Here is a 56,039-nt window from a genome sequence, read left to right as displayed (position 1 = left end):
TGCACCGCGTGCAGCCACTCACTGTTGGCGAGACCATCCTCACCAATGCGTAGCAAGGCCTCGGTGCGCTGAACGGCGGGTAGTTGGGCAATACGTTGACGCGACGCTTCGTCAAAATGATTGCGTTCAAGATTCAGTTGATAGGGTTGGCCGAGCTTTTCTGCTGCTGCAAAGCCGTAAAAACTGCGATCCTGCGCAGCCTGTTGGTAGCGTGCTTCGGCGGCCGCCTGGTTGCCAAGCTGCTCATTGGCGCGGCCCAGCCAATACTGCCAACGGCTATTCTCCTGCTGGATAGCGGGCATTTCGGCAATCCAGTAGAGCACTCCGTTCCAGTCCCTGCTAGCCAGCGCATGGCGGACACGCAGCTCTAATACGCGCTCGCTCTCCAGGCTCGGTAGCACGCTGTCAACCCAGCTTAGCGTGCCCGGTACATTGCGCACCAGGGCGTAAAAAGCCAGTTCTTCTTCAATAGCTTGACGGTCACTGGGCAGCAGGTTTAAGCGCGACGAGAGCGTCTGCCAGGCGGCAAAGGCTGCAGGCGTATCTTCACGGGTGTAGCGCTGCATGGCGGCCCGGTAGAAGCTTGCCGTGGCGGCACACTCGGGGCCTAGGCAGCTGGGCGCCTGGGTAATGGCGCTGCTGCGTGCTGTGACACTATCCACCGTCTCTAGAGCGGTTTGCCACTGGCTGCTTAATAGCCCACCAAGATAGCTCGACAGGCGTGTTTCTCCCGCCTGCCAGGCGAGCATTTTACGCTCCCAAATAGCTGTGGCATCAATAGTGCCATTGGCCCGCAGGCGTGCAAATAGCGGGTCGCAAGCATTAGGCTGCGAGCTGCCTACGCGCCATAAAGCCAACCCCGCTTCGCTCGCCTGCTGAGGCTGCTCATCCAGCAGCGCCGTGTAGTAGTAGCACTGGCGAACCGTGCCCGCAGGCTCGCCATCGGCCACTGCCAGCAGGTCGCTATAGCGGCCCGCATGGCCATACTTTGCGATCGCTTGACCACGCAGCCACCCTGCTAGAGGAGAGTCTGCGTGCTGGTCGATAAATTGATGCACCCTTTCAGGAGCCACGTTAGGCAATTGCCCCCTTAAGCGGTGGTACTCCACATAGCCACGCAGCGGGTGGTCTTCAATTGAGCGCTCATCGACCCGTGCCCACTGCTGCTCGCGGGCAGCAGCGAGGGCATCGCGTAACTCACTATCGGATGCGGCCCACGAAAGTGCAGGTAATCCCGCCAGTAGTGCTGTACACAGCACGCGGGCGGTATGGCGAAATGGCGAAACCAACATGGTGCTCTCTCTCTGTAAATCGGTGTCACTTAATCGGGGCTCGGGAGCAGCCCACGCAGTTTGCGGTGCAACCGCTATACTGAACGAATATTAGCCGTCATGATCTGACAGCCCAGATACTAAAAGGATTTAATTACCTATGGCCCCATTATCCACTTGGTCGTTGCTGCGTCGACTCAAATCACGCGTTTGGGCGACAAAACGTATAGTGCGTGCTTTAAAACTGTTTATCCCCATGACGCGAGACGTCATGCGTGGCGATTTTCGGCCTATTCCCTGGTCGGCATTCGGCATGATGGCATTAGCGCTGGGTTATTTGGTACTGCCGTTCGACCTGATACCCGATTTTCTGATGCTAATCGGCGTGGTGGATGACGTGCTGATTGTCGGCTGGTTGCTCAATCGCATCGATCAGCGCCTGGAAGGCTATCGGGCCTGGAAATTTACCGATCCCGATATGACGCCTTCTTGACCTCAGCGGCTTGTTAATCCCCGTAGCTTCTTCACCAAGGCTGCTTGAAAAATCGTTGCCTATCCCCATATCTACTCCACGAAACCATTTTATCCCGCTGCATGTTAACGCAGAGGGATGCGACTCAACGTGATTGATAAGGGCTAAGCGCATGACTATAGCTACCCACGAACAAGCGACTGATAAATCGGCTAACCACGAAGAAACGCTAGGCTTTCAGACGGAAGTTAAGCAACTGCTGAATTTGATGATTCACTCCCTGTATTCTAACCGGGAGATTTTCTTACGCGAGCTTATCTCAAACGCCGCCGACGCCTGCGATAAGCTACGTTACGCGGCTCTCGATAACGATGCGCTCTACGAAGGCGACAGCGAACTACGCATTGAAATCGAACACGACCGCGATGCCAACACTATCACCCTACGTGATAACGGCGTTGGCATGAACCGGGAAGACGTGATCGCCAACTTGGGTACCATTGCGCGTTCCGGTACCGCTGAGTTTCTCAAGCAGCTCTCTGGTGAGCAGCAGAAAGACGCCAAGCTAATCGGTCAGTTCGGCGTTGGTTTCTACTCGGGTTTTATCGTCGCTGATGAAATTTCGGTGCGCACCCGCAAGGCGGGTACAGACGCTTCAGAAGGCGTTGAGTGGCGCTCGAAAGGGGAAGGTGAATTTACCGTTGCCGATATTGAGCGTGCTCAGCACGGCACAGAAATCACTCTGCATCTGAAAGAGGACGCCAAAGAGTTTGCTGACGACTATCGGCTGCAGGGCTTGGTTCGTAAGTACTCGGATCATATCGAAGTCCCCGTGCGCATGCCGAAAACAGAAACGGCGAAGGACGACGAGGGCAATCCTATCGAGGGTAGTGAAGTGACTACCTGGGAAACCGTTAACGAGGCGACGGCGCTGTGGTCGCGTCCCAAGAGCGAGGTTTCCGACGATGAGTACAAGGCGTTCTACAAGCACGTTGCCCACGATTTCTCTGACCCGCTGACCTGGAGCCACAACAAGGTCGAAGGCAAGCTCGAATACACCAGCCTGCTCTATGTACCGGGTCGTGCACCTTTTGACCTGTTTGAGCGCGACGGTGCCCGGGGCGTTAAGCTCTACGTTCAGCGTGTCTTTATTATGGACGATGCCGAACAGTTCCTGCCGCTCTACCTGCGCTTTATCAAAGGCGTACTGGATACCCGCGAACTGTCGCTAAACGTATCCCGTGAGCTGCTCCAACAGGATCCCAATGTTGATAAGATCAAATCGGCGCTTACTAAGCGCGGTTTGGATATGTTGAAGAAGCTGGCCAAAGATAAAGAGCAGTACCAGACGTTCTGGAATACCTTTGGTAGCGTGTTGAAAGAAGGGCCGGGCGAAGACCCCTCTAATCGGGAAAAAATTGCTGGTCTGCTGCGCTTTGCCTCAACCCATACCGATACGGCTGCCCAGGAGCACGGGCTGGCGGACTATGTCGAGCGCATGAAAGAGGGGCAGCAGAAGATTTATTACGTCGTAGCTGATAGCTTCAATGCGGCGAAAAACAGCCCTCACCTGGAGATCTTCCGCAAAAAAGGCATCGAAGTCCTGCTGTTGTCTGTCCGTATCGATGACTGGTTGATGAGCCATCTGACTGAATTCGACGGTAAAACCTTTGCTGATGTGGCCAAGGGCGAGCTTGATCTTGGCGATGTGGAAGACGAAGCAGAGAAAAAAGCTCAGGAGGAGACCGCTAAAGCCAAAGAGGAGCTGGTGAAGCGCGTAAAAGAAGCGCTGGGCGATGGTGTTCAAGAGGTAAAAGTGACTCACCGCCTTACCGATTCACCGGCCTGCGTCGTGCTACCCGAGCATGAAATGGGCTACCAGATGCGCCGCATTATGGAAGCCGCCGGTCAGCCGCTGCCCGAGGTGAAGCCGATTCTTGAGCTTAACCCTAGCCACGCGCTGGTAGCGCGTTTGGAAGGGGCTGAAGGCGATCAATTTGGACAGTTAGCCCACATCCTGCTCGATCAGGCAATTATTGCTGAGGGTGGCCATTTGGATGACCCGGCTGCCTACGTGAAACGTCTGAATAGCGTCTTGACGGCTTAATGAGCCAATAACATCAGACATGCGGCCCGCTTGGATTTCCAAGCGGGCCGCATCTGTTAGTGAAGATGCTATGGGTGAAGATGTTAAAGTACCCAGTAAATGTAAGAGACTAACGATCAGGATATCGTCATGGCTGAGCAGCAAACCAATGTCCCAGTGACAACCAACGTAGCGGTGCTGGGAGGCGGTAGTTTTGGTACGGCGCTAGCGAGCATTGCCGCCGATAATGGTGCCCGCGTTCGTCAGTGGATGCGTGACGAAACGCTGGTCACACAAATCAACCAAGAGCACCGTAACGGTCGTTATCTGCCCCACTATGCAATGAATCCGGCCGTGGAGGCCTCAACCGACCTTCAAGCCGTGCTGGCTGACGCGGAGCTAGTACTCATCGCTATTCCATCAAAGGCCTTTCGCAGCGTTGTGCAGGCGGCGAAAGCGTGGTTGAGGCCCGAGCAAATACTGGTCAGTACCACCAAGGGGATCGAGCAAGAAGGCTTTCTGTTGATGAGCCAAGTACTCGAGCAGGAAACGGGCTTTAGTCACATTGGCGTGATTGCGGGCCCAAATCTGGCCTCTGAAATTGCCGATAAGCAGTTAACCGCTACCGTGATTGCCAGCGCTGACCCGCTTACCCGCACCCGCGTACAGCAAGTATTGGGTTGCCGTTACTTTCGTGTTTACGCTAGCGATGACCGTCATGGTGTTGAACTGGGTGGTGCACTGAAAAATATTTATGCGATTGCCGCCGGTATGGCGGCGGCGCTGGGCATGGGCGAAAACACCCGCAGTATGCTGATGACTCGCGCCTTAGCCGAAATGAGCCGCTTTGCCGTTGCCCAGGGGGCTAACCCAATGACCTTTTTAGGACTGGCGGGGGTGGGGGATTTGATCGTTACCTGCTCGTCTAACCTGTCGCGTAATTATCGTGTTGGCTACGCCATGGGCGAAGGGCGTACGTTGGAAGAGGCGGTTGATGCCCTTGGCCAGGTCGCAGAAGGGGTAAACACCGTTAAACTGGTATGCGCTAAAGCGAGTGAAATGGGTGTTTATATGCCGTTGGCGGAAGGTCTCAATCATGTGCTGTTTGACGGCGTGCCCGCCCAGGAGATGGCGCGCACCCTTATGATGGGTGAGCAGAGTAGCGATGTAGAGTTTATTCTGCCCCGTGAAGCCGTACAGCAGGCCCATCGAGACCAAGCTCCTCACAACCAAGTTCCTCACAATCACGCTTCTAAGAACCAGGTTTCTAAGGGCAATGGAGGCAGGAATGCCTGATGTGTTGATTATGCGCCACGCTGAGGCCGCACCGGGGTATCCCGACCAAGCGCGTCGATTAACGCCTCATGGTGAGCAGGAGGTCAAAAAAATGGCCCGTTGGCTGACTGAGCGCGTGGCTGATGGGGAGCTGTTTATGCCGCAAATTTATGCCAGCCCCTATTCTCGCGCGCAGCAAACCGCGCAAACGCTATGTGATGCGCTGGGAGCCTCGCTGGAAACGCTGGATTTTATCACTCCGGATGACTCGCCCCATGCAGTAAGCGACTGGTTGCTTGAACAGCCTGAAGGTGCGCCGATCATGCTGGTCAGCCATATGCCGCTGGTAGGCGAACTGGCGGGGTTATTAGTAGAGGGCAGCCCTGCTCAGGGGCTTGGCTTCCCTACCGCCGCCATCGCCGAGTTTGAAGCCGATGTGTGGGCCGCTGGGTGCGCGCAGTTGAAGCGATTTACCCAACCCAGCCAGTTGGCCTAGTTCAAATGTGTGTCATTAAAAAAACGGCTGCCTAGGCAGCCGTTTTTTTGGGTTTTACAGCAGCGCGTCGAGCTTCTCTTTTAGCAAGCCGTTCACCTGCTGTGGGTTGGCGGTGCCGCGCGACGCCTTCATCACCTGACCAACAAAGTAGCCGATCATTTTGCCGCGTTTTTCCGGCTCCGAGTCGCAGTACTGGGCGACCTGAGCGGGGCTGTCGGCAATCACTTGATCGATCATTGCTTCAATGGCGCCGGTGTCGGTCACCTGCTTGAGGCCTTTTGCGTCAATCACCTCATCGGCGGACTCACCCTGACCGTTCCACAGCGCCTGAAAAACCTCTTTAGCGGCTTTGCCGTTAATGGTGTCATCCAGTACGCGGCTGATCAGCTCGCCTAGCTGGCGCGCTGAGATCGGGCTATTGGCAATGCTCAGGTTTTCGCGGTTAAGCGCCCCGGAAAGTTCACCCTGTACCCAGTTAGCTGCCTGCTTGGCATCGCCGCACTCGCTATGCACCGCTTCAAAGAATTCGGCCATATCGCGACTGGCGGAGATGACATTGGCGTCATAAGCAGACAGACCCAGCTCGTTCTGGAAGCGCTCACGCTTATCTGCTGGCAGCTCGGGCAACTGGCCACGCAGGTGGTCAAGATAAGCTTGGTCAAGCACCACCGGCAGCAGGTCAGGGCAGGGGAAGTAACGGTAGTCGTTGGCCTCCTCCTTGGTACGCATGCTGCGGGTTTCATCACGGTCTGGGTCAAACAAGCGGGTTTCTTGAACCACGCTGCCGCCATCTTCGATCAGCTCAATTTGTCGCTCAACCTCAAAGGCAATGGCGCGCTCGACAAACCGGAAGGAGTTAACGTTTTTAATCTCTGCACGGGTGCCAAAGGCTTCCTGACCTTTGGGGCGTACCGAGACGTTAACGTCGCAACGCATGGAGCCTTCCGCCATATTGCCGTCGGAAATGCCCAGGTAAGTAACGATCGAGTGAATCGCTTTGAGATACGCCGCGGCCTCTTTGGCGCTACGCATATCCGGCTCGGAGACGATCTCCAGTAGCGGCGTGCCAGCACGGTTCAAGTCGATACCGGTCATGCCGTGAAAATCTTCATGCAGCGATTTACCGGCATCTTCCTCAAGGTGGGCATGGTGAATGCGGATACGCTTGGTGCTGCCATCTTCCAACGTAATCTCAACATCGCCAGGGCCGACGATGGGATGGTACATCTGGCTGGTTTGATAACCCTTGGGCAGGTCGGGGTAGAAGTAATTTTTACGGTCAAACACCGAGACTTCGGCGATATCCGCATGCACCGCCAGGCCAAACTGCACGGCCATGGCCACGGCCTGCTCATTGAGCACTGGCAGCACGCCAGGTAGGCCTAAATCCACCGCGCAGGCCTGGGTGTTTGGCTCGGCGCCAAACGCCGTTGAGGCACCGGAAAAGATTTTTGAACGCGTTGCGAGCTGAACGTGGACTTCAAGCCCAATCACGGTTTCCCATTGCATTAGGCGTACTCCTCGGCAAAGGCAGGACGTTGTAAGTGCCAGTCGGTCGCTTGCTGAAACTGGTGAGCGACGTTAAGCAGCTGCGCTTCGGCAAAGTGGGTGCCCAGAATCTGGAGACCAACGGGGCGGCCACCGGCCAAACCCGCCGGCACGCTGATGCCGGGAATGCCCGCTAGGTTCACCGCGATAGTGTAGATATCCTGCAGGTACATCGACACCGGATCTTTTTTGGCACCCAGGTCAAACGCGGGGGTAGGCGAGGCGGGGCCCATCAGCACGTCGACGTCTTCAAAGGCGTCCAGGAAGTCCTGACGGATCAAACGGCGCACCTGCTGGGCTTTGGTGTAGTAAGCGTCAAAGAAACCTTCAGAGAGCGTGTGAGTGCCGATCAGGATGCGTCGTTTAACTTCTTCGCCGAAGCCTTCAGCCCGCGAACGTGTGTAGAGGTCAATCAAATCGCTGGGATTGTCGCAGCGGTGACCAAAACGCACACCGTCGTAGCGGGACAGGTTGGAAGAGGCTTCCGCGGGGGCGATCACGTAGTAGGCCGGAATCGCATAGTGGGTATGTGGTAGGCTGACCTCACGAACCGTCGCGCCTAGGGATTCGTAAACTTTTACCGCCTCACGGACGGCTTTTTCGACATCAGGGTCTAAACCATCGCCGAAATACTCTTTGGGAAGCCCGATCTTGAGGCCCGAGAGGGGGGCATTAAGGCCTTCCACATAGTCGGGTACGCCGCGGGCAACGCTGGTGGAATCGCGGCCGTCATGGCCCGCAATAACACCCAGTAGGTGGGCGCAATCTTCGGCGCTGCGCGCCATGGGGCCAGCCTGATCAAGGCTTGAGGCGTAGGCAATAATGCCGAAGCGCGACACACGACCATAGGTGGGCTTTAAACCGGTGATGCCACAAAATGCCGCGGGCTGGCGAATCGAGCCGCCGGTGTCGGTGCCCATGGCGGCGGGCACCAAACCAGCTGCGACTGCTGCTGCGCTGCCGCCGGAGCTGCCGCCGGGCACCGCTGTCAGATCCCAGGGATTTTTGACCGGGCCGTAGTAGCTGTTTTCGTTGGAGGAGCCCATGGCGAACTCGTCCATATTGGTTTTGCCCAGGCTGATCGTGCCCGCCGCGTTGAGCTTTTCAACCACTGTGGCGTTGTAGGGGGCGATAAAATTATCCAGCATTTTTGAACCGCAGCTGGTTTTCACGCCCTGGGTGCAAAAAATATCTTTGAGCGCTAGGGGAATGCCTGCCAGCGGCCCGGCGTTGCCCGCCGCTCGGGCGTTGTCGGCTACTTCAGCCTGTTTCAGCGCTTGCTCGGCGGTCACGCTGATAAAACTATTCAGCTTGCCGTCAGCCTGTTCGATACGCTGCAAATAGTGAGCGGTCAGCTCGCGGCTTGAGAACTCACCGCTTTTTAGCGCGGCGGCGAGTTGCGTTAAGGTTTTCTCGTACATGACCCAGAAGCTCCGTTCAGGGGAGAAAAAAAGAGGCAATAGTGGTGGCTTGATTAAATATTCGTGCGTTGTTACTCAGCGTACTTATTCAACGACGCGGGGCACGAGATACAGGCCATTTTCCACTGCCGGAGCACAGCGCTGAAACGTGTCGCGCTGGTTGGTTTCCGTCACTTCATCGGCGCGCAGTCGCTGGGTCGCATCTAGCGGATGGGCGAGCGGCGTAACGCCTTCAGTATCGAGGCTTTGTAGCTGGTCGACCATGTCCAGAATCCGGCTTAGGTCGTCTACAAAGCCGCTGGCTTGGTCATCGCTGACAGCGAGTCGGGCCAAGTGAGCGGCCCGGCGCACATGAGATTCTTCAAGCGCCATGATCGATATTTCCTCATAAACGTGATGGAACATAATCGGCTTTAAGCGGTATACATACCGATATCAAAAAAACGTCTTGTGTTGCAGACGTGGAAAATAGCCGCAAAAGGTACCACATCTTGGCCTTAACGGGCAGTGTTAGGCGCGACTCGTGCTTGCTGCCAGGGGGTTGCGGTGATACCGTTTGCATCCGCACAGGGTTCCCGGTCTGCACTAGGTAACAACATCCATGTTTAAACGTTTGAGGGGGCTGTTTTCCAGCGATCTATCGATCGACTTGGGTACGGCCAACACACTGATTTATGTTCGCGGTCGCGGCATCGTGCTCGATGAGCCGTCCGTGGTTGCTATCCGCCAGTCTGGCAATATGCGCAGCGTCGCGGCAGTTGGTACTGATGCCAAGCGAATGCTGGGGCGTACGCCCGGCAATATTACCGCGATTCGGCCGATGAAAGATGGCGTTATTGCCGACTTCACCGTCACCGAGCAGATGCTTCAGCACTTTATCCGTAAAGTTCACCAAAGCACCTTCTTAACCCCCAGTCCACGCGTTCTGGTATGCGTTCCTTGCATGTCAACACAAGTAGAACGTCGGGCGATTCGTGAGTCTGCCGAAGGGGCAGGTGCCCGCGAGGTGTTCTTGATCGAAGAACCCATGGCGGCGGCAATTGGCGCTGGCCTTCCGGTTGATGAAGCGCAGGGGTCGATGGTGGTGGATATCGGTGGTGGTACCACTGAAATCGCGATTATTTCACTCAACGGCGTGGTCTACTCCGAATCGATTCGGGTGGGCGGCGACCGCTTTGATGAGGCCATTACCGCCTATGTACGTCGTCACTACGGCAGCCTGATAGGCGAAGCGACAGCCGAGCGCATCAAGGAAGAGATTGGTTGCGCCTACCCCGGTGGCGAACTGCGCGAAATTGACGTGCGCGGTCGTAATCTGGCCGAAGGCATTCCACGCAGCTTCACGCTCAATTCCCACGAAACCCTGGAAGCATTGCAAGAAACCCTGGGTTCTATCGTGGCCGCAATTAAGAGCGCCCTTGAGCAGTCACCGCCTGAGTTGGCATCCGACATCGCTGAGCGAGGCTTGGTGCTAACGGGCGGTGGGGCGCTGTTGCGCGACCTGGACAAGCTGATCGCTGAAGAGACAGGGTTGCCGGTAATTGTTGCCGAAGACCCGTTGACCTGCGTTGCTCGCGGCGGTGGTAAGGCGCTGGAAATGATTGATCAGCACACCTTTGAGTTGCTGTCGAGCGACTAATCGCAGCGGTTAATTGCGGGGGGATTGCCTATTAAACCGCTGTTTTCGCACGGGCCACTGCCGGGCTACCGGCTGTTTTTTTGCGTCTTGGCCGCCAGTGCATTGATGTTTGTCGACCAGCATTTCACGCGTATGGAGAAAGTGCGCGCGCAAATGTCGATGGTCGTTGCTCCTATTCAATGGGTCGTCAGTGTGCCTAGCGACCTGTTGAATTGGGGGTCGCTTGCGCTCTCTGACCAGCAGGCGTTGGTGGATGAAAACCGTCGCCTGCGTGAGCAGATTCTCACCCTTTCCCATCGTGGTCAGCGAATGGCGAATTTGACCGCGGAAAACAGCGAGCTGCGCGAATTGCTAAAAGCCGCGAAGCGGCGTGATATTCCTTATATCACCGCCGAACTGTTGTCGCTTGATAACGACCCCTTTAGTCATCAGATGGTGATTAATCGCGGCCATCGCAATGGCACCTACGTGGGGCAGCCGGTGATTGATGCCTCGGGCTTGGTGGGGCAAATTACCGCGGTCTCTGCCTACTCAAGTCGGGTACTGCTGTTAGCTGATGCCAGTCATGCGTTGCCGGTTCAGTTAAACCGCAATGGCTTACGTTTTATCGTCCAAGGAGCGGGGCGTTACAGCAGCGTTAATGTGATGCACGTACCTGATACGGCGGATATCCGTGAAGGTGATTTACTGACCACATCGGGCTTGGCTGGACGCTTTCCTCCGGGGTACCCCGTGGCGCGAGTCACCGAGGTGTTTCACGATCCGGGGCAGCCTTTTGCTCGCGTGACGGCCGAACCGATGGCTCAACTGCAGCGCTCGCGTCATTTCTTGCTACTTTTTCCGCCCCCGCGAGAGGAGGTAGAAGAGCATGCCTGGGATGAGACGCTGGATATCTCCGCAGAAGCCTTGCGCTCTTCGCTCCAGCTTTCAACAAGCCCCAACAATGCGTTGCACGACTCAAATGCATCATCTCAAGAGGTGCCCTGATGCCACGAGCACCGATTGTTCCGCTAGTGATTATTTGGTTTAGTTTGGTCTTGGCTCTTTGCTTGCAGGTGATGCCGCTGGCCGATGGCTGGCAGGTATATCGCCCCGAGTGGTTAGGGCTGATGCTGATCTACTGGTGTATGCGCACACCCGACAGAGTCGGCGTTTTTCATGGCTTTGTGCTGGGGATTTTGATGGATTTAATTGAAGGCACCGTGCTGGGCCAGCATGCGCTTATTTATGCACTGCTGGCCTTCTTGTGTGCGCTGGTCTATCCCCGCTTCCGTGCTTATTCACTGGTACAGCAATCCGCGCTGGTGCTGGTGCTGTTGGGCTTGATGCAGCTAGTCGCTCAATGGCTACGCACTATCGTGGGTGATTTTTCGATTCATTTAGCCTTTTTGATTCCCGCGCTGATCAGTGCGTTGCTATGGCCATGGCTAGCGACGATGTTTCAAGCATTAGAACGTCGGTTGGCCGCTTCATGACTGCGCCTGTTTTGTGTTTAGCGTCTGCCTCTCCACGCCGTCGAGCTTTGCTGGCATCCATTGGTGTGCCGGTCGCGGTTCACCCTTGTGATATTGATGAGACTCCGCAGGTGGGTGAGTCGGCTCAAGCGTATGTGCAGCGCTTAGCAGTTGCCAAAGCCGAGGCAGCAGCCCCTTTTACCCACTTGCCTATCCTAGGTTCAGATACCGCTGTGGTGGTCGATGGGCGTATCCTAGGTAAACCAGCGAATGCTGAGGAGGGCGCCGAGATGCTGCGGCTGCTTTCGGGGCGGTGCCACGAGGTGCTTACCGCTGTGGCGGTAAGTGGGCCAGAAGGTATGCTCTCCTCCTGCGTGACTACTCAGGTAACAATGCGTGAGATAAGCGCTGATGAAATCGTTGCCTATTGGCACACGGGTGAACCTGCTGATAAGGCTGGTGGCTACGCAATACAGGGATTAGCCGCCATATTTGTAAAACAGATTCAAGGCAGTCACTCAGCAGTGGTAGGGCTACCGCTGTATGAGACGACGCACTTGCTATGCCAACAGGGAGTTCCTATCTGGCAGCGCGTTTAATTCTCTAGATATAGAGGGCAACGCCGCCTGTATCGCTGGCAAGGAATACGTCAACCAACAAGGAATTTTGCATGAGCGGTGAAGTTCTCATCAATTTAACGCCAATGGAAACCCGCGTCGCGCTGGTTGAAAATGGCGTTTTGCAAGAGGCACTGATCGAGCGTTCCCGTCGGCGTGGCATCGTGGGCAATATCTACAAAGGCAAAGTAGTGCGTGTGTTGCCTGGTATGCAGGCTGCCTTTGTTGATATTGGCTTAGAGCGGGCGGCATTTATTCATGCCCACGAAGTGATGCCACCCGGCACACCGCTCGATGAGCAGCAGACCATCGGCCAGTTACTTCATGAAGGCCAGGCGTTGGTGGTGCAGGCGACCAAAGACCCTATTGGAAGTAAAGGTGCGCGCTTAACCACGCACCTCTCGATCCCTTCCCGCTATTTGGTGTATATGCCCGACTCGCCGCATCACGGCGTTTCGCAACGCATCGAGGATGAGCGTGAACGCGAGCGTTTAAAAGCCCTGCTGGATAACAGCGTGGCGGAGCAGACGCTGGAAGTGACGGGTGGCTTTATTGTCCGAACTGCCGCGGAAGGCGTAGGTGACGAAGAGCTAAAAGGCGATATGCACTTTCTGTTGCGGCTGTGGCGTAAGGTGAGTGAGCGTAAAGTCACCGCGACGCCACAAAGCGTCATTTATGATGATTTGCCGCTCTTTATGCGCACTCTGCGCGACGTAATGCGCGACGATATTGAAAAAGTGCGTATCGACTCGCGGGAAAACTTCGGCAAACTGGTCGAGTTTGCCGAAGAGTTTATGCCCGATGCCGTTGAGCGGATTGAGTACTACCCAGGTGAGCGCCCCATCTTTGATCTCTACAGTGTCGAGGATGAGATCCAGAAAGCCTTGGGTCGCAAGGTGCAGCTGAAATCCGGTGGTTATCTGGTGATTGACCCCACCGAGGCAATGACCACCATTGATGTTAATACCGGCGGCTATGTGGGTCACCGCAACCTTGAAGAGACCATTTTCAAAACCAACCTTGAGGCGGCCACGGCGATTGCCCGCCAACTTCGGTTGCGCAACCTGGGCGGTATCATCATTATCGACTTTATCGATATGAACGATGTTGAGCATCAGCGGCAAGTGTTGCGAGTATTGGAAAAAGCCTTAGAGCGCGACCACGCTAAAACCAAGTGTACCGGTGTTACCGAGCTTGGCTTGGTTCAGCTTACCCGCAAGCGCACCCGGGAGAGCCTAGAGCAAACGATGTGTGAAGCGTGCCCAACCTGCAGTGGGCGCGGCACACTTAAAACGCCAGAAACCGTCTGCTACGAAATTTTCCGTGAGATTCTGCGCGAAGAGCGTGCCTACAGTGCTGAAACTTATATGGTGCTTGCATCGCAGCCCGTTGTTGACCGCTTACTAGATGAAGAGTCAGCGGCAGTGGCTGACCTGGAGACGTTTATCAATAAAACGATCCGTTTTCAGGTTGAGCAACACTACTCCCAAGAGCAGTACGATATTGTGCTGATGTAACCATGCTGACTCGTTCGCTGGTGCGTTGGAGTTTGCTGATAGCGGCCTGGCTTTTGGGCAGCGCGGCTGTGCTGCTGTTGCTGCTGCGTCTAGCGATCAGCCAATCCGATGCCCTTACCCCCCACATTGAAGCGTTACTCGAGGCGCGCATTGGCGTGCCGGTGACCATCGAGCGCTTATCGCTATCGCTAGCGCGTAGCGATCTACTGCTACGGCTTGACGGGGTGAACGCGGAAACCCCCGATGGCCAAGCACTCTTTTCCCTTGAGCATGCGGGGCTGCGCTTAGATACCTGGGCGTCGTTTGCCAATCTGGCACCGATTTTTAGTGATGCGCGTATCAGTGGTACACAGTTTCACCTCTATCAAGGTTCGGGGAGGTCTTTACAGTGGCCTGAGCCTGCGGAGTTACCGCTATTGATGGCGGCAGAACCCGATGTGGATCTGGCCACAATTGATAGCTGGGCGGGCTTGATTCTACGCCAACGCCTGTGGGTGGATGACACGCGGGTTGTACTGCACGGCAAAGACGACACCGTGATGCTGCATGCTCAGACACTGCTGCTGACCGGTGATGAGCGGCGCACAAGGTTAGAGGGCGCCATCAATATTGCCCCATCGTTAGAGCAGGCTCGCGATATAGACCTTCCTGCGGCGGAAATGAAGGTCGAAATGCAGCCCGGCCGACGAGGTTTTAGCGATTTTTCGGCAGCACTGCAGTTGGATATTCAGCTTGATCAGTTAGTGGTTCTGGCGGATATGTTTCGACCTGATCATGCCGCCTATTTAGAGCAAGCCGGTGGCAGTGCGCGGCTATGGGGGCGTTGGAGCGCTGGACGCCTTGAGGAAGCTCGTGTTGCCGTCGACGTTCCACAGTTGACGCTTCGCCACCAGGTTCAGTACGCGGTGTTAAGAGATATTAAGGCCAATGGCCTGTGGCAGCGCGACGGCGAAGGTGGTGAGGCGTGGCTAAGCGGCGACGCGGAGAGCGTTGAGTGGGCCCAGCCCCCTGGAGGTAACGTTGGGCCAGCGTTGCCACGCCACTGGCATGCCACCCACCAACCAGGACAGTGGGAAGTGCGCACCAGCGCCTTTGAGCTTGCCTCGCTGACCGCTTGGCGTGACTACGTATTGCTCCCTGAATCCGTCACCCGGGTATTGCAAACCCTCGCTCCCCGTGGGCAAGTCGAGGGGTTGCACGTGGGGCAGCAGGATGGTCACTGGGGAGTGGATGCGGCGTTAACCGGCGTGGAGGTCTCACCGTGGCAGCAGGCACCGGGCGGAGGCCCGCTGGATGCCTGGGTACAGGCGCGGGATTTACGCGGCCGCGTGCTGTTTAGCAGCAACGGTGAAAGCACTCTCTACTTTCCTGAGTTTTTTGCCGCTCCCATGCAACTGCGACGTGCTGAAGGGGAAGTGGAGTGGGTATACGACGGCCCCAATACCATGGTAAGTGGCAAGCGTCTAAGCGTCGACTGGGACGGCGCCCAGATAGCGGGCGGCTTTGGTTTGGTGACGGGTAATCAGCGCGGGCATTTTGGTTTAGACCTCAATTTCAGTGACGTGGATGCTGTTGAGCGTCCGCTGGCCCAGTGGTTGCCGCTCAGCGTCATGGATGACGAGCTTCGCGAATGGCTGCTTAATGATATTGGTGGCTACGTGAGCGAGGGCTCTCTGCAGCTTAGCCAACCGTTAGGCGAAGGGGCGACCGCCAACGACTTTACTGCAACGCTCGCTCTGGCGGTGACCCAAGGACATTTGCCGATCGCGCCAGGCTGGCCACGTCTTGACGACGTCGAGGGGCGCTTAAAGTGGCAAAACAGAGTGTTAGAAGCTGAAATTGATAACGCCCAGAGCCATGGCATCACTGCTTCAGAGGGTGAGGTGGTGATGGAGGATGAGACGCTCAACCTTTCGGGGCAGTTAAAATCGGATGGGCCAGCGCTGATATCATTTTTACAGGCAATGCCCGAGATTGATCTTTCCCCACTAAGTGATTTGCGCGTAACGGGTGGCGTTAACGGCGATATTGCGTTGTCGTTGCCGTTGGCAAACCCTGAAGCGCTGCAACTGGAAATCAATGCTCGGCCACGCTTTCCGGAAGTGGTGTATAAACCGCTCGATCTACGTCTTCAATCGGTTGAGGGGGATCTCGCCTGGCTTCAAAACGGGAAGAGTTCAGGTCTCGTCGGTGAGGTTAGTGGGCAGTTGCTGGGAGGCCCTATCAACGCTGATATTGATACTCAACGCAACGACATACAGCTGCAGGGGAGTGTCACCACTGGGGCGCTTTTTGGGCTTGCAGGGTTGAATAGTCAAGGGCGTATGCCGCTAGAAGGACCGCTAGAGTGGCAGGGCAGTGTCGCCCTAACGCCAACGCCCATCCTGCGCTTGGAGAGTCGTTTAGTCGGCGTCACCAGTCATCTTCCCGAGCCCTTTGCAAAATCGTCACAGCAGGCCTGGCCCTGGACATTAACCGCCGATATGGACACAAAACGTATCGAAAGCCGCCTAGCCGATATCGCTTCTGCACGACTGCAACAGCTTAATGGCTCGCTTGCCGGGACGCTAAATTTAGGCAGCCAGGCGGTGCGCCTGCCCGACTGGCCCTCCCAGCCAGGGGTTAGTATCGATGCTGCCCTACCTCGCATTGACCCGCTAGCGTGGCAGCAGGCGATTTCACCGCTAATGCCCAGCGGGTTGCTCAGTGCGTCGGGTGGAGGTACTCAAATACCGTTGGCGGTCTCGTTAGCCACACCCTGTGTGGTTTACCAAAGGGAGTGTTTAGGCAGCCTTAACGCGTCGGGAGGCGTGAACGATAGCCGGATCGATTTGGGGCTAAGCGGTAATCTGGTCACTGGGCATTTACTGTACGATGCCCAATCACCGCAACCGTTAGATGTGGCCATTGAAGCGCTGGCGCTTGATCGCTTGCTGGCGTTAGCCAATGTTGAACACGACAGCGATGCTCCGATGCCAGACTCCTGGATGGAAACGGTCGATACCCAGCGCAAGGTGCCTGTGGCCATTCCTGATTGGCTAGCCGATGTGCCCAATGGACGATTACGCTTAGCCGAAATTGCTATGGGGCCGCGCCGCTTCGGCCCTTTGACTGCTTACTGGAAAACTGACGGCGAGCGTTTTTCGCTTACCCCCGTTGGCTTAACCCTGGGTCAGCTCTCTGCGCGAGGTGAGCTTTACTGGGAGGGGGACGCTGTTTCCAGTCATACCCGTGCGGACATTACGATTCAGGGTGGCGACATCGGCACCGCCCTTGAGCGTCTTGACCAACCGGTGGCCATGCGTAGCCGAAGTACCGATGTGGCTGCTTCGCTTGATTGGCCGGGGGCGCCCTGGCAGTTGGAGTTAAGCCGCTCAGATGGCTATATCAGTACCGACATTCGTGATGGCCGCTTTGTCACTCTGGAATCGGCACCTGCGCGCTTAATTGGCTTGCTCAATTTCGATAATATTTTACGTCGTCTACGCTTGGATTTTTCCGACGTTACCGGCCGCGGCACGGCATTTGACCGTGTTAAGGGGACGGCTGATGTTACTGGTGAGTTGCTGACGCTGCGCGGGCCATTGCAAATTGATACTCCGGCCACCACCCTAACGCTTACCGGCAGTGTCAACCTGGTGACGCGTGAACTTGACCAGCGGCTTGGCGTCACACTACCAGTGACGCAAAGTTTACCGATCGCGGCGATTGCCGTTGGCGCACCCATCGTGGGTGGCGCGCTGTTCCTTGCTGACCAGCTGTTTGGCGACGCCTTAGATCGCGCCACGACACTCCATTATCGCGTGCGAGGCCCTTGGACTTCGCCGCAGGTTACTTTAGAAGGCCCCCAATGACCGCATATAAAAGTGATGTAGATACGGCCGCCGCCATTCTGTTGACCCCCGGAGGGCTCGATTTAGAGGCTCTGGAAACGGGGTTGGGCTACGCCATGGGCGCGGGCATTGACTATGCCGATCTCTATTTCCAGCGTACCTGGCAAGAGGGCTGGGTACTGGAGGATGGAGAGGTAAAAGAGGCCAGCTACAATATTGACGGTGGCGTCGGCGTACGCTCACTGGCAGGTGAAAAGACTGGCTTTGCCTACTCCAACCAAATAACGGCCGATGCGCTAATGGACACCGGCCGCACGGCGGCAGGCATCGTCCGCAGCGGTCAACGTCTGCCTGGACAGTTGGTGCGCCCGGTATCCGCCATGTCGCGCTATGCGGGAATCGACCCCCTGGCCGGGCTAAGCGCGGAAGACAAAGTCGCCATGCTAAAACAGGCTGACAAAATCGCGCGTGCTGCAGACCCGAGCATCAGTCAAGTGAGTGCTTCTCTTTCAGGTACCTACGAAGTAGTGCTGGTGAGGGCAAGCGATGGCACCTTGGCGGCGGATATTCGCCCGCTGGTGCGCTTTAATGTCAGCGTTATCGCGGTTAAAAATGGTCGTCGTGAACGCGGCAGTGCGGGCGGCGGTGGCCGTTACTCCATGGCCAAGCTGCGCGATGACCAAGTTGCCGAGCAGTACGCCAAAGAGGCGGTGCGTCAGGCACTGGTCAACCTGGAAGCCGTCGATGCGCCCGCGGGGCAAATGCCTGTGGTGCTGGCGTCGGGGTGGCCGGGAATTTTGCTTCATGAAGCCGTCGGCCATGGTTTGGAAGGGGATTTCAACCGTAAGGGCAGTTCCGCTTTTGCTGGCAAAATGGGCGAGCGCGTGGCCGCAAAAGGTGTGACGATTGTCGATGATGCGACACTATCGGATTGCCGTGGCTCGATGAGCGTGGATGACGAGGGCACGCCGGGCCAATACACGCCGCTTATCGAAGACGGCATTTTGACTGGCTATATGCAGGACAAACTCAATGCCCGCTTAATGGGTATGGCCCCCACTGGCAATGCGCGACGCGAATCCTTTGCCCACCTGCCGATGCCGCGCATGACGAATACGGTCATGCTTGCGGGCCAAGATGAGCCCAGCGATATTATCAAAAGCGTTAAGCGCGGTATTTACGCGGTGAGCTTTGGGGGCGGGCAGGTGGATATCACCTCTGGCAAATTTGTGTTCTCTGCCAGCGAAGCCTACTTGATTGAAGACGGTAAGGTGACGGTGCCGGTGAAAGGCGCCACCTTGATTGGTAACGGGCCGGAAGCGATGCAGCGTGTTTCCATGATTGGCCATGATATGGCGCTGGATACCGGCATTGGCGTGTGTGGTAAAGAAGGGCAGGGCGTGCCGGTGGGTGTGGGCCAGCCCACCCTGAAATTGGATGAGCTGACCGTCGGCGGCACGCAGTCTTGATAGGCGGTCTTGAAAAACCGTCTTAAAGAGGCTGTTTTTAAAGTGCAAGGGTTTCGCGCAGGTGTTTGAAGAGCTTGCGCGAGCTGGTCGGCGGTTTGCCCTGTTCGCGTTCCCGCTGGGCGTTGCGAATCAATTGACGCAGTGTCTGGCGATCGGCGTCGGGGTGCTCCGCCATAAACAGGTCAACTGCCGCATCGCCCTCGTCAATTAAGCGTTCCCGCCATTTTTCCAGTCGGTGGAACGCGTGGTCGCGCTGCTCTTGCTCCTGGTCGATGGAGTCGAACACGGCTTGAATGGCGGTAAGATCCTCTTTACGGATCAGCTTACCGACATACTGCATATGGCGGCGGCGACCTTCATGGGAGCGAATACGCGAGGTTTCCTCGATAGCGCGTAGCATATCGTCAGAGAGGGGGAAACGGGCGCGTTCCGCCGGTCGCATGGCGATTAAGGTTTCCCCAAGTGCCTGTAAGGCATGCATTTCGCGTTTGAGTTGCGACTTGCTAGGGCGTTCTTCCTGTTCTTCTACTTCAACGGGATCGGGACGTTGCTTACGCATAGTGTGACTCACAGACAAGATTCGTGGCGGCATTATACCAGCTGCGAGTACAACATTGATTCGCCGATGACACTCTCTTGCAAGACTTTGGTTGAGAGGCATTCGGTTGAAATAGGAGGCCATATGGCACAGGCATTTGATGCATCCGCGCAGCAGTCGCTATTGACCGCGCGCGCCGAAGAGGCGTTAGCGCTGGCGAAGCGCTTGGGCGCGGATGCTGCCGAAGTAGGCGCAAGCGTCGATCAGGGTATAGGCGTTAGCGTACGCCTGGGCGAAGTTGAAACGGTTGAGTTATCCCGTGACCAAGGCATTGCCGTCACGCTATACGTGGGTCAACGTAAAGGCAGCGCTTCATCCACTGATGCCAGCAGTGCCTCGATCCAGGCAGCCGTAGAGAAAGCGCTGGCGATTGCCCGCTATACCGGCGAAGACCCGGCCGCAGGGCTGGCCGATGCCTCCCTTATGGCTACTGAGTTGCCCGATCTAAAAGTGCACTACACCTGGGCGCTCACAACGGATGAGGCGATTGAGTTAGCGCTTGCCTGCGAGCAGGCGGGGCGAGACGTTGACGGCATCTCACAGTCAGATGGCGCGTCTCTCTCCAGTGGCGAAGGGGTGCGCGTTTACGCCAATAGCCACGGCTTTTTAGGTACCCAAAAGGGCAGTAGTCACTCTCTTTCTTGCATGCTGATTGCCCAAGACGCGAGCGGTATGCAGCGTGATTATGACTACACCTCTGCCCGTGACCCCAAGGCGCTACGTGACCCCGCTGAGGTGGGGCGCGAAGCCGCGATGCGTACGCTGCGCAGGCTAGGTGCTAAACGGCCGCCAACGGGCACCTTTCCGGTGCTGTTTGACCCATCGTTGGCCAGTGGCTTGATTGGCCACCTGCTCGGTGGGTTAGCCGGTGGTGCGCTTTACCGGCAGGCCTCGTTTTTGTGCGACCGGCTCGGTACACCATTGTTTCCCGACTGGTTTAGTCTCGAAGAGCGGCCAATGGAGATTGGCGCCACGGCAAGCTCACCGTTTGATGGCGAGGGCGTGCAAACGCGCAATAATCGCTTTATCGATCAGGGACGCATTGCCAGCTATATGCTCTCTTCTTACAGCGCTCGTCGTCTCGATATGCAAACCACGGGCAATGCCGGTGGGGCACGTAACGTGCGTTTAGCAACGCCACTGCAATCACGCGAAAGCTTGTTGCAAGAGATGGGGCGGGGTATTTGGGTGACTGAGTTGATGGGCCAAGGTGTCAACGGTGTGACCGGTGACTATTCCCGCGGTGCAGCAGGTTTTTGGGTCGAAAATGGAAAGGTGCAGTACCCGGTCGAAGAGTTCACCATTGCCGGAAACCTGGAGCGGATGTTTGCTGGCTTAGTAGGTATTGGCGATGACACTGATACCCGTGGCAGTGTTCACACGGGTAGCTGGTTGATTGATGCCATGACCGTGGCGGGGGACTAACAAGCCAAGCGGCGGCTTACTGATCCTCCTCAAAGCGGGCGTCGAACAGCGCTTGAATCGCTTCAAGCGCCTGTTCGGCGTCATCGCCTTCGGCGGTGATTCTAAGCTCGGTGCCACAAGGTGCGGCAAGCATCAGCAGTGACATGATATTGGCGGCGTCGGCGGCCTGTTGCTGTTTGTAAACGCGTATTTTTGCCGTGAACTGTTGGCCGCATTTGACCAGTTTTGTCGCCGCGCGAGCGTGTAGCCCGCGTTGATTGGTAAGTGTAAGTATGCGTTCTGGCACCCTGGTTCCTTTTCGCCGAGTGGTGTCATTAATGGATAGACGCGCTTAAGAGGTCTCTGGCCGCTCGTTAGGTGTGGAAGCGCTGACGAGGGGAGCGGCCAACTGTTCGCTTATGGTGTAGTGCAGACCCAGTTCGCGGTGGCGAAGTTGAACTTCGCCCATGCTAGGAGTCAATTTTTCCGCTAACTTCTCGGCCATATAGACCGAGCGGTGCTGGCCACCAGTACAGCCAATCGCGATAGTCATGTAGCTACGTTGGCTATTCTGGTAAGCGGGTAGCCAACGCTCTAGCCAGGCCAAGATGTCGTCGCTCATGGCATCAACAATCGGATAGCTGTTCAAAAAAGCCACGATTTCCGCGTCGCGGCCAGTGAACTGGCGCAGCGTTGGATCCCAGTACGGATTTGGCAGGCAGCGCACATCGAAGACCAGGTCGGCGTCTAACGGTACGCCGCGTTTATACCCAAACGATTCCAGCGTTAGCGTCAGCTTGTCGCGCCGCTGATGGGCTACTTGGTCGGTAATGCGACGGCGTAAATCGTGCACCGATAATCGTGATGTATCGATCAATAGATCGGCCAGATCGCGAATATCCTCTAGCGTCGTCTCTTCTTTATTGATCGCCTCTTCCAGCGTCATTTCGCTATCGCGGGTCAGCGGATGACGGCGACGCGTTGCTGAGTAACGCTCAAGCAGTATGCGCGCATCGGTGGTCAGGTAAATAACTTGAAAGTCGATTTTACGCTGGCGCAACTCGTCTAATAAAGAGGGCAGGCGCTCCAGAGCTCCCGGCAAATTGCGGGCATCAATACTCACCGCTAAATGTGCTCGGTCGCCCTGGTCACGCAGTTCATCCACCAACGACCCCAGCAACATAGCTGGGAGGTTATCAATCGCGTAGTAGCCAAGATCTTCCAGCGCTTGCAAGGCGATAGATTTACCTGACCCGGAGCGGCCGCTAATGATCACCAGTTGCATAGAGTCTCTCTTTGCTTTGATCAAGCTGCGTTGAGGGTGGTGAGCGGATAACCTGCTGTGATCTGCCCTGAACAGGGTTTCAGACCCTTAGGCCGCTGATTGCTCGCGAATTTTGGCGGTAATCAGCTCAAGCAGTTCGCGCTGGCTGGCTGCTTTACGCAGTTGCTGGCGCGTGTCCGCATCATTCATGATGGTCGCTACCTGACCCAGTAGTGAGAGATGCGTGTCATCTGCCTCTTCGGGTACCAACAGGACAAACACCAGATCTACCGGGTCGCCGTCGATAGCGTCAAAATCGATCGCTTCAGCCAGTTTCAAAAATCCAGCGATAGGGGCGTTGCAGTGGGGGCTACGCGCATGAGGAATAGCCACGCCGTTACCAATACCCGTACTACCTAAGCGCTCGCGGCCGATTAAACGGCTAAACACTTCTTGGCTGTCCAGGCTGGGGATATTTTGGGCGATAAAGGTGCTGTAAAACTCCAGCACCCTTTTTTTGCTGCCCCCGGGGACGTCGAACAGAACGCGTTCCGGGGGGAGTATGGTTTCCAACGTCATTGAATTAACGCACACCGGCGCCTTGGGCGCGAGCTTGTGCTTTTTCCTTGTGTTTAACGAGTTGACGGTCGATTTTGTCCGCTAGTGCGTCGATAGCGGCGTACATATCACTGTCTAGGGCTTCCGCATGTAAGTCAGCACCTGCGGCGTGCAGCGTACAGGCGGCCTGCTGGCGCTCTTTCTCCACTGATAAGGTGACTTGCACCGTAGTTATATTGTCGTAATGGCGCTCTACACGCTCAAGCTTCTCGTTGACATAGTCACGCAAGGCGTCAGTCAGTTCTACGTGATGACCAGTGATATTTACTTGCATTGACGTGCTCCTTATCCATCGGACTGTACTTCGATTGTAACCCTTTTTGCCGCGTTGCAAAGCCCTTGTCGAGAGTTTCCCTGAAACGTTAACGAAGTTAGCGCAAACGACGCCGTTCACTGGAAGAGGGAATGCCCATGGCTTCACGGTATTTCGCCACCGTACGACGCGCCACTTGAATCCCTCCTTCGCCTAATAGCGTCACTAAGCGGCTGTCTGAAAGCGGCTTGCCGGGCGGCTCCTCTTGAATCAGTTTCTTGAGTCGTGCACGGATGGCGGTGCTGGAGTGGCTGTCACCATCTTGACCGCTCACCTGGCTTGAGAAAAAGTATTTGAGTTCAAACACACCACGGGGTGTATGGATATATTTTTGCGTCGTTACCCGTGAAATAGTCGACTCGTGCATCTCCACGGCTTCGGCAATGTCGGCCAGTATCAGTGGTTTCATGGCTTCTTCGCCGTGCTCTAAAAAGCCAATCTGGCGGGTAATGATCTCGCGACCAACACGCAGCAGCGTATCGTTTCGGCTAGAGAGGCTCTTGATCAACCAGCGCGCTTCCTGCAAGTGCTCTTTGAGAAACTGGTTGTCATCGCTTTTATCCGCACGCTTAATCAAGCTGGCGTAGTCGGGCTGAATGCGCAGCCGTGGCAGGGCCTCGGGGTTGAGCTCTAAATGCCAGCCTTCATTATCGTGGCGGACGACTAGATCGGGGGTGACATAGCTGTCATCGGTGTCGCCGTAGGCGCTGCCTGGGCGTGGGTCTAGGCTGCGAATAAGCAGGATGACATCGGCCAGCTGTTCGTCGTCGAGCCCTAGACGGCGTTTCAGCAGACGCATATCGTCTTTGCCAAGCGCTTCGAGAAACTGCCGCACCAAGCGGCGGGCGGGAACCAGCAGTGGCGTATCATCGGGGAGAGCGGCGAGCTGCAGCATCAAGCATTCACGCAAGTCACGGGCAAATATGCCGGTCGGCTCAAACTGCTGGAGCTTGAGTAGAATGGTTTCCACTTCGCGCTGGCTTAGCCCGTCAATGCCCTGGGCACGAAGCCCTTCACGGATGTCGTTGAGCGGCTGGGTCAGGTAGCCGTTGGCGTCTAGCGCGTCGATTAAACTTTCCGCGACAAGCTGCTCGCGAGCGCTAAAATCGGTCATGGCGAGTTGCCACAGCAGGTGGCCATGAAGGCTCTGCCCGGCTGCCTGGCGCTCAAAGTCGGGGCCTTCGCTGCTGCTGCCCCCCTGGCTTCCCATATCTTGATAGGTATCTGACCAGTCGCTATCTACCGAGAGCTCAGTAGGGATGCTCTCTGACCACTCTTCTTCCTTAGGCTCGCTGACAGCCTGTTCACTAAATTCATCTTCCTGCTCCAGCATGGGATTGGCATCGAGGGCCTGCTGAATTTCTTGACGAAGATCCAGCGTAGAGAGTTGCAGCAGCGCAATGGCCTGCTGCAACTGGGGCGTCATGGTCAGCTGTGTGCCGATACGCAGTTGGAGAGAAGCTTTCATGACCATCTGAGAACCACTCGTTAATCAGAATGCTCCACCCTAGTGCGAGTGAGTGCTTGGCGCAAGTGCAATAAGCATGCCATTGGTCGTAAAGTTGTTTTAAAGCGCTATTTAGGGGCGATTAAGGCAAAAACATTACAGGCGAAAATCGGCGCCCAAATACACATCCCTTACTTTTTGGTTGGTGAGAATCGAGGCGGGCGAGCCACTGGCGATGATTTGCCCATCGCCGACGATATAGGCGATATCGCAAATGTCTAGTGTTTCACGCACGTTGTGATCGGTGATCAGCACGCCGATATGGCGCTGTTTCAGTGCACGAATGATGGTTTTAATCTCACCTACCGAGATGGGGTCAACGCCCGCAAAAGGCTCATCGAGCAGAATAAAAGCGGGCTCTGTGGCTAGCGAGCGGGCTATTTCTACACGCCTGCGCTCGCCGCCCGAAAGGCTCATGCCCAGGTTGTCGCGAATATGGGTGATATGGAAGTCTTCGAGTAGCGCTTCCAGGCGCTGTTCGCGGTCGCTGCGGTTAAGCTCTTTGCGGGTCTCGAGTATCGCCATAATATTCTCGGCAACCGAGAGTTTGCGGAAAATAGACGCCTCTTGAGGTAGATAGCCAATCCCCGCGGCTGCGCGCTCGTGCATGGGGGCGCGCGTTAAATCCACATCGTCGATACCCACCTTGCCAGCGTCGGATTTGACCAGCCCAACAATCATATAAAATGAGGTGGTTTTGCCCGCGCCGTTGGGGCCCAAAAGGCCAACGACACTGCCTTGGGATATCTCCAGATTGATGTCTTTGACCACTCGGCGGCGTTTGTAGCTTTTAGCCAGGTGGTGGGCATAAAGGGTTTTGATCGGCGCAGTGTCAGCAGTGGCCACAGCTAGGCTCCCTATTGTTCAGGCTGAAGGGTCATGCGTATGCGCTGGGGCTCGCTGCCATCAACGTCAGAGCGCGCTTGAATCACTTCTCGGTCAATAAAATACTCAAGGCGACCGCCACTAAAGGTGTCCTCTTGCTGGGTCAGTTCGGCTTGGTCGATCAGCTCTACGCGACGCTCGGCGACGTGATAAATAATTCGCCGCGCCCAGCCTTCCGTGGGGCCTTCTTGCCCTTCGCCTTGATGGCGCAAGTAGGCGCGTTCACCGGTAGCGGTGGCTGTCGAGAGTTCGCCCGCGTCGTTGCGTTCGATCTCTACCCGCTCGCCGCGCAGCTGCATTTCGCCTTGGCGAATGTCCACATCCCCAGTATAAACAGCTGTGCCTGCCCGCTGATCAAGATCTAAACGGTCGGCTTCCACTTCCACTGGGGCCTGGGAAGATGAGTTGGTTTGGGCTAACACTGATAAAGGTATCGCTAAACCGAACAGTGCAGTGTAGAGCAGGGCTGGGGAAATCATGGCTTTCATGGCGGTTCCTATTAGCGTTGTGTGGCCGGGGGGTGCGTGCCGCGCACATTATCCGTTAAGCGAACCTGGCTGGTGTTAAGCCAAACGTCCATACGTGAAGCGCTCATTTGCTGCGGCGGTTGCTGCATCAATACCGGTGTGTCACTCCAGGCATGCTGCTCGAGGCCATCATAGTGCAGTAGCTCGGTATCTAGCTGCCAGCCTTCATCTGGTGCAAACAGTCGAGCCGAACCTGACAGCAGCAGGGCTTGGGTAGCGGTGTTGAGCGTGCCTACAGCGGCGCTGGCCAGCCACTGACGGTTTTCGCTGTCATACAGTACTGCCTCGGGCTCTTCCGTCCAGGTTTCGCTGCGCTGCGGGGTATGGATAAGGCGCGGTGTTTTTAGCGACTGCATGACACTGCCGTTATCCCCGAATAGGGTAATCTCGGCATTTTCCAGCACGTGGCCAGGTTCCTGAGCCTGTGCTTCGGGATCGATGCTGGTGTCTTGAGGCCCGCGGGGGTCAAGCCATACCAGCAGAATCCCCAGCGCGATGACTAGCCCGGCTAACCAGAGGCGTACTTTAAAGCGTTTAAACATTTACGTGCGGCCGTGCAGATAGGTGTCGAGCACCGCGCCCCAGTGTCCTTGAGATTCAAGCAGCGTATCGCAGATCTCACGCACGGCACCGTGGCCACCCAGGCGTTCGGTAGTCCAGTCGGCGTGGGTATGCATATAGTCCGGCGCGTTTGGCACGGTAATGCCGACGCCGCAACGTTTGATAGCCGCTAGGTCGGGTAGGTCGTCGCCACAATAAGCCACCTGCTCTAGTTCAATATCGAGGCGCTGGCAGAGCCCGCGCAGTGTGGTCAGCTTGTCTTCACAGCCTTGGTGAACATGGTCAATGCCGAGTGCCGCCGCGCGTTGGCTAACCATGGGGGAGTCGCGCCCGGTAATCAACGCGACATGTACGCCCACGCGTTTGAGAAGCTTTAGCCCGTGGCCATCCTGGGTGTGGAATGCTTTGATTTCGATACCATCGGCCTGAAAGTAGAGGCGCCCATCGGTAAGGACGCCGTCAACATCCAGTGCTAGCAGGCGTACACGGCGGAGTTGGTCGAGTAGCGAGGCAGGTAGGGTCATAGAACCTCCATATCAATCAGTTCGTAAAGCAGGTCGTGTTGGCGCCGCTGGGTTAAATAACGCCGCTGGCGAGCAGGTCGTGCATATGTAGAGCCCCAATTGGGCGCTGTTGTTCATCAACCACCGCTAGCGCGGTAATACGGCTTTCTTCCATGATGCGTACCGCTTCGGCCGCCAGGATATCGGGGCCTATGCGCTTGCCCGGCCGGGTCATGACATCATCAACGCGCACGTCGCGCAGATTATGGAATTGATCCAGCGTGCGGCGTAGATCGCCATCGGTGTAGACCCCCGCTAATCGTCCTTCGCTATCCACTACGCAGGTAAAGCCAAGCCCTTGCCGGGTAATTTCGAGTAATGCGTCGCGCAGCGGGCTGCCCAATGCGACTTGGGGCAGGCGTGCTCCGTCGTGCATGAGGTCTCTAACGCGTAGCAGTAAGCGCTTGCCCAAACTGCCGCCGGGGTGGGAGAGGGCAAAATCTTCAGCGGTAAAGCCGCGTGCTTCCAGTAACGCAACCGCCAGTGCATCACCCAGGGCGAGGGCAGCGGTGGTGGAACTGGTGGGGGCTAGATCGAGCGGGCAAGCCTCACGCTCGACGCCACTGTTTAGGTGCGCATCAGCGTGCTTGGCAAGCGTGGAGTGGGGCCGCCCCGTCATGCTGACCAGCGGTGTGCCCAGGCGTTTAAGCAGTGGTAGCAGAGCAGTGACTTCGGCAGTTTCGCCCGAGTTAGAGAGCGCCAACACTACATCTGCGCGGGTAATCATGCCTAGATCGCCATGGCTGGCTTCGCCGGGGTGAACGAAAAAAGCCGGCGTGCCGGTACTGGCAAGTGTCGCCGCTAGCTTGCCAGCAATATGCCCCGACTTGCCCATACCGGTCACCACTACACGACCTTGGCAGGCGAGAATTAGCTCACAGGCGCGATCAAAGCTTTCGTCTAGCTTAGCCTGAAGGCCTCCAATCGCTGCCTGCTCGATTTGTAGCGTACGCAGTGCGCTTTCACGTAGTAGGCTGGAGGGGGCGATAGGCTGGCGCATAGCGTTTTCTCTTAACAAATGAAAATATAAAAGTAGTAACCGGTAAGAATAACATCTCGACACCTCTAATAGGCAGTAATTGAGGCGACTCCCTGGGGGGCATACCCGCATCACCAGGGCCGAGAGCAGGTTTAGGCGAGGGTAAGCAAGCCTTTGCAACTTTGATAACCCTGAACAATAGGAAAGCCCATTCGTGCAGTAATGCCTTGTAGCGTTATAGTACAATGTTCGATAATGTTTTAGAAACGCTGTTTTCTAATTGCGATAGCCGCAAGTAGGGTATGCTATACAGCTTTAGTCGCGCCTCGTTAAGAGTCAACTGATCCATGACAGATGCACCCTTTATAGAAATTGAAGAGCTTTACTTTTCGCGTGGTGATCACGAAATTTTCCGTGGTGTGAATATGACCATACCGCGGGGTAAAGTAACCGCGATCATGGGGCCAAGTGGTACCGGTAAAACCACGCTACTGAAGCTGATCGGCGGCCAGCTAACCCCGGAGAGTGGTCGAATACTCATTGATGGGCAGGATGTTCATAAACTGTCCCGGAAGGCGCTATTCACGCTACGCAAGCGGATGGGAATGCTGTTTCAGAGTGGTGCGCTGTTTTCTGATTTGGATGTGTTTGAAAACGTTGCCTTTCCGCTGCGGGTGCATACGGATTTACCCGATACTATGGTGCGTGACCTGGTGTTGCTCAAGCTACAGGCGGTCGGCCTGCGTGGAGCGCGACACTTAACGCCTGCGGAGCTGTCCGGAGGGATGGCGCGCCGGGTCGCATTGGCTCGTGCGGTGGCGCTGGATCCAGAACTGATTTTGTATGATGAGCCGTTTGTTGGTCAGGATCCCATCTCTATGGGCGTGTTGGTGCAGCTAATCAAGCGCCTTAATCAAGCGCTGCAGCTAACCTCGGTGGTGGTCTCCCATGATATCAAGGAGACCTTGAGCATTGCGGACTATCTCTATCTGATCGCCGATGGCCAGGTGGTAGCCCATGGCACACCGCAAACCCTGGACACAAATCAAGATCCCCGGGTTAGCCAGTTTATTCATGGCGAACCTGATGGGCCGGTACCATTTCACTACCCCGCTGAGGCGTTTTATCGCGATATTCTGGGCGGGGCTCCGGTTAAATAGAACCGCTAGAGTGGGTGACATAAGGCGCTTAAATGCACCAATGCAGGGTAAATAAAGGGCAGAGTTAATGCAGTCAAAGTTCTCTAATAGCGCCGCACGTGTTACACGGCTGGGGCGCCGAGGGTGCGACTTAATGGAAGCATTGGGTCGAGCGGGCGTGTTTCTATTCCAGTCGGTGGTCGGCGTGCCTTCCCGGGAAGGCTGGCGATTATGGTTGCACCAGATGCACTTTGTGGGCGTGCTTTCGTTAGCCATTGTATTGGTGTCGGGGCTGTTTATCGGCATGGTGCTGGCACTGCAGGGCTATACCATTTTGGTCGATTTCGGGGCTGAGCAGGCGCTGGGACAAATGGTGGCACTGTCGCTATTGAGGGAGTTAGCCCCAGTGGTGGCAGCACTACTGTTTGCTGGCCGGGCGGGATCTGCGCTCACCGCCGAGATCGGTTTAATGAAAGCGACAGAGCAGCTCACCAGCATGGAGATGATCGGTGTTGACCCACTGCGCCGCGTGGTGGCGCCACGCCTATGGGCAGGCTTTGTGTCACTGCCTATTTTAACGGTTGGGTTTAGTGTCGTGGGCATCTGGGGCGGCTACTTGGTGGGCGTGGAGTGGCTAGGCGTCTTCGAGGGCTCTTACTGGAGCAACATGCAGGCCAATGTAGCCTTTATCAGTGATATCGGTAACGGCATGATCAAAAGCGCCGTATTTGCTTTGGTGGTGACCTGGATCGCGGTATTTCAAGGTTATGATTTGGTGCCCACTTCTGAAGGCATTTCCCGCGCTACTACGCGCACGGTGGTGTATTCGTCGCTTGCAGTATTGGGGCTTGATTTTGTGTTGACCGCCATTATGTTTGGCGGCCTTTAATGGCTGGAGCAGTTTCATGAAACGCAGTAAAACCATGGAGTTCGGTGTGGGCCTGTTTATGGTGGCGGGCATTCTGGGGCTGGTGTTCCTCGGCCTACGTGTGAGTGGACTGACGCTCTCAGCGCCCACGCAGTCGTTTCAGTTAGAGGCCAACTTCGCCAATATTGGTAGTTTAAAACCCCGTGCCAGGGTCACCATGGCGGGTGTGACAGTGGGGCGGGTAGAAGCCATTGAGCTGGATACGCAGTGGTTCGATGCGCGGGTCGTTCTTAGCCTGGATAGCGAGCTTGAGGGTCAGCTCTCCAAAGACTCGATTGCCTCGATCCTGACTGCAGGCTTATTAGGTGAGCAGTACATTGGCCTTAGCGTGGGCGGCGACCCTGAAATGCTTGAGGATGGCGATACGATTCGTGACACCCAGTCGGCACTGGTGTTGGAAGAACTTATCCAGCAGTTTGTGTCCAATATGGCAACTAACTAGTGTTTCAAACGGCAGGCACTAATCCAGTGTAATAACGGGCCCAGTGCAATACCGGGTGGGGAGATGATGGTTATGAATGGAGTGAACTTGATGATGGGTCGTTGGTTATTGGTGGTAATGATGATGGCGGCGTTAATGGTGCCACTGCAGTCACAGGCGCAGTCTCAGACACCAGAAGCAATGATTCGCGATAACGTTGAGTCACTGATGTCGGAACTCGAAGGTCGCAAGGATTATTACGCCAATAATCTTAGCGAGCTTGAGGCGTTAGTGGATAGCAACCTCGAACAAGTGGCGGATTTCCGCTATATCGGGGCCAGCGTGATGGGGAACTACTTCCGCAACGCTTCCCCGGAGCAGCGCCGTCGTTTTGTCGATGTGTTTCGCCAAACGCTGATTGATACTTATACTCGTGGGCTAGTGACGTTTGATTATGATGAGCTGCGGGTGCTGAATGCCCAGCAGGCTCAGCGCTATGACGACCAGGCCAGCGTTGCCATGGAAGTGGTGGCCAATAACGGCAAGGTGTACCCCGTAAGCTATAGCCTGAGACTCTCCGACGGCGAGTGGCGGGTGGTTAACGTGATCGTTAACGGTATTAATCTAGGTCTGACGTTCCGCAATCAGTTTGACCAAGCCATGCGCGATAACAATCGTGATTATGACGCGGTTATTGACGGATGGTCACCTGAAGTGGGCGTTGAAGAGCTTGAGCAGGGAGGCGATGCGTGACAGTGCTGTTTTCACGCCCCAGTGTAACGGTTAGTGTAGAAAACACTACCTTGCTGGTGGAAGGTGATGTGGAGGTATCCTTGGCGGCCGATTTGGCCGCCTGTGGTGTTAAATGGCTCAAGCACACCGAGCTAACTTCGCTTAGCTTAGACTTTAGTCGCATTGAGAAGGCTAGCAGCGCTGCCATTAGCGTGCTGTTTGAATGGCTCCGAATTTGTCGGCAGCGCGGTATCCATATCCAAGCCATTCTTTTTTCAGCGCCGCTACGCCGACTTGCCTCCCTGGCTGAGTTGGATGCTTTGATCGATCAGCCTGCGGCTACTCTGGCCGTTTAACGCTCCGGCATCGCCAAGCGCACTGCTTTTCTTTATTATGTCGACCCAATTACGTTCATTAATAACGATGACCCCAAAGGAGTTTTCTGCGCCATGCAACCCAACGAGGTAAAAGCACTGCTTGAATCCCGTATCGACGGATGTCAGTTCCATATCCAGGGTGAAGGCTGTAATTTTCAGGTGATTGCGGTTGGCGATGCCTTTGAAGGTCTCTCTCCGGTCAAACGTCAGCAGCTTGTCTACGCTGCGCTGAGCGATGAGATCGCCTCGGGTGCGCTCCACGCTATTAGCATCAAAACGTTTACCCCGGTGCAGTGGCAAACTGCACCGGGAAACGTTCAATAACGGTCGCCCCATGGATAAATTAATCATTACCGGCAATGGATCGGTAGACGGTGAAGTGTGGGTGAGTGGCGCTAAGAATGCGGCGCTGCCTATTCTGTGTGCCAGCCTGTTGGCCGATGGCCCCGTGGTGATTGGTAACTTGCCGCACTTACAGGATATTACCACCACCTTAGAACTGCTCGGCCGCATGGGCGTTGAGCCGGTGATGGGCGAAAAGCTGAGTATTCAGTTGGATGGCTCCCAAGTCACTCAGTGTCACGCACCGTATGAGCTGGTTAAGAAAATGCGTGCCTCGATACTGGTGTTGGGCCCTCTGCTTGCCCACTTCGGTAAAGCCGATGTATCGCTACCCGGTGGTTGCGCCATTGGCTCGCGCCCGGTGGATTTGCATATTCGCGGTTTAGAAGCCATGGGGGCGGAGATTCGCGTTGAGGCTGGCTATATCCGCGCGCGGGTGGACGGTCGTCTAAAAGGGGCAACTATCTACTTTGATACCGTGACAGTGACCGGTACCGAAAACCTGCTGATGGCGGCGACCCTAGCCGATGGCAAAACCGTTCTGGAAAACGCTGCCCGCGAGCCTGAAATTGTCGACTTGGCTGAGTGCTTGATCAAAATGGGCGCTAAAATCAGCGGTCAAGGCACTGACACCATTACTATCGAAGGCGTCGAAAAACTGCACGGTTGCGAGCACGATGTCATGCCCGACCGTATCGAGACAGGCACCTTTCTAGTTGCCGCCGCCATGACTGGCGGACGGGTGAAGGTCAAGCGCACCCGGGCCGATATCCTGGACGCGGTCATTGCCAAGCTGGAAGAGGCGGGTGCGGAAGTCACCAGTGGTGACGACTGGATCGCCCTGGATATGCACGGCAAGCGGCCTAAGGCGGTGAATATTCGTACTGCGCCTTATCCAGCGTTCCCTACCGATATGCAGGCGCAGTTCGTGGCCATGAACGCAGTGGCCGTGGGGCACTCTCGGGTGGTCGAGACGATCTTCGAAAACCGCTTTATGCATGTTCAAGAGCTTAACCGCATGGGCGCCAATATCGTGCTGGAGGGCAACACCGCCTTGATCGAGGGGGTCGAGAAGCTTTCCGGTGCACCGGTAATGGCAACCGATCTGCGCGCGTCGGCTTCGCTGGTGATTGCGGCCATGATGGCCGAGGGGGAAACTCTAGTAGACCGCATCTATCACATTGACCGTGGCTACGAGTGTATCGAAGAGAAATTGCAGCTGCTGGGTGCGCGCATTCGCCGTATTCCTGGCTAGACCATTTCTACTGAGTCTCTGCTGCTAAGCCCCTGCATGCTAATAACCACTGGGCAACACGATGAGTAAGCAATTGATTTTAGCCCTCTCGAAGGGCCGTATTCTGGAAGAGACGCTGCCACTACTGGCCGATGCGGGTATTACACCTGCAGAGGATTTAAGCAAAAGTCGTAAGCTGCTATTTGATACCAACTTGCCCGACGTAAAACTGGTGATTATCCGTGCCACCGACGTGCCCACCTACGTTCAGCTAGGGGCAGCCGATGTCGGTATCGCAGGTAAAGATGTGCTGCTTGAGCACGGTGCCGAAGGGCTTTATGAGCCGTTGGATTTGGAAATTGCCCGCTGTAAGTTGATGACCGCGGGTGTGACCGGCCAGTTGCCAGCCCGTGCCCGGCGTCGGGTGGCAACGAAATTTGTTAACGTGGCGCGACGCTACTACGCCGAGCAGGGAATTCAGGCTGAGGTGATCAAACTTTATGGCGCTATGGAACTGGCGCCGTTAATGAATCTCGCCGATGAAATTGTCGATATCGTCGATACTGGCAATACCCTGCGGGCGAATGGTATGGAGCCGCGTGAGCTTATTGCCCATATCAGCACCCGGCTGGTGGTGAATAAGGCCGCCATGACCATGAAGCATGAGCGTATTAAGCCGTTACTAGAGCGCTTGGACAGTGCGGTCAAAAAGCGTCAGACCCAGCTTGCCGAATGATGTGAGGTGACCCATGAGTGAACCCATGAGCAAACAGACGACTGCAACGATTTCACGCCTATCGACAAGCGATGATGCCTTTAACCATCGACTTGATGCGCTGTTAGATTGGGAAGGGGTGTCTGACAAAGCGGTGCAGGCGCGGGTCGAAGAAATTCTTGCCAGTGTAAAGCAGCGCGGCGATGCTGCGGTAGTGGAAGCCACGAATCGTTTTGACCGACTTGCGGCTACCTCGATGGACGAATTGCAGTTAACGCCCGAGCAGTTGAAAAGAGCGTTTGATAACTTGCCTGCTGAGCAGCGCGAGGCGCTTTCCAGCGCCGCCGAGCGGATTAAGTGCTACCACGAGCGTCAGAAGCCCAGCTCCTGGCAATACGAAGAAGCAGACGGCACGGTACTGGGGCAGAAAGTTGCCCCCCTGGATCGCGCCGGTATTTATGTTCCTGGCGGCAAAGCTGCCTATCCCTCGTCAGTGCTGATGAATGCGATTCCTGCCCATGTGGCCGGCGTGCGCGAAATCGTTATGGTCGTGCCTACGCCGGATGGCGTGCTCAATGAGTTGGTGCTGGCAGCGGCTCACTTGGCGGGAGTCGACTATGTGTTTACCATCGGCGGCGCTCAGGCCGTAGCCGCCCTTGCCTACGGCACTGAAAGTGTTCCTCGAGTCGATAAAATAGTTGGGCCGGGCAATATTTATGTGGCCACGGCGAAGCGTGCAGTATTTGGTCAGGTGGGCATTGATATGATTGCCGGGCCCTCGGAGATTATGGTGGTTTCCGATGGTCAGACTGATCCCGATTGGCTGGCAATGGATCTATTTTCTCAAGCCGAACACGACGAAGATGCCCAGGCGATCTTGGTGAGCTGGGATGCCGGACACTTAGATGCTGTGGAGTCGGCAATTGAGCGGCTACTGCCGACCTTAGAGCGCAAAGAGATCGTGCGTGAGTCGCTGCGTAAGCGAGGAGCGTTAGTGCTCTGCCAGGACGCCCAAGAAGCGATTACGTTGATTAACCGGATTGCTCCTGAGCACCTGGAGCTTTCGGTGGCTGCCCCCGAGACGTGGTTAGACGATATTCGTCATGCCGGGGCAATCTTTATGGGGCGTTACACCGCCGAGGCGCTGGGTGATTACTGTGCCGGGCCAAATCACGTGCTGCCTACCTCTGGCACGGCGCGCTTCTCTTCACCGTTGGGGGTTTACGATTTCCAGAAGCGCTCTTCGATTATTCACTGCTCCGCAGACGGTGCTTCTGAGCTGGGCAAAATCGCCTCGGTATTGGCGCGAGGTGAATCACTCACCGCCCACGCCCGCTCCGCGGAGTACCGGATTCGCGATTGATACTGCCAATGCGCTTTGCGCTACGCCAGCGCGTTTTGTAAACAGGCTACGAGTCGCGTGGGCCAGGAGTCTCTTCATTAATTGGGATGGTAGGGAGTGGGCGTTCGCCCACTTCGAGGGTCATCTCCAGGCGCTCGCCGCTACGGACGATGGTGAGTGGTAGCGAGGTGCCGGGTGCGATAGAGGCGATTTCACTCATCGTGGTGCGGGCATCCAGAATAGGCTGGCCATTGACAGAGAGAAGCACATCGCCTGGCTCTAGCCCCGCTTCCGCGGCAGGCCCTCCGCTGACAACCCCCGCGACGATCACACCTTGGGGTGTTTGCAGTCCAAAAGAGGCTGCCAGTTCCCGTGATAGTGCTTGCGCTTCAATGCCTAACCAGCCACGAATTACCCGTCCTTGAGTGACCAGTTCATCCAGAATGCTGTGGGCAAGGTTGGCAGGAATGGCAAAGCCAATGCCTTGGGAGCCACCTGAGCGCGAGAAAATAGCCGTATTAATGCCGACCATGGCGCCCTCAGGATTGACCAGCGCGCCACCTGAGTTACCCGGGTTGATAGCCGCATCTGTTTGAATAAAGTCTTCATAGGCGTTTAGCCCTAAATGATTGCGCCCCGTGGCACTAATAATACCCATGGTGACCGTCTGACCGACACCAAAAGGGTTGCCAATAGCGAGCGCTACGTCGCCTACCGCTACGTCGGCTGAGTCTGTGAGTTCAATGACTGGCAAATCGTCCAGGTTAATTCTTAGCACGGCTAAATCACTTTCAGGATCTGTGCCGATCACCTCTGCCAGGGTTTCGCGTCCGTCGCGCAGAGCGACCTGGATTTCATCGGCGCCGTTGATGACGTGGTGATTGGTTAGTACGTAGCCGTCCTCACTGACTATAACGCCAGAGCCCAAGCTTGAGAGCATGCGTTGATGGGTCGTCGCGTCATCTCCCTGGTTATCAAAAAATTGCTGAAAAAATGGATCTGACATCAGTGGGTGCTGGTCGCGCTCAACGATGCGCGATGAGTAGATATTTACTACCGCCGGCGCGGCTTGCTCCACTGCCTGAGCATAGCTGACGGGGCCTTTGTTCCGGGAAAGCGGCGCTGCCTGATGAATTTCAGGCGCAGGGCGACTAGGGTTGGGTTCTACCACTTCTGGTGTCGTCGAGATGACCGGCGCGGCGACTTGGGGGGCTTGAGGCGACGAGTCACGAAACGGGTTGGGCAACTGCTCGGGGAGTGCGAAGAGAATCACCACCGCGAGCAGTACGCCAGTGATAACAGGCCAGAGATAAGGCAGCACGTAGCGTCGCATGCAATCAATTCCTTAACGGGTCAGTCTCGCTGTTCGCGATATAAAGCAGCGAGTTTTACAATGGTTTTATGGTAACACTTTCTTAGCAGCTACCTCACGGGTGCGGTTAAATCAATAAAGGACTCAATATGATTCATCGTGATCAACTAGTAGCGGCTTGTGACCATCAGTTACGTGCGGCAGAGTTTAAAGATTTTACCATTAATGGCTTACAGGTGGCGGGCAGTGAACACGTCAAGCGCATCATGACCGGTGTTACTGCCTGCCAAGCGCTGCTGGACGAAGCCGTTGCCTGGCAGGCAGATATGGTGCTGGTGCATCACGGTTACTTTTGGAAAAACGAGCCCGTGGCGATTACTGGTATGAAGCAGCGGCGGATTAAAACCCTGCTTGATCATGACATTAGTCTGTTAGCGTATCATCTGCCTCTGGATGCGCATGCCGAGATGGGCAATAACGCGGAGTTAGCCCGTCACTTGGGGTGGAAAGTAGAGGGGTGCATTGATGGCGCGCTGGGGGAAGGGCTTTTGTGGTCAGGCCGGTTACCGCAGCCGCATTCGGTCAGCGCCTTGGCAGCGCAAATAGCGCAAACCTTGCAGCGCGAGCCGTTGGTTATTGAGGCCCCGCAGGTGGGAGATATTGAGCGCATCGCCTGGTGTACCGGTGGTGCGCAGGACATGATCACCGACGCCTTTGAGGCGGGCGCACAGGCATTTGTATCGGGTGAGATATCAGAGCGAACCACTCACCTGGCGAGGGAAATGGGTATTCATTATATCGCCGCCGGGCATCATGCCACCGAGCGCTATGGAGTACAGGCGCTGGGCGAGTGGCTAAGCGATGAGTATGGCGTTGAGCACCGCTTTGTGGATATTGATAATCCCGCTTAACGCATTAAATGCCCCGGATCACCGATAACAGAAGCCGGGGCTGATCAATCATTATTAGTAGCGCGGCGGTTGGGGTGTTGCCGCCTCGTTGCTCTTCAAGCCAAAGTCTTCTGACAGCGTGCCGCCCTTACCATCCGCGTAGTCACGTGGCGTCGCAGGGGTGCTGGCGTCTGCCGTCGTCTGCTGCTCGCGCGCTGGATCGATACCCGAGAGATCAAGGCTAGGCTGAATAGCAGCGTCGCGAATATCCCACTCCGCGGCGTCCTCTTTCAGTTGAAGCTCAAGCTGGTTGGCTTCATCGCGGATATTGCTTAGGCGTTGATAAATACCCGTTAAATGGCTGCCCACGCTGCTCTTCATCTCGGCAATCTGGTGCTCGCGTTCGAGTAGCTTTTGGCGCATGGAAGCCGCTTCACGCTGGCTTTTGCTGAAGAGGCGATAAGCAACCGCTCCAATGATCAGGCCGACGATAAAACCGATTATGGCAAACGTTAATGGTGAGCTCGCGTCCACAGTGTTCTCCCTGGCGCCTTGAATATAATGATTTAGAGGCTGCATATGCTAGCAGCTTAAGAATCAAACAGGCTGCCATTATAGGCGTCACTCAGCCGGTTGGGTCAATCCGCTCATGCGCTTAGATGTCTCTACAGGTATAATCACAACCTTTTCAAGGTTGCCAGTAATGTACTGGCGGCTGCCTTACATGCTGTGGGAGGCGAGTGCATGTCATCAACAACTGCGAGTAGGGCATCGTCAAAAACGCGCCCTGCATCGCCTATAGAGCGCTATCGGGCGGACTTAGAGCGCGATGATTTTCAATATGATGCAGCGCAGGAGTTGGCCGTAAAGCATCTACAGCGGCTCTATGATGAGCTTGTCGCTGCGCCAACAACCGTTCCCAAAGCTCTGGTTGCGAATAAGGGGCTCCATAAAGGGTTAAAAGCCAAGATGGCGGGTTTCATGGGCAAGAAATCCTCATTGGCTGATGAGCCTGTCTTGCCCGATATCCAAGGCCTCTATTTTTGGGGTGGGGTAGGGCGGGGCAAAACCTACTTGGTCGATACCTTTTATGAAGCCTTGCCCTTTCCCGACAAAATGCGTACCCATTTTCACCGCTTTATGCAGCGTGTCCATAACGAGCTGACCCACTATAAAGGTGAAAAGAATCCACTGACCCTAATCGCGGGTAAGTTTGCTACTGAGGCGCGGGTTATTTGCTTTGATGAATTTTTCGTCAAAGATATTACCGATGCGATGATTCTTGCCAACTTGCTAGAGGCGTTATTTGAGCGCGGAGTGGTATTGGTGGCGACCTCTAATATCGTACCTGATGATTTATATAAAGATGGCCTACAACGGGCGCGCTTTTTGCCAGCCATTGAGCTTGTGAATCGTCATTGTGAGGTGGTTAATGTCGATTCTGGGGTGGATTATCGACTGCGCGCATTGGAGCGTGCGGCCATCTTCTACTCGCCGCTGGATGAAGCGGCTGAGCGCGAACTATCGCGCAGCTTTCGGGAAATAGCCGGGCACGAAGGCGAGTCAGAGGCGTCGCTAGAGGTAAACCACCGTGTGTTGAAAACGCGTCGGCTGCATGATGATGTCGCTTGGTTTGAGTTTCTTGAGCTGTGTGACGGGCCGCGCAGTCAAAATGACTATATTGAACTGGCCAGGGAGTTTCATACAGTGCTGGTTTCCAATGTGAGGCGTATGAATGCCAAGCAGGATGATCAGGCACGCCGCTTCATCAATATGGTCGATGAGTTTTATGATCGTGGCGTCAAACTACTGATGTCCGCGGAAGCGCCGATTGAAGAGCTGTATAGCGATGGCAAGCTAACGTTCGAGTTCCAGCGGACTTTGTCGCGCCTACAAGAGATGCAGTCCAAGGAGTACTTGGCGTTGGCGCATAAGCCTTAAAGCCTGACGGGATGTCGGCTCAGTAAAAAAGTCACGATACGGCTTAACTTGTCAGTAGCCTTACTGTAGAATGCCGCCTCGCTGCATGTTGCTGGGTTAAACCAGCAACCAAAAAGAATAGGGATGGTGCTTCGCCGTACAACGGTGTAAGTCACCCAATACATTTAATCTGGTGATTTCATCCATGAAGACGTTCAGTGCTAAGCCGCAGTCCGTCCAGCGCGACTGGTATGTAGTCGACGCTACGGACAAAACGCTCGGTCGTCTGGCAACCGAGATTGCTCGCCGCCTACGTGGCAAGCATAAGCCCGAATTTACCCCTCACGTTGATACTGGCGACTACATCGTCGTGATCAACGCAGAGAAAGTCCACGTAACTGGTAATAAGGCGAAGGCTAAAACCTATTACCGCCACACTGGTTACCCGGGCGGTCTGCGCTCTATGACATTCGACAAAATGCTTGATCATGCGCCCGAGCGTATCATTGAGTCTGCCGTTAAAGGTATGTTGCCGAAAGGTCCCTTGGGCCGTGCCATGTACACGAAGTTGAAAGTGTACGCTGGCGACGAGCATCCGCATGCTGCCCAACAGCCGCTTGAACTGAACCTCTGAGGAAATCTTCGCCATGACACAGCAGTATTACGGTACCGGGCGCCGCAAGACTTCCACCGCTCGCGTGTTTATGAAGCCGGGCTCTGGCAAAATTACTGTCAACAACCAAGACCTTGACCTCTACTTTGGTCGTGTTACCGGTCGTATGGTTGTTCGCCAGCCGCTTGAATTGACTGAAACCCTGAACCAGTTTGACATCTTCGTGACTGTCGCTGGTGGTGGTGGTTCTTCTCAAGCTGGTGCGATCCGTCACGGCATTACACGTGCCCTGATGAACTACAATGAAGACCTGCGTCCTTCGCTACGTGCCGCTGGCTACGTAACGCGTGATGCACGTCAAGTTGAACGTAAGAAAGTCGGTCTGCGCAAAGCACGTCGTCGTCCGCAGTTCTCGAAGCGTTAATTTTTACGCTATTCGGAAAAACGCCCAGGTCATCGACCTGGGCGTTTTTTATTGGAATATCAAAAAATTATATTGCTCGTACCACTATGGTCACGAGCGGTTGTTCTTGTGCACAGCGCTTTGTTTTTTTACCATAGAGCGTAATTAATATTCGTCGCCGCAAGACGCCTTTGTGGCGGAACGGGTAAGCTGATGGGAGAAACCTGAAATGGCAGATAACGGCGTAAACAAAGGCCGACGCCGTTTCCTCGTAGGCGCCACCTCCGTTGTGGGTGCGGTAGGTGCTGTCGGGGTAGCGGTACCCTTTGTGGCTTCTTGGCAGCCTAGTGCCAAAGCAAGAGCGGCGGGTGCTCCCGTTCAAGCAGATATTTCCAAGCTTGAGCCTGGGCAGCGTATGACCGTTGAGTGGCGTGGTCGGCCAATATGGATCATTAATCGCACGCCGGAAATGATCGAGCGTACTGAGTCGCTGAGCGGTGAGCAACTGGCCGATCCGGATTCGGAAGAGCCACAACAGCCTGCTTATATCGAGGGTGGATTGCGCTCTATCAAGCCCGAGATTGGGGTGTTGATCGGTATTTGTACTCACCTAGGCTGTTCGCCGTTATTCCGGCCTGAACCCGACGCAGAGGGCGTAGGCGTTGATAACTGGCCGGGTGGTTTCTTCTGCCCATGCCACGGTTCCCGCTTTGATTTGGCTGGTCGCGTATTTAACAACGTTCCTGCGCCGACCAATCTTGAGGTTCCACCCTACCGCTTTGAGAATGACGATATCATTATCGTCGGCGAAGATGAGGAGACTGCCTAATGGGTAATCCGAATAAAGCCAAGGCGGAAAAAGGCCTCATGCGTTGGGTGGATGATCGCTTCCCTGCTACTCAGATGTGGCAAGAGCACCTCTCCAAATATTACGCGCCGAAAAACTTCAATTTCTGGTACTTCTTTGGCTCGTTAGCGCTGCTGGCGCTGGTCAACCAAATCCTCACCGGGGTTTGGTTGACCATGAGCTTTAACCCCTCAGCTGAAGGTGCCTTCGATTCCGTCGAATACATCATGCGTGATGTGGAATGGGGGTGGTTGATTCGCTATATGCACACCACGGGGGCCTCCGCCTTCTTCCTCGTTGTCTATCTGCATATGTTCCGTGGCCTTTTGTACGGTTCTTATAAAGCCCCGCGCGAGTTAGTGTGGGTCTTCGGCATGACTATTTACCTGGTGCTAATGGCGGAAGCCTTTATGGGTTATCTGCTGCCGTGGGGGCAAATGTCCTACTGGGGTGCGCAGGTGATTATCTCGCTGTTCTCAGCGATTCCGGCGATCGGCCCTGACCTGGCACAGTGGGTGCGTGGTGACTTCCTGATTTCAGGCATTACCCTAAACCGCTTCTTTGCACTGCATGTGGTTGCGCTGCCAATCGTTATTCTGGCACTGGTTGTGCTGCACATCATTGCTTTGCATGAGGTGGGCTCGAATAACCCGGACGGCATTGATATCAAGCAGAAGAAGGATGAGGCTGGTGTGCCGTTGGATGGAATTCCTTTCCACCCTTACTACACGGTGAAAGACCTTGTCGGTGTGGCAGTGTTCCTGTTCGTTTTCTGCGTAGTGGTGTTCTACTTCCCCGAAGGTGGTGGCTACTTTATTGAGCGGCCTAACTTTGATCAGGCGAACCCGCTGCAGACACCAGATCACATTGCCCCCGTTTGGTATATGACACCGTTCTACGCCATTCTCCGCGCCATCACCTTCTCGGTCTTTGGTTTAGACGCCAAGTTCCTAGGGGTTATCTTTATGGGCGCGGCGATTGCAATCCTGTTTGTTCTGCCCTGGCTGGATCGTAGCCCCGTGCGCTCTATGCGTTACAAAGGCTGGATGTCGAAAGTCATGCTGCTGCTGTTTGCTATCAGTTTTGTCATCCTGGGTGTTTTAGGTGTGTTGCCATCGACAGAGGGTAGGACACTGCTAGCCCAGGCGTGCACCGTGATCTATTTCGCCTTCTTTGTCTTGATGCCGTTCTACACCAAGCTGGAGAAGACTAAACCCGTTCCGGAAAGGGTGACTGGCTAATGAAAAAGTATCTATTTGGACTCCTTTTCGCCTTAGTGCCAGTAACCGCGATGGCTGCGGGGGGCGCAAGTGTGCCTCACTCGATGGATCCTGATCTGCATGATCAGGCCTCGTTGCAAAATGGCATGAAGCTCTATGTTAACTACTGCATGGGCTGTCACTCGCTTAACTATCAACGCTTTTCGCGTGCGGCAGACGACTTGGGGATGCCTCAGGATTTGGTTGAAGAGAATTTGATTTTCTCGTCAGATTTGGCTTACAACGATCAGATGCATAACGCCATGAACAGCGGTGATGCGGAGGGTTGGTTTGGTGCGCCGCCGCCCGACCTGTCGCTCAAGACGCGTGTGCGTGGGACCGATTGGATTTACTCTTATTTGCTCGGTTTCTACAAAGATCCTAGCCGTCCCACGGGCGTTAACAATACGGTGTTTGACCTAGTGGCAATGCCGAACGTGTTAGAGCCTCTGCAGGGCGTGCAAGAGCTGGTATGTGCTGAAACCGATCACCCGGTAGAAGGGCAAGAACCGGATGCGTTATCGGGCAAGTATCAGTCTTGTAACGTGCTGCAAGTGACCGAACCGGGGGAGCTCGAACCTGCGGAATTTGAGGAGGCGATGTATGATCTTACTAACTTCCTGGCTTATGTAGGTGAGCCCTCCAAGCTTCAAGCACAGGCGCTGGCACCTAAAGTACTGATCTTTATTTTCATTTTTGGTGTGATTGCTTACCTGCTCAAGCGCGAGTACTGGCGAGATATCCACTAATTAGCAGTAGCTGATGGTCAGTGGGGCGCACGGCGTAAGTCGTGCGCCTTTTGCTTGTCAGCATGGCAGTAAAGCAAAGCAAGCTGGCTTCCCCTAAGGTAGCGCTGGCGTGTTATTATCCAAGATTGTTTTGATGTGAGGATGCTTTCATGGGTGTTGTGGCCAAACGGTCGTCGATGATCTTTTACTCAGGCAGTGATGATCATTTCAGTCATCGTGTGCGCATTGTGCTGGCCGAGAAGGGGGTTGCCGTCGACATCGTCGATGTACTCGACGAAAAACCACCGGAAGAGCTGGCAGACCTCAATCCGTACAACAGCGTACCGACGCTGTTAGATCGTGACTTGGTGCTGTATGAGTCCAAAGTTATGATGGAGTACCTGGATGAGCGTTTCCCGCATCCTCCGCTATTGCCTGTTTATCCAGTAGCGCGTGCGCAAAGCCGCCTATGGATGCACCGCATTGAGCGCGAGTGGTGCCCAATGGTCGACCTGATTCGCAGTGGTGGAAAGAAAGAGGCAGATAAAGCGCGTAAAGAGTTGCGTGAAAGTCTGATCGGCATATCGCCAATTTTCGAGGATATGCCTTACTTCATGAGCGAAGAGTTTACGCTGGTGGATTGTTGTTTAGCGCCTGTATTGTGGCGTTTGCCGGAACTCAATATCGAATTGCCCGAGAAGCAGGTTAAGCCGCTGCTGTCCTACATGTCGCGAGTATTCGAGCGTGAAGCGTTCAAGGCATCTTTAAGTGAGCGTGAAAAAGAGATGCGCGCTTGAATTCATTTGGCTCCTTTGTGCTTGATAAGGGCAGGGAGCCTTTCTTGTAAGGAGGAGGGAGTCTAGATGAAATCGAGTCGCCCCTATCTCGCCCGAGCACTCTATGAGTGGTTGCTGGATAATGAGCTAACGCCTTACCTGGTGGTTGATGCTACCTTGCCTGGCGTTGAGGTGCCCCGTCAGTTTGTTCAAAACGGTCAGATCGTTTTGAACGTGGCGCCGACTGCAGTACGTGATCTTTTTATGGAGAATCAGGCGATAGGCTTTAATGCGCGCTTTGGCGGGCAGCCTATGCAGGTAATGATACCGACTCCGGCCTTAATCGCTATTTACGCCCGTGAGAACGGTGCAGGAATGGTCTTTGGTCATGAGCCTGAGCTAGGTGATGGAGCCGACTCTTTTGGCGCTATTGAGGACGAAGAGAAGCCCTCTAGTAAGCCTGAGCTGTCGATCACAGAGCCCGTCTCCGAAAAGAGTGACAGTGACTCAACGGCGTCAGCGGATACGTCTGAAAAAGAGTCTCAAGCTAAGAGCAAGACGAAGAAAAAACCCACCCTGCGGGTCGTTAAATAACACCCTGGGGTGTGCCGCCCACAAAAAAGCCTCGCTTATTAAGCGAGGCTTTTTTGTGGCTGCTAAAACGCAATGGGAAAACAGTGGATTAGTCTAGGTAATCAAATACTTTTACGATTCGTTGTACACCACCAACCGAGGAAGCGGCATTGACGATACGGTCAGCCTCTTCCCGGGTCACGCGGCCCATCAGATATACGCTGGCATTTTCGGTGGTGACTTTGATTTTTGAAGAGTCGATGCGGTCGTTGGTTGCCAGGTGGCTGACGACATTCGTGGTGAGCCATGTGTCGGTCAGGCGCTGGCTGGCCGGTAGGCGAGCGGCGATGGTGAGTTCGTTGTGGACGTCAGTAACACCGCGTAGGTTGCTGGTAACTTCACCCGCCATATCGCGAAGCTCTTCACTGGGTACTTGGCCCACCAGGAGCACAACGCCGTTATAACTGTGGGCACGAATGCGGGCATCGCCTAGCCGGGCGTCAGCACGCTTTAACGCGTCATCAACTTCACGCTCAATGGTGGTGTCGATGGCTTCAACATCGTCGCTACGCTGAGCATAGTTGGACTGATTGGAGGCTGAGTTGTTAGCGCAGCCGGTAATGAAGAGTGCCGCGCAAAGCGCAACGGCCATGAAGCCGCGGGGGGAGAGGCGTTGGGTCATCGTATGACTCCTTTGATGCTAGCAGTTAAAGACATCGTGGTTGTTAACACAGTACAAATGGCGACTAAGCGCTGCCAAACAACTGTTCATCGATAAGATCGCATAAACAGTGAATCACCAGCAGGTGAACTTCCTGGATGCGGGCCGTTGATGTCGCCGGGACGCGAATCTCGCAGTCATCCTGGCCTAACAGTGATGCCATATCGCCACCGTCGCGGCCGGTAAGGGCAACTACGGTCATATCGCGATCATGGGCGGCTTGAATGGCCTGCACAATATTGCCCGAATTGCCACTGGTGGAGATAGCTAAGAGTACATCACCGGGCTGCCCGAGGGCGCGAATCTGCTTTGAAAACACCTCGTTGTAGCTATAGTCGTTTGCGATTGAAGTGAGCGTGGACGTATCAGTGGTGAGTGCCAGTGCGGGTAGGCTAGGTCGTTCTCGCTCAAAGCGGTTGAGCAGTTCAGAGGAGAAGTGTTGGCTGTCACCAGCGCTGCCGCCATTGCCGCAGGCAAGAATTTTTCCTTCGCTGACAAGGCACTGCACCATCATTTGGCTAGCCACTTCAATGAACGGCGGAAGTACTTCGCTGGCGTACGTCTTGGTGTCGATGCTAGCGTTGAAGTGGCCGAGTATCCGAGATTGAAAGTCCATCAGGGCTTCCTGGTTGAATAGTGATAAAGAGTGTTTTTTAAAGACCGTTTTTAAAGCCAGTTTATACAAACAGCTTTAAAAAACAGTCAAAAGGCATCAAAGGCAGCTTTTACCCAGTGAAACTCCAGGTTGGGCGGCTTACCCGTTATGGCCAGGATATCAAAGCGGCAGGGTGAAGAAAGCCCGCCGCGGGCGATATAAAGCCGTGCTGCACGCACCAGGCGCTGTTGCTTCTGATAGGTGACGGTTTCCAGCGGGTGGCCGTAGCGCGTCGTGGTGCGGTGTTTGACTTCAACAAAGACGAGAATATCGCCATCGCGCATTACCAAGTCAAGCTCACCCCCTTTTACGTAATGATTCTGCGTGACAAGGGTGAGCCCCTGTTGGCGCAGCCATTGAGCGGCAAGCTGCTCAATGGCTGCGCCGCGGGCACGGGCAGTGTGGGCGTTAGTCGTCACTTTCGATCAGGTTAGGAATTAAAATAGGTGATGGGACGCCATTCTGGAATTTAGCCCAGGGCAGCTCGCGGTAGATGCGGCCATCGTCGCTTAAGTAGAGAGTGCCGGTGCTGCCATGAAGGCCGTTCAGCTCGCCAAGGTTGGAAAGGCGGATAGCCAGCTCGTAAGCATCAACGCCCATTGCCATCAGGCGGAACATGGAAGCGTCTGATTCATCCCGCAGGCTTTGGTAGGTAGATGCAAAGGGCAGAGCCTCTTCGCCACCAACGGCGGCGTCGGGGATTTGCCAGGGGATATCAACGAACATGACATCGTTTAGATCTTGATCGAGGCGAGTCTGCAAGCGTCCTTCATGCAAGTGTGAGGTGGCATAGATTGGCAGATTGGGAGCGTAGTAGTAATCCATAGTCGGCGGTACCTGGCGCGCATACTCGGGCAGTGCGAGCAGGAATAGGGCGTCAATATTGCCTAGGCGCGCGCGATCACCGCTAACACTGAGCGCGGTTTGTACGGCATTGGAGACCGAGCTATCCGGGTTATAGCGCACGGCGTTGGTGATTTCGCCACCCTGGCTATGCCACTCATTCCAGAAGGCTTCGCCTACGCGTCGGCCCCAGCCGTTATCCGGAACCATCATGGACATTTGGCGGTGCCCGTCCTGCCAGGCGCGGCGGGCAACTTGGCGTGCTTCGTCTTCAGCTGAAAGGCCGTACTGGAAGAGTCGCTGGGCTTGATTGTTATCACCGCTACCATAGTTGAGTGCCAGTGTAGGGAGCGGCACGCTATTGCGCTGTTCTAGCTGGGTAACTCGATCCTTATCCAGCGGGCCAATAATTAACTGCGCATTCATTTGTTGGGCGCGGTCATAGAGCTCATCCATCGAGTAGCGCGAGGTGTCCAGGAAGCTTAGCTCGACGTTGCTGCCCTTGGCGTCATGGTGCTGCCGCATAGCCGAAGCGATAGTATTGGCGACGCTGCTAAGCGGGCCTGATTCGGGCAGTGCTACCACGATGCGGCGTATTTCCTGACCCTCAAGCTCTGGCAGCGCAACGCTCACTGCGCCGCTGGGCTGATCAAGCGCCTCACGGGCCCAGCGCTGGCGTTCTTCAAGCCGCTCCTGCTGGTTAGCCTGCATCGGCAGCTCGTCGCCGAGTACCTGAGTGGCGCGCAGCACGGCACGGGGTTCGTTCAACGCGCGGGCAAGCTCGGAAAATAGCAGTGCCCAGCGTACCCGGTCGGGTTCTGAGAGCAAGCTTTCATCAATCCCATCGGCGGTTTCGAAGGCTCTGTCGCGCTCACCTTGACGGGCCAGAATATTAGCCGCTTCCAGGCGTGTTTTTGCGGCTTGCTCTGGCGCTTGCTGTTCCGCTTGGCTGAGTAGCTGGCCAGGGTTTTCATCGGGCACTCGATCTACCACGCTAGGCGATTGCATCGCACAGCCAGCAACGAGAAATGCCACAAGGGCAACGGCGAGTAAGCCACGTAATGACTGTTTCATGTATCCTTCCTTAGGTTTCCATTTGCGCTGTCGCTGCTTGTCAGCGATTGACCAAGCCACTGCACAAGCATAGCGCACCAGCAGGGCAAGCCATCAACGAATTGAGAGTCAACAATGACAGACGATAATCCGGGCACATTGTACGTGGTTGCCACGCCAATTGGGAATTTGGATGACTTAACCGCGCGTGCCGCTCGGGTGCTGGGCCAAGTGACACGAATTGCCGCTGAAGATACTCGCCATAGTGGCCGCCTGTTGGCGCACTTGGGGCTAAACAAGCCCATGCTCTCTTTACATGAGCACAACGAGGCGCGCCGGGTAGAGGCTTTGGATAGTTATCTCGCCGCAGGTGAAGACATCGCCCTGATCAGTGACGCCGGCACACCGTTGATTAGCGATCCCGGCTTTGTGCTGGTACGTGAACTGAGGGCGCGCAATCGCCATATTGTGCCTATCCCCGGCCCCTGTGCGCTGATTACTGCGCTGTCAGGGGCAGGCCTGCCAACAGACCGCTTTGTGTTTGCCGGTTTTCTGCCTGCCAAGCCAGGCGCACGACGCCAAGCATTGGAGAGTTGGAAAACCCGCGAAGAGACGCTGGTGTTTTATGAATCTCCCCACCGTATCGTGCATACCCTTGAAGCGTTACAGGCGCAAATGGCGGATCGCGATGTGGTATTGGCGCGTGAGCTCACTAAAACCTTCGAAACGTTTTTGCACGGTACGCCTGCATCGTTACTGGAGCAATTGGCTGTCGACCCTAATCAAGCCCGCGGCGAATTCGTGGTGATTGTTGCCGGGGCTCCGCCGGTTGAGCAGAGTGAACATCAGGATATATCAGCGGACGCCTTGCTGGAGGCACTGCTGGCAGAGGGGGTTGGCGTGAAACAGGGCGCTGCAATTGCTGCGCGAATGCTTGGTGGTCGTAAGCAAGTCTGGTACGCGCGTTTGCAAGCAATCAAAGGTGAGCATTGAGGCAAGTCGAGGGCGCTGGTATGCTTGCCGCCGGAGTTGGCCAGACAGTCGCCGCTAATACCCCTTAAAAGGTGTTGGGGGAGGAAAGTCCGGGCTCCATAGGGCAGAGTGCCAGGTAACGCCTGGGCGGCGTGAGCCGACGGAAAGTGCAGCAGAGAGTAGACCGCCTAAGCCTTTCGGGGCCGGTAAGGGTGAAAGGGTGCGGTAAGAGCGCACCGCGCGCCTGGTAACAGTGCGTGGCATGGTAAACCCCACTCGGAGCAAGACCAAATAGGGATCCAATGGCGTGGCCCGCGCTGGATCCGGGTAGGTTGCTTGAGCGCTGTGGTAACGCAGCGCCTAGAGGAATGGCTGTCCACGACAGAACCCGGCTTATCGGCCGACTCCCCCACTTACGTACCAGAGCGTGTCCGCACGCTCTTTATTACGCTGTCACTATCATTTTGTGTGAGAAAAACATGCCTTCTCCTGACGCTGAACAGGTTGCTAACTGCTTTCGCCATACCAGCGTACTACTGGAAGGTGCTGTCGATACTCTGGTGCACGATGCGCGAGGCGGCTATTTAGATGGCACCTTTGGGAGGGGCGGTCACTCACGCTTGATCCTTGATCGTCTGGATGCTCAGGGCCAGCTGCTTGCGATGGATCGCGATCCCCAAGCGATTGCCGCGGCCGCTGACATAGACGATCCACGCTTTCAGATTGCCCAGCGAGAATTTGCTCAGCTCGCCGAGTTTGCCCGTGAACAGGGCGTATTTGGCAAGCTTTCCGGTGTGTTACTCGATGTTGGCGTGTCGTCGCCTCAACTAGATGATCCCGAGCGCGGCTTCAGCTTTATGCGCGATGGCCCGCTAGATATGCGTATGGATCCTACCCAAGGGCAAAGTGTGGCTGATTTCCTGGCCCGGGCCAGTGAAGCAGACATTGCCTACGTGTTTAAAACCTACGGCGAAGAGCGCTATGCCAAACGTTTGGCCCGCGCTGTGGTCACTCGCCGGGTCGAGAAGCCGTTTACCCACACGGTGGATTTGGCCGAGGTATTAAAAGTAGCCCACCCCGCCTGGGAAAAGGGACGCCATCCTGCCACCAAAGCGTTTCAAGGGCTGCGTATTTTCGTCAACGGCGAGCTGGAGCAGTTAGACAGTGCTTTAGACGCCGCGCTAGAGGCGCTGGCACCTGGTGGTCACTTAGTGGTTATCAGCTTTCACTCGTTGGAAGATCGTCGCGTGAAGCGCTTTATTCGCCACCATGTCCGCGGCGATACCGACTTGCCGCGAGGGGTGCCGATTCGCGATGATCAAATGAATCGGCGTCTTGAAGCGCTAGGCAAAGGTGTGCGGCCAAGCGAGGAGGAAGTGGATGCCAATCCCCGCGCACGTAGTGCCGTCATGCGGGCTGCACGCAAACGGATGTAAATGTCATCATGAGCATGGATCGGATTGAGCAGTGGGCAACCACGCTACGCACCGAATGGCCTTTCAGGCTGCGTTTACGCGCCTGGCCGGTAGCTATTACGCTACTCTTTCTACTCTGCATGGCCTCCGGGCTGGGCGTGGTTGTCACTACCCATATGACGCGGGTTCAATTTGCTCAGCTGCAACAGCTGGAGCAAGAAGAGAACCAGCTGCAAACGGAGTGGGGACAACTGCTGCTCGAGGAGGGCGCATGGTCGACACCTGCCCGTATTGAACAAATTGCCACTGATCGCCTGGGTATGCGAATCCCCGATGTCCATGATGTTGAGGTGATTCGACCATGAGAAGCGAACGTCGAGGCGGTACCTCGCGTCAGGCGCCGATTGCCCCTCCGCTCGGCAGCGGGCGGTTCATGTTTATTCTGCTTGCGATTGGCTTGGCATCGGCTATTTTGATTGGTCGGATTACCTTGCTGCAGGTCATTGACCGTCCCTTTCTGCAAAGCCAGGGCGACGCGCGTACTCTTCGTCACGAAACTATCCCCGCCCACCGCGGCATGATTACAGACCGCAATGGCGAACCGTTGGCGATTTCCACTCCAGTGGTCACCCTCTGGGCCAATCCGCAAGAACTGCCCGACGATGCTATACAGCGTGTAATGCTGGCCCAGGCGCTGGGTATGACGCTGGGTGACTTTGAGGCGCGGGTAGCGCGCTTCAGCGAGCATGAGTTCATGTATTTACGTCGTCAGATGACCCCCGCGGCGGCCCAGCAGATTCTAAACCTGCGCACGCCCGGCGTTTACCCGCAGCGTGAATATAAACGCTACTATCCCGCTGGCGAGGTCGCCGCCCAACTGCTGGGGGTAACCAACGTTGACGATGTCGGTCAGGAAGGCCTGGAGCTTGCTTATCAGCCTTACCTGGCGGGGCGACCTGGTCAGCGGCGGGTCATTAAAGATCGCCGCGGGCGCCTGGTGCGTGAGCTGGGCGTTATTGACGAAGCCCAGCCGGGGGGCGAACTGACCCTCTCTATTGATCAACGCATTCAATATATGGCTTACCGGGAACTGCGCGCCGCGGTGGTTGAGAATGAGGCCGATGGCGGCGTGCTGGTGATGATGGATGCCCGTACGGGAGAGGTGTTGGCTATGGCTAACTTGCCCTCCTACAACCCTAACAACCGAGCGGGGCTTGATCCGCGTGGGTTACGTAACCAGGCGTTGGTCGATGTATTTGAGCCCGGTTCGGTGATGAAGCCGCTGGCCATGGCTGCCGTGTTAGAGAGTGGCGTGGTGGACCGCGACGCTGTGGTCGATACCTCGCCCGGTTGGATGCGATTGGATCAGTTCACCATTCGCGATTTCCGTAATTATGGCGAACTGGATTTGGCTGGCATTCTGGAACACTCTTCGAATGTGGGGATGTCCCGACTAGCGCTGCGGTTGAGCGATACGGCGATTTGGGAAAAGTATAACCAGTTAGGGCTGGGGCAGGCACCCGGAACCGGTTTTCCTGGCGAGTCCACTGGCAGCTTACCGGCGCCGGTTCGCTGGTCGCGCAGCGAGCGGGCGACGCTCTCCTACGGTTACGGCCTATCCGTGTCAGCGGTGCAGTTGGCGAGTGCTTACACGGCGCTAGCCAATGATGGCGTGCGTTTGCCGCCTTCGCTGTTACGCCTTTCTGAGCCGCCCCAAGGCATCCCCGCGATAGAGCCCACGGTTGCCAATGACCTGTTGCGAATACTGGAAACTTCCGTTGCGGCCTATACCGGCGGGCGGCGAGCTCGTGTCGAGGGTTATCGTGTTGGCGGAAAAACGGGCACGGTGCGCAAAATAGGCCAGCAGGGCTATACCACCGATGCCTACCGCAGCGTTTTTGCCGGTATTGCGCCTATTTCCGACCCGCGTATTGTCACAGTGGTAATGATTGATCACCCCAAAGCAGGCGAATTTTATGGCGGCGCTGTTGCCGCACCGGTTTTTTCCAGCGTGACGGGGAATGCTTTACGCTTGCTGGACGTCCCGCCGGATCACGAGGCGGAGTAGTTTTTTAAGGAGATGGCATGACGCTGAGTCCAGGCGAAATATTAACGGCGCTCGCGAAAGTATGGCCCAAGTCACCACTGCCCGCTGACCTGCCCAAGCTGCCGGATCAGGTGCGCATTGAAATGAATTCGCGCAAGCTTGCCAAGGGCGACATTTTTGTGGCCGTGCCTGGTAGCCAGCGTGACGGGCGCGATTTCATCGAGCAAGCCCTTGAGGCTGGGGCTTCGCTTGTTTTAGCGCAGGGGTCTCACGGCGATGTACAGCTTGAGGGGCGGGTGTTGAAGCTACCGCATTTGTCGTCGCGCTTAGGCGAGCTAGGTAGGGCACTGTACCAGGTGCCTAGTGATCTGGAAGTCATTGCGGTGACCGGTACCAATGGTAAAAGCTCTGTTACTCACTATATTGCTGCCCTCAGCGAAGCGTTGGGAACACCTGCGGGTCTTGTCGGCACCTTAGGCGTGGGGCGTCCTGGTGAACTGAGCGATAGTGGCTTAACCACGCCTGGCCCCTTGGCGCTGCAGGCGACGCTGGGTGAGTTGGCCCAACAGGGGGTGAAGCGCGTTGCCCTCGAAGCCTCTTCCCACGCTCTGGATCAGTACCGGTTGGAAGCGGTCAACGTTAGTGTAGGGGTGTTTACCAATCTGACCCGCGACCATTTAGATTATCACGGCAGCATGGCGGCCTATGCGGCCTCGAAAGCCAAGCTGTTTCGCCGTTCTGAGCTTAGCTTGGCGGTGGTGAATGGTGATGACCCTTTGGCGCGCTTAATGCTGGCTGGTTCTAGTAGCCGCGTACGTGTGCTGGCCACTGGGCAAGACGAGGCCGTTACGCTGCGGGTGCTGGACTGGCAGGCGTTCGAGCAGGGGCAGCAGGCGATGATTGCGACCCCCGATGGCGAGAAAATGCTGCGCTTAACGTTAATGGGGCGCTTTAATTTAGATAACGTTCTGCTAGCGATGGCTGTGCTGTATGGGTTAGGTGAATCCCTCGATGCGCTGTTTGATGCAGCGACAACACTTTCTCCGGTGCCGGGGCGTATGGAGCGCTATGGCGATGTGGACGCCCCCAGTGTGGTCGTGGACTATGCCCACACACCGGATGCCCTACAGAGTGCCCTTCAGGCGCTACGTGCTCACTTGGGGGGCGCGGGTAAATTGTGGTGTGTGTTTGGCTGCGGCGGGGAGCGTGATACGGGTAAGCGAGCCGAGATGGCCCGGGTCGCCGAGCAGTTGGCAGATCGCATCGTTGTCACTGACGATAATCCGCGGAATGAATCCGCCGCGCAAATCCGTGAGCAGATTCTGACCGGGTTCTCAACCGCTGTGCAGCCGATTGAAATTGCTGAGCGTCGCGAGGCCGTAGTAGCGGCTATTCAACAAGCTGGCGCCCAGGATGTGGTGCTGATCGCCGGGAAAGGGCATGAGGCGTATCAGGAGATACAGGGGGTGCGCCATCCTTACGCCGATAGCGAAGAGATTCAACGCGCTTTTGCTCAGCGGAGAGCGCAGTAATGCATTGGGCTCTTGGTCAAGTGGCCGCCGCGCTCGGCATCGAAGCGCCATCAGGCAGTGCACAGTTAATCATTCACTCGGTTGTTACCGATAGCCGTAAAATTGAGCCTGGCTGCCTGTTTGTCGCGTTAAAAGGCGTCAATTTTGATGGCCACGATTTTGTCGAGCGTGCCCATGCGCTTGGCGCGGCAGCGGCGTTGGTCGACGCACCTGTTGCTAGCGACTTACCCCAATTGGTGTGTCCCGATACGCGCTTAGCCCTGGGATTGCTAGCCGGTGCACATCGGCGCGCATGGCACGGGCCCTTGGTAGCGGTCACCGGCAATAGTGGTAAAACCACGGTTAAGGAGATGTGCGCGGCACTGCTGAGGCCTTTGGGCGAGGTGTTAGCGACCGAGGGGAATCTGAACAATGATTTCGGTGCGCCGCTGACCTTATTGCGATTGCGCCAACAGCACAAAGTCGCCGTGATAGAGTTAGGCGCTAATCATCTGGGTGAAATCGCCTGGACGGCGCCGCTGGCACAGCCCGATATTGCGATTATCACCAATGTCACCGGCGCCCATGTGGGTGAGTTTGGCGGCATGGGGCAGATCGCCCAGGCGAAAAGTGAACTGCTCGCCGGGCTAAGCGAGCAGGGTACGGCCATATTGAACCGCGATGATCGCTACTACTCCTTTTGGGCTTCGCGTGCGGCCCCAAGGCGAGTGGTTAGCTTTGGCTTTCATCCCCAGGCAGATGTCAGCGCCTCAGCGCTTTCCTGTGATCCTCAAGGGCGGTATGCTTTCACGCTACTGCAGCATGGTCAGGCGCTGGGCCAAGTGCGTTTACCGCTACTTGGCAAGCATAATGTCAGCAATGCCTTAGCTGCGGCTGCCGCGGCATTAGCGCTGGGCGTGCCGCCAGAGCAGATCATTACGCGCGTGGGTGCATTGCAAGCGCTAGCGGGTAGACTAACCGTAGTGCCCGGTTTGCGGGGGGGAAAGCTACTGGATGATACTTACAATGCCAACCCCGGGGCGGTCAAAGCCGCTCTGGATACGCTGGCAAGTTTCCCGGCTCCACGCTGGTGTGCATTGGGCGTAATGGGCGAGCTGGGAGACGAGTCGGCAGCGCTGCATGCGGACATTGGCCGTTACGCTGCAGAGCTTGGCATTGATCAGCTGTTGACGCTGGGCGACGCGGCACGCGCTGCCAGCGAGGCCTTTGGTCGTGGGCTGCATTTTAACGATCACGAGGCGCTAACGCGTCATGTCACTAATACTTTGCCGCCGGACACCACCTTGCTGGTGAAAGGGTCGCGCAGTGCGGGCATGGAACATGTCATTAATGCACTGCGTTCGGATAAATAAGGTAAACGCCGTTCATGTTACTTCACTTGGCGAATTTTCTGTCGCAGTACCAATCTGATTTTCAGGTAGTCAATTATTTAACCCTGCGCGTGATTTTAGGCGCTCTCACCTCATTAATGCTCTGCTTATGGCTGGGGCCATGGATGATCCGCAAACTGGTCGAGGGGCAAATCGGTCAATCCGTGCGTGACGATGGCCCTCAGTCCCATCTTTCCAAGGCGGGTACCCCGACCATGGGGGGAGCGATGATTCTGTTGGCCATTGCCATGAGTACCTTGCTATGGGGTGACCTAACCAATCTTTATATTTGGGTGGTGTTAGGCGTCACACTAGGTTTTGGTGCTATCGGCTGGGTCGATGATTACCGCAAAGTAGTGGAGAAAAATCCGCGTGGCTTACCCGCCCGCTGGAAGTATTTCTGGCAGTCGGTGGTGGGGATTGGGGCGGCAGTGCTGCTTTATTTGACTGCCTCAACGCCGGTCGAAACCAGCTTGTTAGTGCCAATGTTCAAAGAGGTCGCACTGCCGCTGGGCCTATTCTATATCGTGCTCACCTACTTAGTGATTGTGGGCAGTTCCAAT

General features: G+C 55.8%; 58 protein-coding genes and 1 other RNA gene (2 of these 59 cut by a window edge). 38 read left to right on the top strand and 21 right to left on the bottom strand.

Annotation, left to right across the window (positions count from 1 at the left end; translation table 11 throughout):
• Positions 1–1,292: the 5' portion of a transglycosylase SLT domain-containing protein gene (locus K7H09_RS05075; RefSeq protein WP_230803857.1), read on the bottom strand. 658 nt of this gene lie to the left of the window's left edge; only the first 1,292 of its 1,950 coding nucleotides appear in the window; its start codon is at positions 1,290–1,292; the stop codon falls past the left edge of the window.
• 139 nt (positions 1,293–1,431) lie between these two features.
• On the opposite strand from K7H09_RS05075, the gene K7H09_RS05070 reads away from it, so the two are divergent.
• The 4 genes from K7H09_RS05070 (at position 1,432) to sixA (ending at position 5,600) form a co-directional block, all read left to right on the top strand.
• Positions 1,432–1,764 (top strand): YkvA family protein, encoded by a 333-nt coding sequence (locus K7H09_RS05070; protein ID WP_230803855.1) that lies wholly within the window; start codon positions 1,432–1,434, stop codon positions 1,762–1,764.
• 151 nt (positions 1,765–1,915) lie between these two features.
• Positions 1,916–3,850, top strand: a complete 1,935-nt coding sequence (htpG, locus tag K7H09_RS05065) for a molecular chaperone HtpG (RefSeq protein WP_230803852.1) — start codon at positions 1,916–1,918, stop codon at positions 3,848–3,850.
• Positions 3,851–3,979: 129 nt separating this feature from the next.
• On the top strand, positions 3,980–5,125 hold the full coding sequence (locus tag K7H09_RS05060; RefSeq protein WP_230803847.1) for an NAD(P)H-dependent glycerol-3-phosphate dehydrogenase: 1,146 nt from the start codon (positions 3,980–3,982) through the stop codon (positions 5,123–5,125).
• Positions 5,118–5,600 (top strand): phosphohistidine phosphatase SixA, encoded by a 483-nt coding sequence (gene sixA / locus K7H09_RS05055; RefSeq protein ID WP_027959073.1) that lies wholly within the window; start codon positions 5,118–5,120, stop codon positions 5,598–5,600. Before K7H09_RS05060 ends, sixA begins: the two co-directional genes overlap by 8 nt.
• Before the next feature lie 54 nt (positions 5,601–5,654).
• Here sixA and gatB read toward each other — a convergent pair whose 3' ends face one another.
• From gatB to gatC, 3 genes are all read right to left on the bottom strand, one after another.
• Positions 5,655–7,109, bottom strand: coding sequence for an Asp-tRNA(Asn)/Glu-tRNA(Gln) amidotransferase subunit GatB (gene gatB / locus K7H09_RS05050; protein WP_009287767.1), 1,455 nt, complete (start codon positions 7,107–7,109; stop codon positions 5,655–5,657).
• Positions 7,109–8,569, bottom strand: a complete 1,461-nt coding sequence (gene gatA / locus K7H09_RS05045; protein WP_039859774.1) for an Asp-tRNA(Asn)/Glu-tRNA(Gln) amidotransferase subunit GatA — start codon at positions 8,567–8,569, stop codon at positions 7,109–7,111. Before gatA ends, gatB begins: the two co-directional genes overlap by 1 nt.
• An 84-nt stretch (positions 8,570–8,653) precedes the next feature.
• Positions 8,654–8,941 carry an Asp-tRNA(Asn)/Glu-tRNA(Gln) amidotransferase subunit GatC gene (gene gatC, locus K7H09_RS05040; RefSeq protein ID WP_022523948.1) on the bottom strand — a complete coding sequence of 96 codons (288 nt, stop codon included), beginning with the start codon at positions 8,939–8,941 and terminating at the stop codon, positions 8,654–8,656.
• 229 nt (positions 8,942–9,170) lie between these two features.
• Between gatC and K7H09_RS05035 the strand changes: the two genes are divergently transcribed.
• From K7H09_RS05035 to tldD, 7 genes are all read left to right on the top strand, one after another.
• Positions 9,171–10,208, top strand: coding sequence for a rod shape-determining protein (locus K7H09_RS05035; protein ID WP_007114671.1), 1,038 nt, complete (start codon positions 9,171–9,173; stop codon positions 10,206–10,208).
• 24 nt (positions 10,209–10,232) lie between these two features.
• Positions 10,233–11,195, top strand: coding sequence for a rod shape-determining protein MreC (mreC, locus tag K7H09_RS05030; RefSeq protein WP_041158043.1), 963 nt, complete (start codon positions 10,233–10,235; stop codon positions 11,193–11,195).
• A complete protein-coding gene (gene mreD, locus K7H09_RS05025) occupies positions 11,195–11,683 on the top strand; it encodes a rod shape-determining protein MreD (protein WP_022523947.1) in 489 nt (162 codons plus the stop codon). Before mreC ends, mreD begins: the two co-directional genes overlap by 1 nt.
• Positions 11,680–12,261, top strand: coding sequence for a Maf family protein (locus K7H09_RS05020; RefSeq protein WP_230803837.1), 582 nt, complete (start codon positions 11,680–11,682; stop codon positions 12,259–12,261). Before mreD ends, K7H09_RS05020 begins: the two co-directional genes overlap by 4 nt.
• A 71-nt stretch (positions 12,262–12,332) precedes the next feature.
• Positions 12,333–13,796: a ribonuclease G gene (gene rng, locus K7H09_RS05015; RefSeq protein WP_230803835.1), complete on the top strand. Its 1,464-nt coding sequence runs from the start codon at positions 12,333–12,335 to the stop codon at positions 13,794–13,796.
• 2 nt (positions 13,797–13,798) lie between these two features.
• The gene (locus K7H09_RS05010; protein ID WP_230803833.1) at positions 13,799–17,650 is read left to right on the top strand and encodes a YhdP family phospholipid transporter; all 3,852 of its coding nucleotides are present in this window, start codon (positions 13,799–13,801) and stop codon (positions 17,648–17,650) included.
• Positions 17,647–19,098, top strand: a complete 1,452-nt coding sequence (gene tldD, locus K7H09_RS05005; RefSeq protein ID WP_041158047.1) for a metalloprotease TldD — start codon at positions 17,647–17,649, stop codon at positions 19,096–19,098. The genes K7H09_RS05010 and tldD overlap by 4 nt, the downstream gene beginning before the upstream one ends.
• A gap of 37 nt (positions 19,099–19,135) precedes the next feature.
• Here tldD and yjgA read toward each other — a convergent pair whose 3' ends face one another.
• Positions 19,136–19,657, bottom strand: coding sequence for a ribosome biogenesis factor YjgA (yjgA, locus tag K7H09_RS05000; protein WP_039859781.1), 522 nt, complete (start codon positions 19,655–19,657; stop codon positions 19,136–19,138).
• A gap of 123 nt (positions 19,658–19,780) precedes the next feature.
• On the opposite strand from yjgA, the gene pmbA reads away from it, so the two are divergent.
• A complete protein-coding gene (pmbA, locus tag K7H09_RS04995; protein ID WP_041158048.1) occupies positions 19,781–21,121 on the top strand; it encodes a metalloprotease PmbA in 1,341 nt (446 codons plus the stop codon).
• Between the two features lie 16 nt (positions 21,122–21,137).
• On the opposite strand, the gene K7H09_RS04990 is transcribed toward pmbA, so the two are convergent.
• The 10 genes from K7H09_RS04990 to K7H09_RS04945 all read right to left on the bottom strand — a co-directional run bounded on the left by K7H09_RS04990 (position 21,138) and on the right by K7H09_RS04945 (position 28,338).
• Positions 21,138–21,407: an HPr family phosphocarrier protein gene (locus tag K7H09_RS04990; RefSeq protein ID WP_027959080.1), complete on the bottom strand. Its 270-nt coding sequence runs from the start codon at positions 21,405–21,407 to the stop codon at positions 21,138–21,140.
• Between the two features lie 45 nt (positions 21,408–21,452).
• Positions 21,453–22,385, bottom strand: a complete 933-nt coding sequence (gene rapZ / locus K7H09_RS04985) for an RNase adapter RapZ (protein WP_022523939.1) — start codon at positions 22,383–22,385, stop codon at positions 21,453–21,455.
• An 87-nt stretch (positions 22,386–22,472) separates the two neighbouring features.
• On the bottom strand, positions 22,473–22,943 hold the full coding sequence (locus tag K7H09_RS04980) for a PTS sugar transporter subunit IIA (RefSeq protein WP_039859784.1): 471 nt from the start codon (positions 22,941–22,943) through the stop codon (positions 22,473–22,475).
• 4 nt (positions 22,944–22,947) lie between these two features.
• Positions 22,948–23,256: a ribosome hibernation-promoting factor, HPF/YfiA family gene (gene hpf / locus K7H09_RS04975; RefSeq protein WP_007114683.1), complete on the bottom strand. Its 309-nt coding sequence runs from the start codon at positions 23,254–23,256 to the stop codon at positions 22,948–22,950.
• A 97-nt stretch (positions 23,257–23,353) separates the two neighbouring features.
• Entirely contained in the window at positions 23,354–24,769 is a 1,416-nt protein-coding gene (locus K7H09_RS04970) for an RNA polymerase factor sigma-54 (protein WP_027959083.1), read from the bottom strand.
• Positions 24,770–24,898: 129 nt separating this feature from the next.
• Complete coding sequence (lptB, locus tag K7H09_RS04965) at positions 24,899–25,648, bottom strand: LPS export ABC transporter ATP-binding protein (RefSeq protein WP_022523936.1); 750 nt, start codon at positions 25,646–25,648, stop codon at positions 24,899–24,901.
• A gap of 11 nt (positions 25,649–25,659) precedes the next feature.
• Positions 25,660–26,175: a lipopolysaccharide transport periplasmic protein LptA gene (gene lptA / locus K7H09_RS04960; RefSeq protein ID WP_009287774.1), complete on the bottom strand. Its 516-nt coding sequence runs from the start codon at positions 26,173–26,175 to the stop codon at positions 25,660–25,662.
• An 11-nt stretch (positions 26,176–26,186) separates the two neighbouring features.
• On the bottom strand, positions 26,187–26,756 hold the full coding sequence (gene lptC / locus K7H09_RS04955) for an LPS export ABC transporter periplasmic protein LptC (RefSeq protein WP_009287775.1): 570 nt from the start codon (positions 26,754–26,756) through the stop codon (positions 26,187–26,189).
• The gene (locus tag K7H09_RS04950) at positions 26,757–27,299 is read right to left on the bottom strand and encodes a KdsC family phosphatase (RefSeq protein WP_230803830.1); all 543 of its coding nucleotides are present in this window, start codon (positions 27,297–27,299) and stop codon (positions 26,757–26,759) included.
• Positions 27,300–27,351: 52 nt separating this feature from the next.
• Positions 27,352–28,338 (bottom strand): KpsF/GutQ family sugar-phosphate isomerase, encoded by a 987-nt coding sequence (locus K7H09_RS04945; protein ID WP_022523933.1) that lies wholly within the window; start codon positions 28,336–28,338, stop codon positions 27,352–27,354.
• 326 nt (positions 28,339–28,664) lie between these two features.
• Between K7H09_RS04945 and K7H09_RS04940 the strand changes: the two genes are divergently transcribed.
• The 9 genes from K7H09_RS04940 (at position 28,665) to hisD (ending at position 35,568) form a co-directional block, all read left to right on the top strand.
• Positions 28,665–29,477, top strand: a complete 813-nt coding sequence (locus K7H09_RS04940) for an ATP-binding cassette domain-containing protein (RefSeq protein ID WP_027959086.1) — start codon at positions 28,665–28,667, stop codon at positions 29,475–29,477.
• A gap of 67 nt (positions 29,478–29,544) precedes the next feature.
• Positions 29,545–30,345, top strand: a complete 801-nt coding sequence (gene mlaE, locus K7H09_RS04935; RefSeq protein WP_035539165.1) for a lipid asymmetry maintenance ABC transporter permease subunit MlaE — start codon at positions 29,545–29,547, stop codon at positions 30,343–30,345.
• Between the two features lie 16 nt (positions 30,346–30,361).
• Positions 30,362–30,826, top strand: coding sequence for an outer membrane lipid asymmetry maintenance protein MlaD (gene mlaD / locus K7H09_RS04930; protein WP_022523930.1), 465 nt, complete (start codon positions 30,362–30,364; stop codon positions 30,824–30,826).
• Positions 30,827–30,916: 90 nt separating this feature from the next.
• Positions 30,917–31,558 carry an MlaC/ttg2D family ABC transporter substrate-binding protein gene (locus K7H09_RS04925; RefSeq protein ID WP_081742670.1) on the top strand — a complete coding sequence of 214 codons (642 nt, stop codon included), beginning with the start codon at positions 30,917–30,919 and terminating at the stop codon, positions 31,556–31,558.
• Positions 31,555–31,893, top strand: coding sequence for an STAS domain-containing protein (locus K7H09_RS04920; protein WP_027959089.1), 339 nt, complete (start codon positions 31,555–31,557; stop codon positions 31,891–31,893). Before K7H09_RS04925 ends, K7H09_RS04920 begins: the two co-directional genes overlap by 4 nt.
• Positions 31,894–31,986: 93 nt before the next feature.
• Positions 31,987–32,238, top strand: coding sequence for a BolA family protein (locus tag K7H09_RS04915; RefSeq protein ID WP_230803827.1), 252 nt, complete (start codon positions 31,987–31,989; stop codon positions 32,236–32,238).
• A 10-nt stretch (positions 32,239–32,248) separates the two neighbouring features.
• Complete coding sequence (murA, locus tag K7H09_RS04910) at positions 32,249–33,511, top strand: UDP-N-acetylglucosamine 1-carboxyvinyltransferase (RefSeq protein WP_027959090.1); 1,263 nt, start codon at positions 32,249–32,251, stop codon at positions 33,509–33,511.
• A gap of 61 nt (positions 33,512–33,572) precedes the next feature.
• Positions 33,573–34,226 (top strand): ATP phosphoribosyltransferase, encoded by a 654-nt coding sequence (gene hisG / locus K7H09_RS04905; RefSeq protein WP_022523925.1) that lies wholly within the window; start codon positions 33,573–33,575, stop codon positions 34,224–34,226.
• Positions 34,227–34,251: 25 nt separating this feature from the next.
• Complete coding sequence (gene hisD, locus K7H09_RS04900; RefSeq protein WP_022523924.1) at positions 34,252–35,568, top strand: histidinol dehydrogenase; 1,317 nt, start codon at positions 34,252–34,254, stop codon at positions 35,566–35,568.
• Positions 35,569–35,614: 46 nt separating this feature from the next.
• On the opposite strand, the gene K7H09_RS04895 is transcribed toward hisD, so the two are convergent.
• The gene (locus K7H09_RS04895) at positions 35,615–36,880 is read right to left on the bottom strand and encodes a Do family serine endopeptidase (protein WP_022523923.1); all 1,266 of its coding nucleotides are present in this window, start codon (positions 36,878–36,880) and stop codon (positions 35,615–35,617) included.
• 128 nt (positions 36,881–37,008) lie between these two features.
• Between K7H09_RS04895 and K7H09_RS04890 the strand changes: the two genes are divergently transcribed.
• The gene (locus tag K7H09_RS04890; RefSeq protein ID WP_041158051.1) at positions 37,009–37,770 is read left to right on the top strand and encodes a Nif3-like dinuclear metal center hexameric protein; all 762 of its coding nucleotides are present in this window, start codon (positions 37,009–37,011) and stop codon (positions 37,768–37,770) included.
• Between the two features lie 54 nt (positions 37,771–37,824).
• Here K7H09_RS04890 and K7H09_RS04885 read toward each other — a convergent pair whose 3' ends face one another.
• Positions 37,825–38,283, bottom strand: a complete 459-nt coding sequence (locus K7H09_RS04885) for a YhcB family protein (protein WP_027959091.1) — start codon at positions 38,281–38,283, stop codon at positions 37,825–37,827.
• Positions 38,284–38,493: 210 nt separating this feature from the next.
• Here K7H09_RS04885 and zapE point away from each other — a divergent pair, with 210 nt between their 5' ends.
• The 8 genes from zapE to K7H09_RS04845 all read left to right on the top strand — a co-directional run bounded on the left by zapE (position 38,494) and on the right by K7H09_RS04845 (position 44,889).
• Positions 38,494–39,690: a cell division protein ZapE gene (zapE, locus tag K7H09_RS04880; protein WP_022523920.1), complete on the top strand. Its 1,197-nt coding sequence runs from the start codon at positions 38,494–38,496 to the stop codon at positions 39,688–39,690.
• A gap of 184 nt (positions 39,691–39,874) precedes the next feature.
• Complete coding sequence (gene rplM, locus K7H09_RS04875; RefSeq protein WP_022523919.1) at positions 39,875–40,303, top strand: 50S ribosomal protein L13; 429 nt, start codon at positions 39,875–39,877, stop codon at positions 40,301–40,303.
• Between the two features lie 13 nt (positions 40,304–40,316).
• A complete protein-coding gene (rpsI, locus tag K7H09_RS04870; protein ID WP_022523918.1) occupies positions 40,317–40,706 on the top strand; it encodes a 30S ribosomal protein S9 in 390 nt (129 codons plus the stop codon).
• 208 nt (positions 40,707–40,914) lie between these two features.
• Positions 40,915–41,514, top strand: a complete 600-nt coding sequence (gene petA / locus K7H09_RS04865; protein WP_022523917.1) for a ubiquinol-cytochrome c reductase iron-sulfur subunit — start codon at positions 40,915–40,917, stop codon at positions 41,512–41,514.
• Positions 41,514–42,773 carry a cytochrome b gene (locus K7H09_RS04860; protein WP_009287783.1) on the top strand — a complete coding sequence of 420 codons (1,260 nt, stop codon included), beginning with the start codon at positions 41,514–41,516 and terminating at the stop codon, positions 42,771–42,773. The genes petA and K7H09_RS04860 overlap by 1 nt, the downstream gene beginning before the upstream one ends.
• The gene (locus K7H09_RS04855) at positions 42,773–43,540 is read left to right on the top strand and encodes a cytochrome c1 (protein WP_009287784.1); all 768 of its coding nucleotides are present in this window, start codon (positions 42,773–42,775) and stop codon (positions 43,538–43,540) included. Before K7H09_RS04860 ends, K7H09_RS04855 begins: the two co-directional genes overlap by 1 nt.
• A 149-nt stretch (positions 43,541–43,689) precedes the next feature.
• On the top strand, positions 43,690–44,316 hold the full coding sequence (gene sspA, locus K7H09_RS04850; RefSeq protein ID WP_007114711.1) for a stringent starvation protein SspA: 627 nt from the start codon (positions 43,690–43,692) through the stop codon (positions 44,314–44,316).
• 66 nt (positions 44,317–44,382) lie between these two features.
• The gene (locus K7H09_RS04845) at positions 44,383–44,889 is read left to right on the top strand and encodes a ClpXP protease specificity-enhancing factor (protein ID WP_009287785.1); all 507 of its coding nucleotides are present in this window, start codon (positions 44,383–44,385) and stop codon (positions 44,887–44,889) included.
• Between the two features lie 88 nt (positions 44,890–44,977).
• On the opposite strand, the gene K7H09_RS04840 is transcribed toward K7H09_RS04845, so the two are convergent.
• From K7H09_RS04840 to K7H09_RS04825, 4 genes are all read right to left on the bottom strand, one after another.
• Positions 44,978–45,550 carry a BON domain-containing protein gene (locus K7H09_RS04840; protein ID WP_009286384.1) on the bottom strand — a complete coding sequence of 191 codons (573 nt, stop codon included), beginning with the start codon at positions 45,548–45,550 and terminating at the stop codon, positions 44,978–44,980.
• A gap of 64 nt (positions 45,551–45,614) precedes the next feature.
• On the bottom strand, positions 45,615–46,205 hold the full coding sequence (locus K7H09_RS04835) for a phosphoheptose isomerase (RefSeq protein WP_007114714.1): 591 nt from the start codon (positions 46,203–46,205) through the stop codon (positions 45,615–45,617).
• A gap of 86 nt (positions 46,206–46,291) precedes the next feature.
• Complete coding sequence (locus K7H09_RS04830) at positions 46,292–46,663, bottom strand: YraN family protein (protein WP_022523915.1); 372 nt, start codon at positions 46,661–46,663, stop codon at positions 46,292–46,294.
• Positions 46,653–48,161, bottom strand: coding sequence for a penicillin-binding protein activator (locus K7H09_RS04825; protein WP_230803825.1), 1,509 nt, complete (start codon positions 48,159–48,161; stop codon positions 46,653–46,655). The genes K7H09_RS04830 and K7H09_RS04825 overlap by 11 nt, the downstream gene beginning before the upstream one ends.
• A gap of 114 nt (positions 48,162–48,275) precedes the next feature.
• Here K7H09_RS04825 and rsmI point away from each other — a divergent pair, with 114 nt between their 5' ends.
• From rsmI to mraY, 8 genes are all read left to right on the top strand, one after another.
• A complete protein-coding gene (gene rsmI, locus K7H09_RS04820; RefSeq protein WP_141441278.1) occupies positions 48,276–49,133 on the top strand; it encodes a 16S rRNA (cytidine(1402)-2'-O)-methyltransferase in 858 nt (285 codons plus the stop codon).
• A gap of 32 nt (positions 49,134–49,165) precedes the next feature.
• An RNA gene (rnpB, locus tag K7H09_RS04815) (RNase P RNA component class A) lies at positions 49,166–49,524 on the top strand.
• A 67-nt stretch (positions 49,525–49,591) separates the two neighbouring features.
• Positions 49,592–50,548 (top strand): 16S rRNA (cytosine(1402)-N(4))-methyltransferase RsmH, encoded by a 957-nt coding sequence (gene rsmH / locus K7H09_RS04810; protein ID WP_141441277.1) that lies wholly within the window; start codon positions 49,592–49,594, stop codon positions 50,546–50,548.
• Positions 50,549–50,556: 8 nt separating this feature from the next.
• Positions 50,557–50,892 carry a cell division protein FtsL gene (gene ftsL / locus K7H09_RS04805; RefSeq protein ID WP_022523909.1) on the top strand — a complete coding sequence of 112 codons (336 nt, stop codon included), beginning with the start codon at positions 50,557–50,559 and terminating at the stop codon, positions 50,890–50,892.
• Positions 50,889–52,595 carry a peptidoglycan D,D-transpeptidase FtsI family protein gene (locus K7H09_RS04800; protein ID WP_027959095.1) on the top strand — a complete coding sequence of 569 codons (1,707 nt, stop codon included), beginning with the start codon at positions 50,889–50,891 and terminating at the stop codon, positions 52,593–52,595. The genes ftsL and K7H09_RS04800 overlap by 4 nt, the downstream gene beginning before the upstream one ends.
• A gap of 17 nt (positions 52,596–52,612) precedes the next feature.
• Positions 52,613–54,106, top strand: coding sequence for a UDP-N-acetylmuramoyl-L-alanyl-D-glutamate--2,6-diaminopimelate ligase (locus tag K7H09_RS04795; protein WP_230803823.1), 1,494 nt, complete (start codon positions 52,613–52,615; stop codon positions 54,104–54,106).
• Positions 54,106–55,458 carry a UDP-N-acetylmuramoyl-tripeptide--D-alanyl-D-alanine ligase gene (locus K7H09_RS04790; protein ID WP_009286390.1) on the top strand — a complete coding sequence of 451 codons (1,353 nt, stop codon included), beginning with the start codon at positions 54,106–54,108 and terminating at the stop codon, positions 55,456–55,458. Before K7H09_RS04795 ends, K7H09_RS04790 begins: the two co-directional genes overlap by 1 nt.
• A gap of 14 nt (positions 55,459–55,472) precedes the next feature.
• A protein-coding gene (mraY, locus tag K7H09_RS04785; RefSeq protein WP_022523905.1) for a phospho-N-acetylmuramoyl-pentapeptide-transferase crosses the window boundary here: on the top strand, positions 55,473–56,039 show its 5' portion. 516 nt of this gene lie beyond the right edge of the window; the window shows 567 of its 1,083 coding nt (coding positions 1–567); the start codon lies at positions 55,473–55,475; its stop codon lies off the right edge, out of view.

The organism is Halomonas sp. IOP_14 (assembly GCF_021021315.1).
GTDB classification, from domain to species: domain Bacteria; phylum Pseudomonadota; class Gammaproteobacteria; order Pseudomonadales; family Halomonadaceae; genus Vreelandella; species Vreelandella titanicae.
The sequence above is the reverse complement of the archived record's forward strand: the minus strand, read 5'-3'. Positions and strand labels throughout refer to the sequence as shown.

Coding starts and splice junctions, on each gene's coding strand:
- rpsI (WP_022523918.1), top strand. CDS start 40,317: ATGACACAGCAGTATTACGGTACCGGGCGCCGCAAGACTTCCACCGCT.
- K7H09_RS04980 (WP_039859784.1), bottom strand. CDS start 22,943: ATGACGTTGGAAACCATACTCCCCCCGGAACGCGTTCTGTTCGACGTC.
- pmbA (WP_041158048.1), top strand. CDS start 19,781: ATGGCACAGGCATTTGATGCATCCGCGCAGCAGTCGCTATTGACCGCG.
- rapZ (WP_022523939.1), bottom strand. CDS start 22,385: ATGCAACTGGTGATCATTAGCGGCCGCTCCGGGTCAGGTAAATCTATC.
- petA (WP_022523917.1), top strand. CDS start 40,915: ATGGCAGATAACGGCGTAAACAAAGGCCGACGCCGTTTCCTCGTAGGC.
- gatA (WP_039859774.1), bottom strand. CDS start 8,569: ATGTACGAGAAAACCTTAACGCAACTCGCCGCCGCGCTAAAAAGCGGT.
- K7H09_RS05060 (WP_230803847.1), top strand. CDS start 3,980: ATGGCTGAGCAGCAAACCAATGTCCCAGTGACAACCAACGTAGCGGTG.
- K7H09_RS04860 (WP_009287783.1), top strand. CDS start 41,514: ATGGGTAATCCGAATAAAGCCAAGGCGGAAAAAGGCCTCATGCGTTGG.
- hisD (WP_022523924.1), top strand. CDS start 34,252: ATGAGCAAACAGACGACTGCAACGATTTCACGCCTATCGACAAGCGAT.
- lptC (WP_009287775.1), bottom strand. CDS start 26,756: ATGTTTAAACGCTTTAAAGTACGCCTCTGGTTAGCCGGGCTAGTCATC.
- mreD (WP_022523947.1), top strand. CDS start 11,195: ATGCCACGAGCACCGATTGTTCCGCTAGTGATTATTTGGTTTAGTTTG.
- rsmH (WP_141441277.1), top strand. CDS start 49,592: ATGCCTTCTCCTGACGCTGAACAGGTTGCTAACTGCTTTCGCCATACC.
- yjgA (WP_039859781.1), bottom strand. CDS start 19,657: ATGCGTAAGCAACGTCCCGATCCCGTTGAAGTAGAAGAACAGGAAGAA.
- K7H09_RS04855 (WP_009287784.1), top strand. CDS start 42,773: ATGAAAAAGTATCTATTTGGACTCCTTTTCGCCTTAGTGCCAGTAACC.
- tldD (WP_041158047.1), top strand. CDS start 17,647: ATGACCGCATATAAAAGTGATGTAGATACGGCCGCCGCCATTCTGTTG.
- sspA (WP_007114711.1), top strand. CDS start 43,690: ATGGGTGTTGTGGCCAAACGGTCGTCGATGATCTTTTACTCAGGCAGT.
- K7H09_RS04945 (WP_022523933.1), bottom strand. CDS start 28,338: ATGCGCCAGCCTATCGCCCCCTCCAGCCTACTACGTGAAAGCGCACTG.
- rng (WP_230803835.1), top strand. CDS start 12,333: ATGAGCGGTGAAGTTCTCATCAATTTAACGCCAATGGAAACCCGCGTC.
- mlaE (WP_035539165.1), top strand. CDS start 29,545: ATGCAGTCAAAGTTCTCTAATAGCGCCGCACGTGTTACACGGCTGGGG.
- K7H09_RS05020 (WP_230803837.1), top strand. CDS start 11,680: ATGACTGCGCCTGTTTTGTGTTTAGCGTCTGCCTCTCCACGCCGTCGA.
- K7H09_RS04925 (WP_081742670.1), top strand. CDS start 30,917: ATGATGGGTCGTTGGTTATTGGTGGTAATGATGATGGCGGCGTTAATG.
- K7H09_RS04845 (WP_009287785.1), top strand. CDS start 44,383: ATGAAATCGAGTCGCCCCTATCTCGCCCGAGCACTCTATGAGTGGTTG.
- rplM (WP_022523919.1), top strand. CDS start 39,875: ATGAAGACGTTCAGTGCTAAGCCGCAGTCCGTCCAGCGCGACTGGTAT.
- K7H09_RS04835 (WP_007114714.1), bottom strand. CDS start 46,205: ATGGACTTTCAATCTCGGATACTCGGCCACTTCAACGCTAGCATCGAC.
- hpf (WP_007114683.1), bottom strand. CDS start 23,256: ATGCAAGTAAATATCACTGGTCATCACGTAGAACTGACTGACGCCTTG.
- K7H09_RS04915 (WP_230803827.1), top strand. CDS start 31,987: ATGCAACCCAACGAGGTAAAAGCACTGCTTGAATCCCGTATCGACGGA.
- mlaD (WP_022523930.1), top strand. CDS start 30,362: ATGAAACGCAGTAAAACCATGGAGTTCGGTGTGGGCCTGTTTATGGTG.
- K7H09_RS04970 (WP_027959083.1), bottom strand. CDS start 24,769: ATGGTCATGAAAGCTTCTCTCCAACTGCGTATCGGCACACAGCTGACC.
- K7H09_RS04895 (WP_022523923.1), bottom strand. CDS start 36,880: ATGCGACGCTACGTGCTGCCTTATCTCTGGCCTGTTATCACTGGCGTA.
- K7H09_RS05010 (WP_230803833.1), top strand. CDS start 13,799: ATGCTGACTCGTTCGCTGGTGCGTTGGAGTTTGCTGATAGCGGCCTGG.
- K7H09_RS04840 (WP_009286384.1), bottom strand. CDS start 45,550: ATGACCCAACGCCTCTCCCCCCGCGGCTTCATGGCCGTTGCGCTTTGC.
- K7H09_RS04950 (WP_230803830.1), bottom strand. CDS start 27,299: ATGACCCTACCTGCCTCGCTACTCGACCAACTCCGCCGTGTACGCCTG.
- K7H09_RS05070 (WP_230803855.1), top strand. CDS start 1,432: ATGGCCCCATTATCCACTTGGTCGTTGCTGCGTCGACTCAAATCACGC.
- rsmI (WP_141441278.1), top strand. CDS start 48,276: ATGACAGACGATAATCCGGGCACATTGTACGTGGTTGCCACGCCAATT.
- ftsL (WP_022523909.1), top strand. CDS start 50,557: ATGAGCATGGATCGGATTGAGCAGTGGGCAACCACGCTACGCACCGAA.
- zapE (WP_022523920.1), top strand. CDS start 38,494: ATGTCATCAACAACTGCGAGTAGGGCATCGTCAAAAACGCGCCCTGCA.
- murA (WP_027959090.1), top strand. CDS start 32,249: ATGGATAAATTAATCATTACCGGCAATGGATCGGTAGACGGTGAAGTG.
- K7H09_RS04825 (WP_230803825.1), bottom strand. CDS start 48,161: ATGAAACAGTCATTACGTGGCTTACTCGCCGTTGCCCTTGTGGCATTT.
- K7H09_RS05035 (WP_007114671.1), top strand. CDS start 9,171: ATGTTTAAACGTTTGAGGGGGCTGTTTTCCAGCGATCTATCGATCGAC.
- sixA (WP_027959073.1), top strand. CDS start 5,118: ATGCCTGATGTGTTGATTATGCGCCACGCTGAGGCCGCACCGGGGTAT.
- htpG (WP_230803852.1), top strand. CDS start 1,916: ATGACTATAGCTACCCACGAACAAGCGACTGATAAATCGGCTAACCAC.
- K7H09_RS04890 (WP_041158051.1), top strand. CDS start 37,009: ATGATTCATCGTGATCAACTAGTAGCGGCTTGTGACCATCAGTTACGT.
- gatB (WP_009287767.1), bottom strand. CDS start 7,109: ATGCAATGGGAAACCGTGATTGGGCTTGAAGTCCACGTTCAGCTCGCA.
- hisG (WP_022523925.1), top strand. CDS start 33,573: ATGAGTAAGCAATTGATTTTAGCCCTCTCGAAGGGCCGTATTCTGGAA.
- K7H09_RS04795 (WP_230803823.1), top strand. CDS start 52,613: ATGACGCTGAGTCCAGGCGAAATATTAACGGCGCTCGCGAAAGTATGG.
- gatC (WP_022523948.1), bottom strand. CDS start 8,941: ATGGCGCTTGAAGAATCTCATGTGCGCCGGGCCGCTCACTTGGCCCGA.
- lptA (WP_009287774.1), bottom strand. CDS start 26,175: ATGAAAGCCATGATTTCCCCAGCCCTGCTCTACACTGCACTGTTCGGT.
- K7H09_RS04800 (WP_027959095.1), top strand. CDS start 50,889: ATGAGAAGCGAACGTCGAGGCGGTACCTCGCGTCAGGCGCCGATTGCC.
- K7H09_RS04940 (WP_027959086.1), top strand. CDS start 28,665: ATGACAGATGCACCCTTTATAGAAATTGAAGAGCTTTACTTTTCGCGT.
- K7H09_RS04790 (WP_009286390.1), top strand. CDS start 54,106: ATGCATTGGGCTCTTGGTCAAGTGGCCGCCGCGCTCGGCATCGAAGCG.